Origin of the sequence: Pseudomonas sp. Irchel 3A18 (genome assembly GCF_900187465.1) — a bacterium.
GTDB classification, from domain to species: Bacteria; Pseudomonadota; Gammaproteobacteria; order Pseudomonadales; family Pseudomonadaceae; genus Aquipseudomonas; species Aquipseudomonas cichorii.
Genome location: NZ_FYDI01000011.1, coordinates 115,096 through 166,385, shown reverse-complemented (window position 1 = coordinate 166,385; position 51,290 = coordinate 115,096). Strand labels below are relative to the sequence as shown.

Below are 51,290 nucleotides of genomic sequence, written 5' to 3'. Positions count from 1 at the left end.
CTGCCGTTCTTCTTGAGGTTTGCTGTAGCGCTTTATCCACGCATAGAGGCTATGCGTCGACACACCAAGACGGGCCGCTACGTCAGCGACGGGAAGCTTCTTTTCGGTCACTTGATTGACCGCTTGGGTTTTGAATTCTTCGGGATAACGCGGGTTGCTCATGGCACCTCCTGATTGGCCTCATTTTAAGGCATGGAGGTGTCTACGAAACCCGGGGCGATTCAGAGTGAGTTGAACATGACTCTGTCTGACAACTGTTCGGGGGAGGGTTGCTTGGTCGTACTGCTTCATGCCTATCTACGACAGGCCTCGAGTCTTAAGGCTGTTTCCGATTCAATTCAAGAGCTTTGGCCCAAAGCAAGAATCTGGTGTCCAGAACTTCCTACAGGCCTTTTCTCACGGGTCGATCCCGATGAAATTGTTTGCAGCCTGCTTGTTGGTGTCGATGAGCTGGTCGACTTGGCTAGTCATGAAGGCAGCCCTTTCACATCAATAGTGATTGTTGGGCACAGTGTAGGCGGTGTCATTGGCCGTAAGCTTTATGTCGCTGCCTGTGGTGAAACCTCCAAAGCACCTTTTGAGCCGATTTATCACCAGCAAGGCTTCAAGAGTGAAAATGGACTGCTATCGGCGCGAACCTGGGCGCCATTGGTAACGCGCATTGTGCTGCTTGCGGGGATGAATCGAGGCTGGCAGATCTCCCATCACTTGAGCCCTCTACATGCAATTGGCTGGCGTCTTGGTCTGGTGATGGCCTATATCATCAGGTTTTTCACCCGGCGCTGGCTTCTGATTTTCAAGCTCAGACGAGGGGCTGAGTTCATTACTCAACTGAGAATTCAGTGGCTGAAGCGTCCAACGTTTCCCGGTGAGACTCTGATAGTACAATTGCTGGGCTCTCGGGATGATGTTGTATCGCCGCAAGATAATCTGGATCTTGTTTCCGGGCATGATTTCATTTATCTGGATGTGCCATTTTCAGGCCATGCCGATGTGGTGGACTTGCAGGATCTACAGTATGGATTTGATCGTAAAGCAGTCCTAAAGCAGGCATTGAGTTCGTCTAAGGAGTCTTTACGCGGATTAGAAGTTATTCCGGCGGATGAGAAGTTTTTTGTGGAGAATCCTGCCATAGAGAACGTTGTGTTTGTCATTCACGGTATTCGGGATCAAGGGTTCTGGACGCAGAAAATCGCCAGAAGGGTAAGGACTCTGGCTGCCAAAGAAGCCACGGCACCTAACGCCGTCCTGGCATCATGTGAGTGGGCTACGGAAACCTCCAGCTATGGCTACTTTCCAATGCTTCCGTTCCTGTTGCCATGGTATCGCCGCAATAAAGTGGAATGGTTGATGGATCAGTACACAGAAGCCTTGGCGCGCTACCCCAATGCCGAGTTTTCTTACGTCGGACATAGCAACGGCACTTACCTGATCGCCAAAGCTCTGGAGTTGTATCCATGCTGTAAATTCAAAAATGTGGTTTTTGCAGGCAGCGTTGTCCGGGTCGGGTACGACTGGGAGAAGCTTCTTGATGCCAATCAGCCCAGAGTGAAAAATGTGCTCAACCTTGTTGCCACTTCCGATTGGGTCGTCGCCTTTTTTCCTAAACTTTTTCAGGTTTTCGGTTGGCAGGATCTCGGTAGTGCTGGCCACGATGGGTTCAAAGCTTTCAAGAACTCGAATGGTTTATTTCAGGTTCAATATTTGAAGGGGCAGCACGACGCTGGTATCAAAGAAGAGGAGTGGGATTTTATTGCCAGGTTTGTTCTGAAGGGCACGCTCGATACAGAAAAAATCATCAACTCAGTATCTGGACGTAATGCCATTGTCGAGTTTCTGGGACGAATGCCTTACCTGGTCTGGGGGCTGATACTCTTATTTATTTACTTTGGCTGGACGTTGATCGTGGGGTTGATCCCCGTGAGCATCAGTGACCCCGAAACCCGAGGGTTGCTCAAGGGGCTGGGGCTCAGTTCTTACGTGGTTTTGATCTGGCTGGCAGTTACCAGATTGTAGAAACCCTTCAGTGATGTACCAAAGCCTCAAGTTTGCGCATTGGCTGCCGAAATCAATGCTCTTGACCGCTTTGGTACGACGAAGGAATGTTTGATGTTTTATCCGCGCGAAGCTGAAAAAGATAATCTGTTCAATCGAGTCATTCTGCTTACCTTTGCCTGTTGCGCGATTCTGTTTCTGGCTTCACTGGCTCGGCATCAAGGATCGACTTATGCAGTCATGCAGCTTGGAGCCGTCCAGGTCTCGGGGAGTGTAAAAGCGCTGGAAAATATTCCCCGAAACAGTATGGGCAAAATAATCCATTATCGGTATGTGGATGAGGAAGGCGAGGCTCACGACGATCAATACTTCGATCCGCGCTATGACGAAAATACTCACTATGAGGTGGGAGACGCCATCTCTCTGGTTTATTCGAGCTGGTTTACCGGGAAAAACGCCATTGCTTCCGAGTTGCACACTTACCGTCCGGACTTTTACATCCTGTCCGGTGGGCTATCACTCGCACTGATCCTGCTACTGATATCTCTCTGGACGATAAGGCGTATCTATGTTTTGAAGCAGGAGGATCGTGTTTATTGAGTTTTAATTGTCGCTATAGCGGTGAAAGTTCGGCAAGCGGTGGTGCACTATTTAGCAGTTATTAACTCAATTTTTGTTAGACGCTGATCGAGCGTTTAATCCCTGTGAATATCCGTGATCTTGAAATCCGCGGGTTGCTCAAGGGGTTGGGGGTCAGTGCTTACGTTGTTTTGATCTGACCCGATTGTAGCAATGCATCAATCGATATATTGAATGTCGATGCTAAAAATTAGAGTGTAAGGTGATAAGCAGGCGAGGGTCGGTGTTTTTGAGTCGAGAAGGAAGTGACTCATAAACTATTTGGATGTAATGCGGGTAGTTTAAACCTGAAATTATTCTAGCGACTCTGTCAGGCGCCATTGAGTGACGAGAAAATACTGCTACCTTAAAGAGTGAAGAGGGGTGTCATAGGAGATGGCACAATGGACAGTTTAATGGATACGTTTGTAAAGGCAGCGCCGGGTTCTATTTTCAGGGTGGAGGAAAAATCGGGGAGTGTGAGCTTTGTATACGAGGGTGAACTGAAGTCGGTTGATGTGGCAAAAAAGACGATCGGTATATTGGATAAGGCTTATAAAGGAAAAGTTTATACTGTTTCTGTGGATAAAATCGTACGCGTCAATGGAGAGGAAATGTGGGATGCATATTCTCTTGGGTCGGCATCACTAGAGCGTCAGAGTGTTATTTTCTGGACGGGTACAGAGTGGTATAACGAGTATTCGCATAGTCTAGGACTTGATATGGATACTGCATTCTCTCGAATTCCTGAGGGCGCTGAGCTTATAATTCCTGGTTATTTCTGTGGAACTCAACAGCCTCAGCATGCTGCACTTAAGTTGGTTGATTATGAAGCGGATCTGGCTGTTTTGGACAGTATCACTTCGCCAGGGCAGAGAATAAAAGTGCCTATGAATAAGGTGGCTTCGATTGATAATGGAGTCATCAAACCTGTGGCATAGAAGACCTGAATATTAATCTTGAAGAAAAAGTGCCAGAAGGCAGACGTCGGAGATACGGAACCGGAAGTGTGTCTCCGTGCCTCACGGCATGTTCATAGCCGTCCCATCGGTATTGCCCTATCATTCGCCCTTTTACAAAGGCCGATGATCCCTCATGACAACCACACCCACCACCCTGCTGGCCGCCCTGCAAGCTTCTACGATGCTGGAAATCGACGGGCTTCACGCCTGGGAGTTCTCTCTGGGCGATGATTTGAATATCGAATGCATGGATGGCCGCGAGCGCAAGGTATGGCGTTTCAGCCTGGCGCAGATTCAGGCGGCGTCCTTCGATGAAAGCCTGCAAAGCTGGGTCGTCAACGATGGCAATGCCGATCACCGCATCATCTGCCTCGATGCGTTCACCCCCAATGATGAGGATGAAAGCGAGCTGGATTGATTCTCCCGCAAAACTACATGAGCGATAGCCTGTCATAGCCCTGACTGTCGCTAAGCCGGCACCCATAATTTGAACAAGAAAAGGAATGCCCCCATGACTCCTGCGTTTCTGCCGTGGCTGGCGCTTGCCAGTGCAATCAGTGTTTTCCCCGTACAGGCCCAAACCATGTCCGATACCGATTTGCTGGTGGGTTCCTACACCCAGGGCAAGAGCGAAGGCATCTACCGTTTCGGCTTCGATAGCCAGACGGGCAAGATCGATCCCGCACCGCGTCAGGTGATCCGTGCCGAAAATCCCTCCTGGCTGACCCTCTCCAAGGACGGGCGTTACTTGTACGCGGTCAACGAGAACGGGCCAGGGCAGAGTGATGTGGAAGGCAAGGTCAGCAGTTTTGCCATCGCACCCAAGACCCATCAGGTGACGCCTCTCAATCAGGTCAAGAGCAAGGGCGACGAGCCTACGCATTCGAGCCTGAGCCCTGATGGGCGTTATCTGTTTGTCTCCAACTATGCGGTACAGCCCGATCCTGGCGGGTCTTTGGCTGTATTGCCGATCGGCAAGGATGGCAAGCTTCAGGACGTTGTGCAGTCTGCCGGGCCGAATGCTGCCAGCCAGGTCAACCCGGAGCGGCAGATGTCTTCCCATGTGCATGCGGCGGTTCCTACGCCCGATGGCAAGTATGTGGTTGCTGCCGATCTTGGCGCCGACAAACTGTTCGTGTACCGCTATGACGCCAGTCAGGCCAGGCCTTTGCAGCCGGCCAGTACTGCTTCGGTGCAGTTGCCGGGCGGTAGCGGACCGCGGCATATCCTGTTCAGTCGTGAAGGCAAGCATGCCTGGCTGGTTCTGGAAATGTCGGCTCAGGTCGCGGTGCTTGATTATCTGGATGGCGAGTTCAAGCAGACCCAACTGGTCGATCTGAAAAATCAGGGCGTGCAACAACGCAATGGTGCCGGTGGTTTGCATGCATCGCCCGATGGCCGTTTTCTGTATGTCGCCAATCGGGGTGAAGCCAATCAATTGCTGGTTTTCCGGATCGATCCGACCACGGGCAAGCTTGAAGAGCTACAGCGTCGCTCGGTGGAAGGTACGGAGCCACGGGAATTCAGCTTCGACCCCAGTGGCAAATTCATGCTGATCGCCAACCAGAAGAGCAACCAGATCGTGACGGTTCGCCGCGACCCGCAAAGCGGAATGCTGGGTGATACGGTGCAGAAAGTCGATTTCGACTCGCCTTCGGATTTGCATTTCCTGCCTCGCGATTGACTGCCTCCAAGGCTCAAGCCCGTGGTTTACGTGGGCTTGAGCAACTATTAATCCAGATGATATGAGTTAGTGGCATAAAAGATTTTTGAATGAGCAGCCTCGGGCGTAAGTTTGAGTCACGGCCAGAACGGCCACCACTTGAATCCAAGCGTGCATATATAAAAGACCACCGAGGGTTAACGACATGAACTTCAATATCTTTTCCATCATTGCAGCATCGGCTATTTCAGCATCTGTTGTTCTCCCTGCCAGCGCCAGCGTTGAAGTCAGCGACAAGAAAGCCCACGCCACCCAGACTTACACGCCAAAATACCTGCAACAAAGTGCCAACTTCTATGCCGCGCTGGACCACAAGACCGCACAGTAAGTACTGAACAATCACGGTTTTCACTGGCTCACACAGGTTTTTGCGACCACTGCCCATTGCGTGGCAGACCAGGCATCTACTGTGGACTGGGCTTACACCGAATCCCCCGTTACTTCATGAGTGACGGGGGATTTTTATGCATGGGTGGTTTATCAAGAGTTGAACGTCGATACGTCTCTCATCAAAAAAACGGATAGTGGCTATGCATACCTATGGTTTTTCAATATTACGAATATCGACGATCCTGTTGGCCATGCAAAACATTATGGAGCAGTAAATATGGCCACTGCCATTCTGGGTTCAATCAAACAAGGCGCGTATATCGCGATTTCGCTTTATGTGGTTTTCATTGCTGTAGTGACCCTCACCAGCATGAACCCCCAGCTTAAAACCCGTACCTACGAATCGGCTGCGCCTTCTGTGGTCGTGGCTGCGGATTCACAGGAACGCGCTTCGTGATTCGCCCTTTTTCGCGAATGAGCGGAGCGCCGCCCGATTGGCTCCTACAGCCTGTGTAGGAGCAGATTTATTCGCGAAGAATTTTGCACATTAGCCTGCTTTCAATACAGAATCACTTAGCTATCACGCCGAAGGGATTCCTGTGACTCACGACGCCTATGCAAGGCTCTGCCGCTGCCTCGTTCTCTTGCCTTTGTTCTTCTTTCTTGCCGCCTGCAACAAGGAAGCTCCCAAGATCAATACCCCCGAGTACCTTGCTGCCCACGGTATTACCGTGGGTGAATCGAACACGATCCAGGTCGCAAGCTCGACGTTCCGAGTACCTGCGGATGTTGTGTTCGAGGTGTACACGGCTGGCACCATTCAAGCCGCAAAGGCTGACATGCTGACCTTGCACCTCAACATGGGCTTCCTCTTTACCCCACCCAGAACGGGGCCGGCAGGCAAAGGGGAAAAGCACATGATCAGGACAGAGATCTCCACGCGGGGAGACCCCACCCGGATGGAAAGCATGTTGTCTTTTGAAAAGACAGACACGCCAGTCGAGCGCACAGACCTGGACTTGATCGAATACCCTGTAAACGCCCCGTCTTCTACAGACTTCTCCCGAAATTATATTTACCAATCCCGGGAATCAGACAACACCACGCCCCCGACAGAGTTCTTCTGCTGGGTTGTCTGGTTAAACGACCCTTCCAGAAAAAACGGCACGTGCAGGACGTCTTTCTACAGTCACTCAGGGCTGCTCATTCAATCTTTTTTCTCCTATGACCTCCTGAAGGATTGGAAGTCCATCACGAAAGAAGTGCGTAACAAGATTGACGTATATGAAGTGAAGTAAATAAAAATCAAAGCCATGGAGGTTCACAATGAGCAATAGCTACCTGACGGACGAACAGATATCAATCATTCGCGACCTTCAAGGCCGCGCTCCGAATGCGGATGGCAACTATGCCGATGTGTACAACGCCATTGCCAGCATGCTTCCGGATGGCGCTGTAAAGTTATGGTTGCAGGGGGCGGCACTTGCCAACGCGGGGCAAGGGGTCTTTGCGGAAATTATCAGGTCTTACAGTCAGCGGCAGATGGAACTGCGCGGTGTCGCCTATTCAGACACCCTGATGCAGACGGCTTCAAATCAGGTGGCAATCAATGCCCTGAATGACATTCTCGATCCGAGTCGCCGATCCAGCACCGGACAATGGCTGGTCCCCACTATTTCAGATATTGCAAATAATGATGCGACTGGCGTAGGGCAGGTTTTATTTGCCTCTTTGGGGAACGACAGCGCCGGTGGAGAAATAAATGCCGCTTGGTCGGGGACCATTCTTTTCTCGGCGCTCGGGCAGAATGAAACCAATCGGTTCACAAGACAGGGCGGGGACGATCTCAATCGCGTAGATGACGTCAAGAACCTGCTCTTTGCCTATGACGCTTATGCCTATGCCTTTGAAAAAACCAGAAGTGCTGGACTGACTGATCTTCTTACTCTGGACAAGACCCTTCTGGATGACCTGGGCGTCGGATGGGAGACTTTTGATACTGCCGGCTTTGGTGAGTTGCGGGCACTCGCAACCAATAACATCACGTCCCTCTTGTCTGGCGAAGCACGAAAACTCGGAGAACTCATTTCCGAAGCCGGTACGCATGTGGTCCTGGACTGGCTTCGGGCGACCTATCTAGGCAAACGCTCAGACTCGGCGACCACGCCCGAGAATTTTGCAGGTGCGGCACAAAGCTTTTTCTCCGGCCTTGATTCATCGATTGCGCTCAACGCGAATACGATCCTTCTGCCCGGCGAGAAGGGGGCACTTGTTTCGTTGGCCAAGAGCAATATTTCGGTCAGGAATGCGCTGTACGCCTTGTCTCCGATCGCCATCGAGCTTCCAGGCTACTCCAGCGATTTGAGCCTGGCGGACGTGAAAACCGGAAAAGGTGCTCTGTCCGATGAGTGGATCGACAAGCGTGCATCGTTCCTCATCTTCGAGAAATTCTATCGAGAGTCCGGTGACACGGATGGCTCCTATGAAATGCCATTCGGCCTCCCTGTTCCCATTCCCGGTGACATCGAGTTCCGGGATTACAGCAGTGGCTCAGAGTACAAGCTGACGATCGATGGCGTTGATCTTGGTGTCATGGACAAGCGCTACATCGTTTTCGGCGGCAGCGGCAGCGATAGCATTCAGGGTGGAGAGGGCAAGGATTACCTTTTCGGCATGGATGGCGCCGATACGCTCAATGGCGGGGAGGACGACGATTACATCGAAGGCGGTGCTGGCGATGACAATATCGACGCAGGAGAGGGGGTCGATACTCTCTATGGCGGGCAGGGCAACGACACCCTGCTGGGTGGGGAAGGCAAGGACACCCTGTATGGCGGCCAGGGAGATGACAGTCTCGAGGGTGGTCTCGGGGACGATTACCTTGAAGGGGGCGACGGCCAGGATAACCTCAAGGGCGACGATGGATTCGACATCTACAAGGCCGATAGCCAGGACATCATTTCCGATACTGACGGCAAAGGAAAAGTTTACCTGGGCAATCAGCAACTCACCGGTGGCTCCCGCAAGGAAACCGACCCCGAGAACACGTACTACGGCGGCGGTAATACCTATTTCCTGGATGGCACCACTCTGGTCGTCAATGGCTCTCTCGTCATCAATGACTACAACAAGGACAGCAGCGACTTGCAGATTGTCCTCAGTGAGGAAGAAGAGGAAGAAGACGAAACGCCTGAGACCGATGATGCCGAGAGTCGCACATCCCCCATCGTCCTTGACCTGGATGGCGACGGTATCGAAACACTGGAAGTCGGTGCCAGCTACTTTGACCTGGATGGTGATGGCCTGAGTGAAATGTCCGGCTGGGTCAGCCCGGACGACGGGCTGCTGGTACACGACCGCAACGGTGACGGCCGTATCAGCAACGGCACCGAACTGTTCGGCAACCACAGCATCCTGAGTAATGGCCAGACTGCCGAGAACGGTTTTCAGGCCTTGGCCGAGTATGACGACAACGGCGATGGCGTGATTGATGCGCAAGACAGCTCTTACGCTGAGCTGCAAGTCTGGCGCGATCTCAATGGCAACGGCATCAGCGATGTGAGCGAGTTGCAGAGCCTGGCCGATGCCGGTGTGGTGTCGATCAGTACGGGCTACACCGACTCCAGCCATGTGGACACTCACGGTCACGAGCATCGTCAGGTCGGCACCATCATGCTGAGCAATGGCACCGCCTCCACCGCTGCGGACGTGTGGTTCAAGGTAGACACCACACGCCGGGTGAACAGTGGCGACATCGAGCTTGCCCCGGACATCCTGTCCCTCGCCAATGCCAAGGGGTTCGGCAAGGTGCATGACCTGCACCAGGCCATGGCAATGGACCCCGAACTGAAGTCCCTGCTTGAACAGTATGTGTCGTCCAGCGATGCCGCCAGCCGCGACGCGCTGCTCGACGATCTGATCTACCGCTGGGCGGGTGCCGAGGGTGTGGACCCGTACAGCCGGGACCCGATGAAGGTTTATGGCCATGTGATGGACGCGCGCCAGCTGGTGACGCTGGAGAACCTTGTGGGGCGTTCCTACATGGGGATCTGGTGCTGGGGTGAGTACGATCCGAACCCCCATGGCCAGGCCGCGCCGATTCTGGTGGCCGAGTATCTGGAATTCAAACGTTTTACCGCTGCCCAGATTCTGGCGCAGACCGAGTATGCGCAGGAGATGAGCATCATCCAGTCCGCATTCGGCTCTGACGCCAACGGCATCACAGTGGACTGGGGCAGCCTGCAAGGTACATTGGAAAACCTTTACGCCAATGACCGGGTCGACCGGATCGCCAGTGTCATTGCGATCCTGACCGACCTTGGGACTTATTCGCCTGGCTACCGCGACAAGCGCGATGCTGCCTTTCAGGCCATTGCTGCCGCTAACACCGATCTGGCCTCGTTCTTCGACTTCTCGACCAGGATCGGCACGACGGTCAGCGATACGTTGTCCGGGATAGAAGCTGACTCCATATTCTATGGCCTGGGCGGCGACGACAGGCTCTACGGTCAGACGGGCAATGACAGTTATCACTTCTCCTGGGGGCATGGCAACGACACCATCCTTGATCGCGGCGGTCTGGATCAGGTGGTGTTCGGCGAGGGTATTGGCCAGGACGATCTTGTGTTCTCGCGTAACGCCACTACGGTCACTATCAGCGTCAAGAACCCCGATGGCAGTGATTCCGGTTCGTTGCGTATCGACAACTTCTTCGACTTCGATGGCACGCTCGATTTCGGTGCGATAGAGCGGCTGGCCTTTGCCGACGGTAGCAGTCTGAACATCGAGCAGATCCTGGATATCCTGACCGCGTCCTCGATCACCGAGGGCAACGACCTGATATTCGGCAGCACGGTGGGCGATACCATCGATGCTCTGGCAGGCAACGACAACATCCATGGCCTGGCGGGTGACGACCAGCTATCCGGTGGTGCCGGTGATGATGTACTGATGGGCGATGACGGCGATGACACACTGATCGGCGGCACAGGCAACGATTCGTTGATCGGCGGCCGTGGCAGTGACACCTATCTGTTCGAGGTCGGGTATGGCAACGATGTCATAGACAACGCCGCACAAGTGACGGGCGCCAGGGTGGATCGCGTGGTGTTCGGCCAAGGCATCGACCCGGATGCGGTCAGCATCGAGCGCAGCAACAGCCACCTGTTCATTCGTACTTCTGCCAGCGACAGCATTCGCCTGAACAACTACTTTTCCAGCGAAGCTGCCAACAGCATGGCCGTTGACGAGATTGTCTTTCACGACGGCACCATCTGGACCATCGCAGATGTCATGGGGATGGTGCTGCAAGCCAGCGATGGTGATGACCTGATCGAAGGGTATGCTTCCGACGACGTGCTGTCTGGCCTGGCAGGCCACGACTTTCTGTATGGCAACGGCGGCAACGACACTCTGCTCGGCGGGGAAGGGAACGACACACTTGACGCTGGTGCCGGCAAGGACACTCTGTTCGGGGATGCCGGAAACGACTTGTTGCTCGGTGGTGAAGGTGACGACTCACTGGACGGCGGCGACGGCAACGACCTGCTCATTGGTGGTGCTGGCGACGACATCCTGAGCGGCGGTGCAGGCAATGACGACCTCCAGGGGGGCGCGGGTCGTGACACCTTGCAGGGAGGCGACGGCGACGATGTGCTGTCTGGCGGAGCCGGTGATGATCTGCTGGCTGGCGGTAAGGGCTACGACCAGCTCTATGGTGGCTCGGGCACAAACAGCTACCTGTTCGCTCGTGGAGATGGCCGGGACGTGGTCGTGGATACTTACGAAAATGTCGTGACGATCTACCTCTCCGACCTGCCGCTGGAAAGTCTGGTATTCCGTCGCAACGGCACTAGTCTGGATATTGCCTTCCCCGACAGCGTCGGCGACCAGCTATCGCTGTCCTCCTTCTTTAGTGGCGAGATCCCGCTTGGCGGGATGCGCCTGCGCTACGGAGACGGGCTGGAGACTGTGATTGACCCGGAGCAATTGCGCCTGCTCACCCTTGAAGGCACTGAGGCTGCCGACCTGATCAACGCCTATTCCAGCGATGACCTGATCGAGGCCCTTGGGGGCGATGATGTGGTGAGTGCCGGAGATGGCAACGACAGCCTCTACGGTGGCGATGGCAATGACCTTCTGGACGCCGGCAATGGTGATGACCTGATCATCGCAGGCGCTGGCGCTGATTATGTCTATGCAGGTCATGGCAATGACATTCTGCAGGGCGATACCGGTAACGATCACCTTGAAGGCGGAGCGGGCAACGACCAATACCGGTTCGCTGCCGGTTGGGGGCAGGACCTCATCATCGACAGCGCTGGCAGCGACAGCGTTCAGTTCACCGGTGTAGTGCCGGCTGACCTGCTGCTGCGCCGTGAAGGTTCGGACCTGGTGGTACTCAACCAGGTCACCGGAGATCGGTTGCGTATCAGTGGCCAGTTCTCCTATCTGGCCGGTGTGGCCGGGGTGACGGCCATCGAGCAGTTCGTGTTCGATGGCGGCGTTACCTGGGGCTATGAGGCGATCAAACTCAAGGCGCTGGAAGGAACGGCACAGGACGATACGCTCTACGACCATGCCGACGATGACACGATCGACGCCGGTGCTGGCGACGACTACGTCCAGGCTGGAGAGGGCAACGATACGGTGCTTGGTGGCGAAGGGACCGACACACTCTATGGCGGTATTGGAAACGATCTGCTGTCCGGTGGGGCCGGAGTCGACTTGCTCGATGGCGGCATTGGCGACGACAGTTTGCATGGCGGTGCCGACAACGACACCCTGCAGGCTGGCAATGGTGATGACCTGCTCGAAGGCGGTACCGGAGACGACCGTCTGGAAGGTGGTGCGGGAAGCGATCGGTACCAATTCACTGCTGGATGGGGCAACGATCTCATCATCGACAGTGCCGGTACCGATAGCGTGCAGTTTCAGGGTGTGGCGCCAGCCGACTTGCTGTTACGCCGCGATGGCACCGATCTGGTGGTGCTCAATCAGGTCACCAATGACCGGTTACGTATCCTCGGCCAGTTCTCTTACCAGGCGGGCGTTGCGGGAGCGACTGCGATCGAACAGTTCGTGTTCGACGGCACCACCTGGGACTACGAAGCGATCAAGCGCAAGGCGCTGGAAGGAACCGCTCTGGATGACATTATCTTCGGCCATGCCGACGACGATGTGATCAGTGCGGCGACAGGCAGCGACCTCGTTTACGGTCAGGATGGCAATGACCAGATCAGCGGTGGCGAGGGTGTCGACACACTTTATGGCGGCAACGGTGATGATCTGCTGAGCGGCGATATCGGCGACGACCTGCTCGACGGCGGCAGTGGCAACGATACCCTGCACGGCGGTGACGGGAGCGACGTTCTGATCGGTGGCGGTGGCTTCGACGCCCTGCATGGCGAGACAGGCGACGACACCCTCCAGGGATATGGCGTGCTTGACGGCGGTGACGGTGACGATCTGCTTGAAGGCAGTGGCGATCTGTACGGCGGCGCGGGTAACGATATCCTGCGCGGTCAGGGCTTCGATACCTTGCGAGGCGGTGCGGGTGACGACGTGCTGGAGGCTTACAGCAACCCCTGGAATCAGGGCAATAATACGCTGGAGGGCGGAGCCGGCAGCGATACGCTTTACGGTTCGTTCGGCGATGACACTTACCTCTTCAGTCTGGGCGACGGCCACGACCTGCTGATCGAGCGGCGGCCGGGTGAGTCTTACAGCAACATCGAGCCGAGTACCGACACCCTGAGCTTCGGTGCCGGTATCGCAGCTTCCGACTTGAGTTTCGTGCGCCGTGGCGACGACCTGATCATCGAACATGCTAACGGCAGCGATTCGATCACGGTGCAGAACTGGTTTCAGGAGCCGACCGACCACTTCAAGCTGGAGCACTTTCTGTTCGCCGATGGCGGTTCACTGAGCCAGGCCGATGTGGAGAACCGGGTGGTCTGGCAGGGTACTTCCAGTGGCGACAGCTTCATCGGCTACCGTGAACTCGACGACCATATCCGCTTGGGTGACGGTGATGATCAGGCCTGGGGCCGTGCTGGCGACGATGTGATTCATGGCGAAGACGGTAACGACTACCTCGAAGGCGAGGCTGGCAACGACAGCCTTTACGGAGGCAGCGGCAATGACCAGCTCAACGGTGGTGCCGGAGACGACTTCCTGGCAGCCGGAACGGGTGACGACAAGTATGTTTATAACCCGGGAGGCGGGGCCGACATCATTGACAATAGTGGCGGCTATTCAGGGGTGTTTTTCACGGATGATATCGGTCAGGACCGCCTGAGCTTCAGTCGTGTCGGCGACGATCTGCTGATTCTGATCGATGGCGACAGCGCGCAGTCGGTGCGGGTGCTTGGCCACTTCCTGGGGGGCGACAAGGCTATCAGTTACGTTCAACCCTCCGGTGGTTATCTGCTGAGCGCCGAGCGCATAGGCCATATCGTCGCTGCGCAGGGCGTGTCTGGCGGCTTTGACGCCCTGATCGAAGGTACGGCAAGCGGTGAGCAACTGGCTGGTTACGACGGTCGAGACCTTCTGCGTGGCCTGGCAGGTAACGACACCGTGTTCGGCATGGGCGGCGACGATCAGGTCGAGGGTGGCGACGGTAACGACTACTTGTCAGGTGGTAATGGTCAACACAATGGTTCGGGCAACGACTGGCTCATCGGTGGCGCTGGCAACGACGTATTGATCGGTGAAGATGGCGACGATGCCTTGGCCGGTGGAACTGGCGACGATGCCTACTATTACCGCGCGGGCGACGGCGTGGATGTCATCGACAACAGTGGGAGTGGCTTCGACGGCGTGTTCTTCCTGGACGTGGCGTTGTCCCGCCTGAGTTACCACCGTGATGGTGATGATCTGATCATTCTGGTCGATGGTGATCTGGGGCAGCAGGTTCGGGTCACCAATCATTTTCTCGGCAGCGATTACGCCATCGATTATGTGCAACCCGATGGCGGCAGTTACCTGACCACCGCCCAGATCGCCGGGCGGCTCACGGCGCTGCCCGACGGGAGCGGTGGCGAAGAACCGGTTGAGCCTGGCGAGCCGGAGGAACCGACCGAACCCGGCAACCCAGGCGGGACGGGAGAGCCGCCGGTGGCGGGGGTGGGCGGTTCCGATGTGCTGACCGGCACGACTGGCAACGACATCCTTCTGGGCGGTGCCGGCAACGACACGCTCAATGGTGCAGCGGGCAACGACACCCTGATTGGCGGCATTGGCGATGACACGTATGTCTATACCGCGGGCCAGGATGTCATCGAGGAAATCGGTGGCGCAGATACGCTGCTGTTCGCCAATGGCATCACTTTCAATCAGGTTGCCAGTGGTCTGATGAAGTCGGGCAATGACCTGATTCTTCGGGTCAACGGCAGTTCGGCCAACCAGGTAACGCTCAAGGAGTTCTTCCAGGGCGGCGACCGTTTGGTGGAGAACTTTGCCTTTGAAACCGGCGGCCAGCTCACGGCAGCGCAGATCTACGGTGCCTTTGGGTTGTCCATGCCGGCTCCAGCGGCAGGCTTCGACAACACGGCCCAGGGATCGACTGGCGATGATGGGCTCGACGGCACCGCAAAAAACGACTTGTTGCAGGGGTTCAATGGCAATGATGTCTTGTTCGGCGACGCCGGGAACGATCGTCTGGAGGGTGGCAACGGCAGCGACAGCCTGGACGGAGGCGCAGGCAACGATACGCTGATCGGTGGTCGTGGTGACGACACCTATGTCTTTTCCGCCGGAGGCGGTCAGGAGACGATCGACAACAGCGGCGGCGGTACCGACACGCTGCATTTTGAGGGCATCAGTTTCAATCAGGTTGCCAGCGGCCTGATGAAAAGTGGCAACGACCTGGTGCTCAATGTCAGCGGCGGCAGCGACAAGGTGACGATCAGGAACTGGTTCCTGGGCGGCGACTACGTGGTGGACAGCATCACATTCGCTTCGGGCGGGCAGATCACGGCCAGTCAGCTGTTCGGTGCCTTCGGTCTGACCAACCCTGATCCAGCCGGTTCACCGGCTTACCTGAACCTGCCCGACGAGCGCGCCTTCGGCACGGTTTTCGCGGGTCAGGCGGGCAACCAGATCATTCTCGGCTCGTCCGATGCTGACCTGATCGACGGCGGTGCGGGTAACGACTTCCTGCGTGGTAATGCGGGTAACGATTACCTGATCGGTGGTGGTGGAAATGACACCTATGCGTTTGCCAGCGGTGATGGCCAGGACGTGCTCAACAACCTGTCGAACACACCTGAGGCTGATAACGATGTGCTGAGCATTGAAGGTGTCAGCCGTGACAACCTCTGGTTATCGCGCCAGGGGAATAGTCTGGTGATTGATCTTCGGGGAGCGCAAGACAGCGTTACCGTACAGGATTGGTATGTCGGTTCGTCCCAGCGCCTGGATGCCATTCAGGCGGGCGGTTCGACCTTGTATGCCAATCAGGTCGAGAACCTCGTCAGTGCCATGGCGGCTTTTGGTGCGCCAGAGGGAGGGGAAATCAACCTGAGCCAGGCGCAGCATGATCAGCTCAATGCCGTGATCGCAGCAAACTGGCAGTAGTCTTCAGAAGTAAACGAACAGCCCGCCTTGATGGCGGGCTGTTCGTTCAAGCAGGTTCTCCAGCTCATGCAAGAGCGAACAACCTCGTCCTCAATCCCCAACCTCTATCGTGCTCAACCCGTTCCCCTGTCGACGGACCTTGATCTGTACCGGAATCCGCTCATGCATTTCCTGTACGTGAGAGATCACGCCAACCTTGCGTCCCTGTGCCTGCAGGCCGTCCAGGGCGTCCATGGCCAGTTGCAGGGATTCGGGGTCCAGGCTGCCGAAGCCTTCGTCGATGAACAACGATTCGATACGCAAGGTGCTCGACGCCATCGAGGCCAGCCCCAATGCCAGCGCCAGCGAGACGAGGAAGGTTTCCCCGCCCGACAGCGAATGCACCGAGCGCAGTTCATCGCCCATTTCCGTGTCCAGCACCAGCAGGCCAAGCATGCTGCCGCCGCGCTTGAGGCGATAACGGCGCACCAGTTGCCTGAGTTGGGCGTTGGCATGATGGACCAGCAGGTCGAGGTTATAGGCCTGGGCGATCTTGCGGAACTTGTCGCCTTCCGCTGAACCGATCAGCGCCGCCAGACGCGCCCAGCGTTGATACTCGCCGTTGGCCTGCACGATGCGCGCTTGCAGCTCGCTGTTGGCGTTACGCCGCTGTTCGTCTTCGCTCAGCCTGGCGCGCAGGTCGGCGCAGTGCTGTTCGCTGATTTCACATTCGGTCTGAACCTGAAGCAGGGCAGCGGCCAGTTGCTCGTTATCGGTGATGTCGCTGTGTTGCGCCTGATGCTGTTGCAGGCGCTGCTCGCGCTCATGCAGCAGTACTTTGGCTTGTTCCAGAGCCTTTTCACTGCGGTTCAGTTGCTGGCGCAGTTGATCGATGCGTGCGTCGTCGTAAGTCAGCAGGTTTTCAAGTGCTGCGTCATCCAGTTCCTGATGGCTGCTGCGCCACTCGCTGATCTGGCCGTCGAGTTCGCTGGACTCCTGTTCCAGAGCCTGCAACTGTTGTTGATCGGCCTTGAGTTCGGCATTGAGCTGAATCAGTTGGTGGTGAACATCCTGCAAGGTCTGGCCTGCCGAGGTTTCAGCGTGTCGGGCTTGCTCGACGGCTTGTTCCAGCGCGTTTTGCCACTGTTGGGCATCGGCATGGGAGCCCAGCAGTTCGGCCAATATCTGTTGGCTGGCGTGTTGCTGCTGGCTCAGGGCCTGAACCTGTTCAAGCAGTTCAGCCTGACGCTGGACACGGTTCTGTTGCTCGACCTGTTCCTTCTCGATCCGCTGCTGGCGTTCGCGCTGTTCCTCTTGCTCTTCGCCTTGCTGTTCGAGCTGGTCCAGGCGCTGGGTCACGCGTTGTTCAAGCTGCATGACGGTGGCCGAAGCGTCGTTGCGCAGGTTGTCCAGAAGCTCTGGCGATACCAGCGTGGCAAGTGCCGTCAGTTCTTCTTCAAGGCGCTCGCGATCCGCTTCAAGTTGCTTGATCTGGTCCGTGACATGCCGTGCGGCGGTCTGGCTGGCTTCATGGGCGGCCTGTACCTGCTGTTGCAGGCGTGCAGCGTCTTTTTGCAGCTTGAGCAATGCATCCTGGCGCTGCTCGTCGCGGCTGATGACTTCGCTCAACTGGCTGAGCTGCTGCTTCAGCCAGCCGTCACGTTGCGTGGCATCACGGTCCAGCAGTTGTGCGCCGAGGGCGTGGGCTTGCAGATCAGGAGCGAGTTCCTGCTGCTGGAGCGTCAGTTTTTCCTGCTGACGGATGAGTTCTTTCTGCCGGGCAATGACACCGCCGACCTGTTCGCGCAACTGGGTGTACTTTTCCTTTAGCTCATCCACCGCTTTCTGTGCGCCGGCCTGTTCGGTTTCATCGTGTCGAGTCAGGCTTTGTAGCAGTGCTTCGGGCTGATGCCAGGGATGTTCGACGCTGCCACACACCGGGCACGGCTGGTCATCCTGCAACTGTTCGCGCAGTTCTTCGACGCTGGCGCTGCGGGCCAGACGCTGACGTTCCAGCAACTGCTGAGTGACGCTCAGGGTCTGCTCGGCAACTTTCAGATCGTCCCGGGTCTGGATGCCTTCGGCATTGAGCTTTTCACGTTCCTGCTGGGCGTCTTGTTGCTGCTGCGCGAGTGCCAGCAGTTGTTTATCGATCTCTTGCTGGCTGGCCCACAAGCGAGCCAGTTCTTCAAAGGCGCGCTGCTGCTTGCGGTTGTCCTGCAACAGGCTGCCCAGAATCTGGGTCTGTTCGGTGACGGCTTCTGCTTCGCAATCCGCCTCGCGGTACAACACTTCCAGGTCGTTGCGCTGCTGGAGCCATTGCTGATCGGCATCGGCGGCACGCGCTTGCAGAGCAGGCAACTCGCCTTGCCCGTGTTTCAGGCGATTGGCGGTCAACGTCAGGGATTTCAGCCGGTCGCGCCAGGCGTTCCAGGCGTGTGCCAGCGGGGCGAGTTCGGTGCTGTGTTCCAGTTGCCGGGCGATACGTTCCAGACGCTCAGCGACCTGTTGCTGTTGGTCGAGCAAACCTTGCAACTGGCTCTGGCCCTCTGCGCAACTCTGTTCAGCCTGTTGCTGAAGCGCGACGATTTTGGCCAGTTCCTGAGTCAGGTGGTTCAGGGTGTTCTGGCTTGCAAAGGCCTGTTGCAGCCGTGGCTTGGCATCGTTCTGTTGCTGCTGGGCTTCGAGCAGGTTGGCGTGCGCATTGCTGCGGGCGCTTTCCAGTTGCTGCTGTTGAGCCTGTAGCGTGGTTTCCTGGGCTTGATGCTGGCGAATGCGATCGGCCAGCGGCGTGAGCTGGGTATCGAGGGCGATGCGGCGGGCGAAGCGATGGCGTTGTGGCCCCAGACGCTCCAGTTGGCCGAGTGTCTGGCGCTGGCCTTGCTGGTTGTCCCAATCCTGTTGCGCGCTGTTCAGGCTTTCGTTGGCGCTGAGCTGTTCATCGCTTAGGCGATGCAGCTCGGTGAGCCATTGTTGCTTGAGTTCCAGTTGGCGCAGTCGGGCCTGATGGGCCTTGTGCTGTTGCTGGGCTTCGCTGTGGTTCTGTTCGAGTTCAGCGCGCTGCTCAGGCTCAAGCGGGGTGATGTTGCCGGCCTGGGCGTTGAGGGTCTTGAGCGCTTCTTCGGCTTCCTTGCTCTTGCTGTAGGCGCGGCGTCCGAGCTGGCTGTAGATGGCGGTGTTGGTCAGCTTTTCCAGCAGCTCGCTGCGTTCCTTGTCATCGGCCTTGAGGAAGGCACTGAACTCGCTCTGTGCCAGCATCACGGCACGGGTGAACTGCTCGAAGTTGAGCCCCAGGCGCTGTTCGATCAGTTGCTCGAACTCGCGTTTGCTCTGGTTGCTGAGGATTTGCTCGTTGTCCAGATCGGTAAGGGTCTGGCGGCTGGCTTGCAGCTTTTTCGCAGCGTTGTCCCGTGCACGGTTGGTTTCCCAGCGGGCGCGGTAACGACGTTGATCGATGCCGACAAAATCCACTTCGGCGTAGCCGCTGCCTGTGCCGCGTCGCAGAAGGGTTCGCGGGTCGCTGGTGGTGATTTCGCCTTCCACATCCGGGACCTTGGACTGGCCGATATTGCTCAGGCGCGGAATCGCCCCGAACAGCGCCAGGCACAGGGCATCGAGCAAGGTGCTCTTGCCCGCGCCGGTAGGGCCGGTGATCGCGAACAGACCGGCACTGGCCAGAGGCTCTGCGGTGAAATCCAGCTCGAACGGCCCGGCCAGCGAGGCGAGGTTTTTCAGGCGAATGGCGAGAATCTTCATGGCTGTTCGCTCTCCTGCTGAACTTCACGCAGCAGCGTGGCGAAATCGGTAAGGGTCTGTTCATCCACCGCGCTGCCGAAGTTTTCTTCCCAGGCACGGCTGAACAGTTCCTGAGGCGTGAGCTGGCCCAGTTCGATCAGGGTCGATTGCTCATCACCGCCATCAAGGCTGCCCTTGCCGGCATATTCGGCACCGATGCGCACCAGACGCACGGCCTTGCCTTGCAGGGCGATTTCTATCTGGTTGCGCAGGTCCGGTTGCGGCTCGTCCAGGCGTACGCGCACTTCCAGCCAGGGCTGGCGGTCAATGTCGGCCAGCAGGTCGATGTCCGGCAGTTCCTTGAGTTTCAGCAGCAGTTCGGCCAGCGGGGCAGGGCCGAGGCGTTGCAGGTTGACGGCGCGGGGGATCAGGCGTGGCTCGACACTGACCAGTTGCTCGCCGTCGCAGTTGATTTCCAGAATCTGGTGTTTGTAGTCGATTTCCGAGAATGACAACGGAATGGGCGAACCGCTGTAGCGAATGCGATCTTCACCGTTGACCCGCTGCGGCTTGTGCAGATGGCCGAGGGCGACGTAGGTGATGCTCGGGCCGAACAGGCTGGCGGGCAGCGCTTCGGCATTGCCGATGATCAGGCTGCGCTCGGAGTCTTCGGACACCGAGCCTCCGGCCATATGTGCATGGCTGACCGCGATCAGGGCCTGGCCCGGCTGACGTTTTGCGTTGGCAGCCTCGATCAGCAGTTCATGGACCTGGGCAATGCCGCGCAGGTAGTCGTCACCCAGTGTCGCACCCGTGACTTCGGCCGGGCGCAGAAACGGCAAGGCCAGACACCATGCCTTGACGTCACCTTTTGCATCCGGCAACGGCAGCAGCAGGCGCTCTGCATCCAGCGAACCATCATCCAGCCACAGCACCCGCCCCAGCGCGTGAGTGCGCAAGCGGCGCATCAGCGGAGCAGGCAATTCGATACGCGAGCCGGAGTCGTGGTTGCCGGCAATCATGACAATGGTCAGCAGCGGCTGTTGCTCATGGGCGTTGACGATAAAGTCGTACAGGCGCTCCTGAGCTTTGACCGGCGGGTTGACCGTATCGAAGATATCGCCTGCGATCAGCAGTACATCAGGCTGTCGCTCGGCCAGACGGGCAAGCAGCCAGCTCAGAAAGCTGGCGTGTTCAAAGTCCCGCTCCTGACCGTGGAGGTTCTGACCCAGATGCCAGTCGGAGGTGTGAAACAAACGCATTGATTGACCTGTATTTTGTGGCGGACTCTTTCGCGAAGATCTCACTTCGGATAGAGCGGCGGCAACCCTGCATCGCCTGTCGGGTCCTGTATCCGCTCGGCTGCGGGCAGGGTGCGGATGGCGCGCCACAGGTCTTCGCCCATCCAGAACTTGCCGGTTTCGCTGTACAGCGCGCCGTTCAAGCCATCCAGCGCATCGGACAACGGTACGAAACGGGCGGCCATGTCGGCCAGGGTTTCAGGCTGCTGGCGTGCCCAGGCATCCAGTGCCTGACGGGTTGCATGGGGATCGTTGGCGGTACATGCACGCTTGAGATCGTCCAGTACGGTACGCGGACTTGGGCCGGTCTGCACCGAACGGGTCACCGCTGGCTGGCCACGTGCCCGCCACCAGAGAATCAGGCTCAGCAGGGTGGTCAGGGCGAACAGCACGGTACTCAGTTGCCACGGCCAGACCGGCGGCCCCATGACCGTCAGGCCACCTTGTTCGTTATTGACCGGAGTGTCCACCGCCAGCCCCGGATTGTTGTTGATCTGCAGGGTGCGTGCAGGGAGGCTGCTGTGTTCCAGATGATCTTCGCGGGTGTTCCACCAGGTCACGTCCACGGTGGGCAGGTCGATGGCGCCCGGACGATTGGGGACCAGGGCTTCACGTTCTTCACGGGTGCCGATCAGGCCGCGCTCGCTGACCAGATTGCCCAGTTGCGGTTGATCCGGGTAATGCCTCAGGCCCGCTACCTGTGTGGCGGGCAAGGGCGGCAATTGCGAGCCGGACAGGCCTTCGGCCTTGAGAATGATGGTGCGGGTCAGGGAGTCGCCCACCTGGCTGTTGCCCGGTTCGGGGTTCCAGCTTTCTTCCAGTGTCACGCTGCGGGCTGGCAACCAGGGCACATCGGCCGGGTAGTCAGCAGGCTTGGGTTTGACGTTCAGGGGAACCTTGGCGGAACTGACCCGCATCAGCCGGCCCGGTTGCGGACCGAACGGACTGGCTTCCTGATTCGGTGAGCCGGTCTGTACCAGTGTGGCACTGAAGACCAGTGCCGGAACTTCCAGGGTGCCGCTCTGCTGGGGGTAGATCGCATAGCGCGTTTCGATCACGCCATGGCGTACGCCATTGATCAGCTTTTCATAGGTGCGTGAGTCACCGAGTTTGTCGACTCGCGCCTCGGCAATCTGCAAGGGGCTCAGGCTGCTGTCGTCGAACAGCGATACCGAGTGATAGATGCGCAGGGTCAGCACCGCCTGGGCCTGCACATAGACGCTTTCCTGATCCAGGCTCGTCTCGATGAAGATCGGCGCCAGCTGGTTGCCTTTCTCCCGGGTATCGCTCTGCATGACCTGCAGGCTCACGGGCTGGCTTTTCAGCTCGCCCAGTTGCAACGAAGGAATCACGACAATGCCCGACTGGCGGGGCAGCAGGGTGATGATCCAGCGGGTGGTGGCCTGGTTGCCGCTATCCAGCGTGGTCAGCCGGTTGATCTGGCGGGTACCGCGCACATCGAAGTTGGCGTCCAGAGCGCTCAGGTCAGGTTTGCCGAACAGCGTGACATCGGTGGTTTCCAGAGTCAGTTCCACGGTCTCGCCGGAATTGAGGCGCGTGCGATCGACCTTGGCGATCAGCTCCGCTGCCTGTGACGACAAGACGACCAGCCCCAGGAACAGGCCGGTCAAAAGGGGATACACACGACTCATCGGGTCTTTTCCTGATGTTGCTGTTCGTAGCGAAACTTGCGCCGCAGCAGTTCGCCGGGATCGTCCGGGATCTGCCTCAGCCATTGATCCAGCGCCTGACGTCGTTCGACGGTGATCTGGCTCTCGGCCGGCTGAATCGGTGGGCGAGTGGTTGGTTCATCGTCTTGCGTCGAGCCTGTATTATTGTCGGTGCCTGCCGATTCGGGGGGCTGGCTGTCGGTGCTGCTGTCTTCCTCGGATTGAGGCTGATTCTGTTCCGTTTCGGGCGTGTTGCTGGCCTGCTGGTGCGGCGTTTCGTGGCCTTCTTCGCCTTGCTCGCTCTTGTCCTGCTCCGTTTCTGAAGCGCCTGGGTTGTTGGCCTGATCCAGCAAACGCTGGATCAATGCCTTGTTGAATTGCGCCGCCGGGAAGTCCGGTTGGCGTTCCAGGGCCTGTTCATAAGCGTCCAGTGCCGCTTCCAGTTCGCCGCTATGGGCCAAGGCATTGCCGCGATTGTAATGGTCGGCAGCCGTGTTGCCCTCGGCGAAGCGCTGGGCCGCCGTGGCGTAGTCTCCCGCTTCATAAAAGGCCATGCCTTTCCATTGCGGGTTTTCAAAGTGTTGTGCTGCTTCGGCGGGTCGGCGTTGTTCCAGCAGGCGCTGGCCTTGTTGATCCGGGCGCAGCCACAGGTCCTGAAACTCGAACGCCTGACTGTTCTGCGGCAGCATGAACAGCAACGGCAGACAGAACAGCCAGCCCCGTCGTCCGGCGCAGGCTGCCAGCAGCAACAGCGGCAACAGGAACAAGTAGCCCTGATCGGCCCAGGTATCCAGTTGCAGGACTTGCCCGTCGCTGCGCAGATTCTGCGGACCGGCGAACAGGCCCAGGCTGCGCAGGTCTTCATCGTCCATTCTGGCTTGACGATAGCTGCCGCCCACATTGTTGGCGAAATCATTGAGGCTGGCGCTGTCCAGGCGCGGCACCATGATCGCGCCCTGAGCGTCCTTGAGCAGGCTGCCGTTTTCCAGGGTCACCGGAGCCCCTTCGGCAGTGCCGATGCCCAGGATCAGCAGCGGCGGCGATTGGCCTCTGAGCAGTTGCTCGATCCCCTGGCGTTCCTGTTCGCTCAACGATGAGCCGATCAACAGAATCCGGCCCTGCCCCAGCGCACCTTGCTTGAGCAGGTCGAGGGCTTTCTTGACGGCCAGATCGGCACGTTGACCGGCCTGGGGCATGATCGATGGCTTGATGGCATCCAGCAGGTTATGACTGGTCACCTGATCGTCGGACAGTGGCACCAGCGTGTGGGCGCTGCCAGCGTAAACGATGATGGCGGTCTGCGAGTCGCTGCGGGCCTGCAACAGGTCCAGCAGTTTGCGTTTGGCCTGCTCCAGGCGGGTCGGCGAACTGTCGGTGGCGAGCATTTGCGGCGTCAGTTCCAAAACCACCACCAGTGGGTCGACCGGCTTCTGGCTGATCTGCTCGACACGCTGCCAGCCGGGACCGAGCAAGGCCAGCACGGCCAGCGTCCAGCAGATGCCCAGAATGACCCACGGCAATTTATTGTTGCGTCCGCGTCCGCCGTTGAGCAGCGCAGAGTGGAACGCCGCGGGCATGATCATCTGCCAGCGTCCGGCGCGTTTCTGCCGGTGCCAGAGGTGCCAGATCAACAGGCCCAGCAATGGCAGGATCAGCAGCCACCAGGGCCTTAGCCAGTGAGGCCAGAGCGCGATCATCGTGGCCTCCGGATACGTGCCAGGCGCCTGCGCAGACCTGCAAGTCGTTGCTGGTTGAGCAGGCGTTGCAGGGCGTTGTTGGCCCACAGATCGACGAAGACCAGCAACACACTCCCCAGCAGTGCCGCCGCCAGCGGCCACTGATAAAGCGCCATGGCCGGACGTGCCTGGGTGGGTTGCTGGGCCACCGGCTCCAGAGAGTCGAGGGTCAGGCGGATCTTTCGCAGTTCTTCGCCGTCATGGGCGCGGAAGTACTGGCCACCGCTGATGGCGGCGATTTCCTTGAGGGTGGGCTCATCCAGATCCAGGCTCGGGTTCAGACCAAGCATGCTCTGCACGCCGCTGCTGTCGGGTTCGGAGCCGATGCCGATAGGGTAGATTTTCACGCCTTCTTCGGCAGCCAGTCGTGCGGCGGTTACCGGGTCGATCTGCCCACCGTTGTTGGCGCCGTCGGTCACCAGCACCAGCACACGGCTGTTGGCCGGACGCAGACGCAAGCGCTTGAGGGCCAGGCCGATGGCGTCACCGATGGCGGTGTTTTTGCCGGCGATGCCGATCCTGGCTTCATCCAGCCAGACGCGGACGGTGCGGCGGTCGAAGGTCAGGGGCGCTTGCAGAAATGCCTGGCTGCCGAACAGGATCAGACCGACGCGATCACCCTGGCGGTTTTCGAGAAAGTCGCCCAGCAGATTCTGGACCAGTACCAGACGGCTGACGTCTTCGCCTTTCCACTGCATGTCGGGGTAGTCCATGGAGCCGGACACATCCACGGCCACCAGCAGATCCCGGCCGCTGGCGGCAATCGGCAGCGGTTCGCCCAGCCATTGCGGGCGCGCCGCAGCGATCAGCAGCAACAGCCAGATCAGCAGCAGTGGCAAGCGTTGCCGCCAGGCAGGCAGATTGGCCTTGGCCCGGCGTCCGCTCAATTCTTCAAGTTCGCTGAGAAAGCTGACTTTGAGCGCCGCTTCACCGCTGTCGGCAATTGGCAGTAAAAACCGCATCAGCCAGGGCAATGGCAGCAGGGCGAAGACCCAGGGCCAGGCGAATTCAAACATGTTTGCGAATCCAGGTTTCGACCGACTGTGTCAGGCCGGTAATGGCCTTGTCGTCGAGTTTGCATTCGGGTTTATAAGCGCCTTCGACCAGAATCATCCAGCGGGTCAGGCCCGCGGCGGGGCAGCGGTTATCGAGGAAAGCCAGCCATTTTCGACCGTTGAGGGTATGGCTCTGGCTGTGCGGGTAGTGGTTGCGGCACACGCGCTTGAGCAGACCATTGATCTGTTGCAGCCAGGCACCGGCCGGTGCGCCGTCGTAGGGCTTGGGCAGGCTGGCCAGCTCGGCCAGCGCCGCAAGGCGGACCGGGTCCAGAGGTTGCTCGCTGCGACGGTTGCTGGATTTGACCGGCAGCAGCACGCGCAGCCGCCAGAAACCCCAGGCCACGGCAGGTATCAACAGCATCAGCAGCCACCAGCCTGGTGCCGGTGGCCAGAAGCCGATGGGCGCGGGCGTAATCAAGGGTTGCAACTGATCCAGAGGGTTCATTTGTTCTTTACCGGACGCCGGGCATCCAGATAGTCACGCAACTGCTCGACCATGGCGGTTTGAGTGCTCAGGGGCATGAGCAGGACCCGAAGTTTCTTCGCCAGCAATTCCCAGCGATCGGAGCGGGCCTCGCCCTGTGCGCGATAGGCCTTGCGCAGCTCCGGGTCCAGTGTGTCGAGTTCCAGCTGGGCGCCTCGCTCGGCAAAACGCAGCAGGCCGGCGGCGGGCAGGGCGCGGTCCAGAGGATCGGAAACCGGCAGCAACAGCAGGTCGCAATGCCGTGACAGCAGGCTCAATTGCTGTTCGGCCGCATCGGACAGGGCGCGTTCGTCACACAGTACAATGACCAGACTGCCAGGGCGCAGCACCTCGCGTGCCCGGCGCAGGGCAATGCCGAATGCATCGCGGTCGGCGGCGATTTCGGTATGCAGCGACTGATTGACCCGCACCAGTCGATTCAAAAGCTGCAACAGGCACTGCTTGCTGCGCCGGGGCTTGATTTCGTAATGCTCGTTGTCGCCGAACACCAGCCCGCCGATCCGGTCGTTGTGTTCAAGTGCAGCCCAGCCGATCAGCGCCGCAGCCTGGGCCGCGAGCACCGATTTGAACATCAGCCCCGACCCGAAGAACAGGCGACGGCTTTGCTCCACCATGATGAAGATCGGGCGTTCGCGCTCTTCATGGAACAGCTTGGTATGCGGCTCCTGGGTCCGGGCCGTGACACGCCAGTCGATGCTGCGCACATCGTCACCTGCCTGATAGACCCGCACCTGATCGAAGTCCACGCCACGCCCGCGCAATTTGGAGTGGTGCAGGCCGATCAAGGGGCTGCGCCTGCTTGGCGTCGAGAACAGTTGCACTTCCCGCACGCGATGGCGCATCTCGATCAGTTCGCTGAGGCTGACACGAATGCCCGGCTGTGAGATCAGGTAGGGTTGCATGGCTTCAGGCAACGGCGACGACGTCGAGGATCCGCTGGATGACACGGTCCTGATCAATACCGGCAGCCTCGGCCTCAAACGACAGAATGATGCGATGGCGCAGCACGTCGAACAGCACTGCCTGAATGTCTTCCGGGCTGACGAAGTCGCGTCCGGCCAGCCATGCATGGGCACGTGCGCAGCGGTCCAGGGAAATGGAGCCACGTGGGCTGGCACCATAGCCGATCCACTCGGCCAGTTCCTGATCGAACTTGGCCGGAGTGCGGGTGGCCATGACCAACTGCACCAGGTATTCCTCCACCGCATCGGCCATGTACAGACCGAGGATTTCCTTGCGGGCGGCAAAGATCGCCTGCTGGCTGATCCGGCGTTCGGGCTTGGTTTCGCCATTCAGGGCTTCACCACGGGCCTGTTGCAGGATCTTGCGTTCTACGGCCGCGTCGGGGAAACCGATCTTGACGTGCATCAGGAAGCGGTCCAGCTGCGCTTCGGGCAGCGGATAGGTGCCTTCCTGTTCGATGGGGTTCTGCGTAGCCATGACCAGAAACAGCGGCGACAGGTCATAGGTGCTGCGCCCGACGCTGACCTGACGTTCGGCCATGGCTTCGAGCAGGGCCGATTGCACCTTGGCCGGAGCACGGTTGATTTCGTCGGCCAGTACCAGATTGTGGAAGATCGGCCCTTGCTGGAAGACAAAGCTGCCGGTTTCCGGACGGTAGATCTCGGTGCCGGTAATATCGGCCGGCAGCAGGTCCGGCGTGAACTGAATTCGGTGGAACTGCGCTTCGACGCCTTCCGCCAGTTCCTTGATGGCCTTGGTCTTGGCCAGACCCGGAGCGCCTTCGACCAGCATGTGGCCGTCGGCAAGCAAGGCGATCAGCAAGCGTTCGATCAGCTTTTCCTGGCCGAGGATCTGCGTTGAAAGAAATGTTCGCAGCGCAATCAGCGCTTCACGATGTTCCATCGGTGAGGGTTCCTGGCAAGGTAATCAGCGGTGTCACACGACACCGAAGCTGGGGGCGATACTTTAATCCATCCCGATAGGGATCGACTAACCGCTACAGGGTTTTTTATACGCTTTCAGGAACTGGGTGGCGTTTATTTGGGAATCGTCCCACATGTTTTGTCAAAGATGCGTGTAGGAATGTGAGGCGGGAGGGCCTTGGCCGCGACGCCCCGCTTCCAGTCAACGCATTTTCAGAGCCTTCAACATGCTGTCGCGGCCAAGCGGACTGCCTGCTCACTCAGCCGCAATATGAGTGTCATACCGTATGTCGTTCGGGCAACGTTTTTTATAGCCGATAGAAGTCCGCCGCGTTCTCCCATAGAACCTTGTGTGCAGCCTTTTCGCCCAGTGACTCGATGACCCGTTCGATATCGTTCGCCTGGAAGGGGCGTGGTGCGCGGGTCGAGGGCAGGTCGGTGCCGAACATCAAGGCATGGGGGTTGGCCGAGTAAATGTCCTTGAGTGCTTGCTCCACCGGAAAGTCCACACGCCCGAAACCACATGCCTTTACCCGTATACCTCGCTCTGCAAGACGCAACACGGTGGGCATGCCTTCCCGGCTCAGGCCCAGATGGTCGATGCTGATTGCGGGCAATTGCAGCAGACGGGTTTCGATTTCGGCCAGTTCCCGTGAGTCGATATAAAGCTCTGAATGCCAGCCCACTTGCCTGTGGACTCGTCTTGCCAGTGTCTCCAGTTGATCAAGTTGCTCTGAACCGCCGCGCTTGAGGTTGAAGCGCAGGGCGCGCACGCCGAAGCCGTTGAGGGTTTCGAGCTCGGCATCGGTGACGGTGGCGGGCAACTGGGTCACGCCGACGAAGTCAGGCCCCAGTCGACGCAGCGCCTCCAGCAGATAGCCCTGATCGAAAGCCTGGAACGACCCGGAAACCACGGCCCCGCCTACGACACCCAGCGCAGACGTAGCCGCCTGGTAGTCAGCGACGCCGAAAGGGTCGGGCAAGTAGCCATTGTTGGCCTTGAGCGGGAAGTGCGGATCGATGATATGGCAGTGGGCATCGAAGATAGGCTGCATGACAGGCTCCAGATAGCGAAGCCCTCACCTTACTCCTTTGCGTTGCTCGAATTCGCTGATGTATGTACCGACATTTTCAAAAATTATCTGCAGTTCAGCGTTCCAGTCCGTTTATCAGCCCTTGTTGAATACCTTTGCCGCCTGTCGATTGGAGGGTGTTGAGGCGGACAGGCTCTGCTTCACTTTTTCATTAGCGGTCTTTAGCAGTGGCCATTTCATGGACGAAATGACTCGGTGTGTTGCCATCATGAAGAAGGAAGCTGGAAAAGTCGCCCAGGCAGATTCTGCTCTGGCGATTCTGTTGAAAAGATTTGCTCAGCCTCAAACGCCACAAGCGGCTATCAGTGATCGATTCCCCTCGGTGTTCAGCATTGCCAAAGGCACCACTGCGCAACTGCTCGAATCTGACCCTTTGCTGCATATATCGACTGCGCGTAGTTTGCATGCCGCATCTGTTTCCATGACTGCAATGGTTGCCCGGCAGTTTCGGGAAAGGCGACTGACGGCTTCGGTGCGGCGAGCGTTACGTTACGAAAACGGGATCTCCAGTCTGGTAGACACACCTACTTATACCGACATGTTCAACCCTGACTGGGCCAGCCATTGTCCTCCTGACGCAATCGAAGCTACTACTTCGCCAATTGCCTATCTGGCAGATCTGTACCGGGAAGTGGAGACCATCGAAAAGACAGGCGATCAGGAACGAATCATTACCCTGGCAACTCGACGACCTGATCTGGCTTCGTTGATGCTGGATCATAACGCACTCAATCGCATTGAGCCGACTCTGGTATTGGCCAATGAAATTCTTGAAAAGTCGATTCGCAGTTATCTCGATGGCATCAGCCTGCAAGACAAGTCGGTGGATGATGTCATGTTGGAAACACGTTATCCGTTTGCATTGCCATACGAACGTTACCAGCAGCAAATCAACTACGTGCTCAATCGCAGGGAGCGTCTGCCCGGCGATCCGATTCGGGCCGCGGATCCGGCTTATCCGTACTTCAAGGAGCCGGGTGTACATTCGCTGCTGTCCGATATCGCGCTGATACAGGACAGCGGTCTGGGGCCTGTGCAGCAGGGGATATTGGTTGAAGCGCCGCATATGGTCGCGCTTGCGCCTGATGATCAAGGCAGGGTGATCAACCAGCGACGTATCAACCCCAGAAATGGAAAGCTTGAAAGCGCGCTTCCGGCAATATCAGATTTTTTCAAGGACCACTTCGGCACCGATGACATACTGGCATTAACTGATACTCAGACGTTCTGCCTGAGAACCGGGCTGAGCACTGACCAGCTCGATTCATTACTGTCGGTGGGACCTTACGCACCCTCGCTATCAGCCAACGTCACTGATCCAGGCGCAACGGTTGACGGTTCAGCTTACGGCTCGGTTTATATAAACGCCGGGCAAAGCCCTGGAATCGCCATCAAGTCGACTGAGGAGCAGGGAGTACCCGTCCATCGCTTGATCAATTGCCCGGTCGAGCGCTTTGATCGGATGAATCGCATGATTCGTCTGGCGCGCTGGCTGCAATTGCCGTTCGAGGATGTGGATCAACTGCTCACAGCTTCCCAGCAAGCGGAGCAGCGTGCAGCCAATGCGGTTCGGCGACTTACGGCATCTTCCCCAAATCTCATTACGCAGGACACGCTGCGTGCGCTTGGCTTGTTCCAGGTAGTGCGCACTCTATATGACGTCCCGGCAGAAGATTTTGCAGCGCTGCTTTACGGTATGGCGGTACACGCTCGTGGCAAGACGCCGTCGCAGTTCGACCGGATATTCAATCGTCAGGCCATGTTTTCCATACCGCTTGTTCTGGACGGTTCGCCCTTCACGATAACGCCGAAGAGCGAAACCGAACGGCAGAAAGTCGACCACTTGTGTGCGGCACTGGGGTTGACCTATGAGATGTACCGGTTCGTTGCCAAGGTTGTCGAGCAGTCCTGGGCGGGTGAGTCTTTGCACTGGACGCGGGAGGTGGTATCTGCCTTTTATCGGCTGGTCAGGCTGCCACGCTATCTTGGGCTCACTACGATTGAAACGCTGGCGCTCCTTGAACTACTGGACGATGGCGGCAGTCAGTTGACCTCGAAACTGGCCGGTATTACACAGATTGCCACTTATTACGCTTCGGCCAATACCGACACTTTGAGTGTCATCCATGCTCTGGTGGACTGTGCAGCGTGGCTACAGGCAAACAAATGGACCGTCGCGCAATTGTGCCGTCTGGTATTGCCTGCCGTAACACAGCCCGTAGCAACCGATGCCGAGCACAATCTGCTGCAACAAATCCACTCACGGCTGACGTCTGCGCTGATCACCGAAAGCAGTTTTGCCCAAGTCGGAGCGCCTGACTCGTCACTGATCCTGCAAGTCGATGACAATGGCATACAGGCTTATCTCAGCGAACCGATCGACTGGTTTGCAGAGTTGAGCGGTTTTGTCGATGCCGGGACGACGAACCCGGCTGCCAAAGGGTTGGTGAAGTATTTGAAGGGAGAGAGCGAAGAGGTATTCGAGCACGCTCTCAGCAGTGATGTGAAACATGTTCTGGAGACGCTAGGTCTGCCAGTCGAGGAGTTACATCCAAAAATTACCAATATGATCATGCGCGCCAGGGGCGCACAGGAAGCCTTGCTGATGGAAGGCCTCGCGGGTTATTTGGGTGCATCCGCAGACCAGGCCAAGGCCCTGTTGTTCTGGAGTGAGGGCAACCGCTATCAATTGCTGGCTGAAGTGCTGCGTGTCTACGGTTTCAGCACGACAGCAAATGTTGCCATTGGGGACGAGGTTTTACTGGTTCTGGATGCTCTGTCAAAACGTGCTGTGCTCTGTGGGCATCTGACGCTGAGCCCGGCGCTGATCATTCAATATGTCGAGCATCCCGAATGGTTTGGTCTACCGGATACCGAACTGTCTCTGCAATCCGTTTACTTCCTTACCCAGTACGCCAACGCACTACGCCTCAGTGAGCAGGACGAAGACACGTTGCTCGACTATTTTCGGTTGATCAACACCCTTTGGGAAGGCGCAACGGAGGGCGACAAGCGTCTGATACGTGACAGCGCTGCCAGCAAACTGGCCGGCTTTCTGCGTTGGGGGGTACGTGATGTCCTTGCAGTTGCCCACCAGTTGAACCCCGATACAGGCGTCATTTTTACCCTCCGTGAGTTTGATGTATTGGCGCGCGAGTCCTTGCTCAGTCGGCATACGGGACTGGACGCAAATGCCTTGTTGGCTCTGCATGAACTGACTCCGACAACCTCGACCGAACTCTATCGCAAGGCGGCGGAGCTGGCACTGAGCTGCTTGACCGAGGCCGTGCCCGCAAGTGCTGTTGGTGAAGTGGGGCAAAGCCATTCCAGTGTGATTACCGTGACTCCAGATTACCTGGTGGCCCAGCGTGGGGGAGAACTCGCAACCTACACCATCACCTTGCGTGATTTCATGGATGAGCCTTTGGACAATGTGACGGTCAGTTGGACGACGGATCTGGGCAGTCTTGATCAGGTAAGCAGTATCACGGACGAATATGGACAAGCCTCGAACACTCTGCGTAGCGGTAACGTGATGGGGATGGTGCATGTTGTCGCCCATTACGGACTTGGCGAGCAGTTGATGGCCCCGGTTGTGGTCATTGGCTGCGATGAAGATTCCTTACACTTCATAGAGGGGGAATACGAGCCTTCGACGGCTCTGGCCAATAAAATTGAGGGTATTTATTTCTCTGTCACGATGGTCGATGACTATGAAAATAAGGGAATTGATCGTGCTGTTGAATGGGGCGCGACCCTCGGGGAGTTTAAACGCTTTCAAACCTATACCGATGATCAAGGTATTGCCAGAGCTGAGTTGCGGAGCCGGCCTGCGGGTGAGTCCATAGCGATTGCACACTATAAAAATGGCCGTGAGTGGGAATTTGTTCCTGTCGAGTTTGTGAGTATTCCTTATTTTCAATATGTGCGCTTCAGCAATACGGTAGTGGTCGGTGTTGAAGCTGAGGTACGTTGCAGTCTTGTAGAACTGGATGGTACGCCCGTTATGGGTGCGGAAGTGACTTGGAGTGATGATGTGGGTGGGGTGTTAGATGCAACCAGTAAAACCGATGATAACGGTATTGCTATTGCACGATTCATTACTGATAAAGAGGGTAAGGTTGTGGTGACTTCTAGTGTGGGTGCCCCAACCAAAGACAAGCACAGTGAGCAAACGGTAATTTATCCAGCGGCCGTCATTGATAAATACGAAGCAAGTGATGTCGAGTTTCTTGTCGGGAGTGCGGACCCTCTTGTATTTTCTGTATGGCTGAAAGCGGGCGGGCAGGTTGTTCGGCGTTTTCCTGTCGAGTGGTTTATTGATGAAGGGTTGATTGCTACCACTTACACTGATAGTAATGGTGTTGCAAATTTTAGTTCAAAATTTACAACGGGAAAACATGTGGTAAAAGCGGTTGTCGGCGGCACTGATGAGTCAGTTGAGTTTCCAGTTTCTGCATTGCCTCCGTGTGAGTTTGAGGTGGTAGTGGACGGGGCGCATGATCCGAAAAATCCTGATCTTCTGGCGAAAGGGTATTTACATAGTCTGCTTGTAAAAGTTGTTGATCAAAGCGGAAATGCTCTTGAAGGTGTTGAGTTCAATATGAGCCATGTCTATCAACCGTTTCACTATACTATTGCGGGGCTTGAAGAAACCAAGGTGTCCTCGTTGGAGGGGATCAGATTTCCGGTTCATTGCTCGGAAAGTGCTACCTACGGGGAGATTGCAGTGACTCTGAGTGGGCGCTTGCCAAAGACGCTTGTAAAGTCTTACAAAATCGGATGGTTCTGGAGGATGGAGGCTGCGAATATATTTAGTACTAATAAAAGTTGCGATATATATTACAGTCACTGGGGGGTGAGGAGTGCCATGACTGAACGTGGTGCAGGAATAATGGTTCCGCCCAGTGATCTGAGTATCATGATTGATTTTTCTGTTAAGGGGAAAACCTGGAGGGCATCTGTTCCCGTTGCACTTCATATGGAGCGTGTTCTCATGGCGTTTGTAAAATCTCCCGGTGCTGAGGGGTTGGCTGACGGTGATGTGTTGGTATCCAGTTATGCTACTGGTTTGAATGGTTGTGTTTCTGTTATTTCGGGAGAGGTCATTGTTCACCTCCATGCCTAAACTTTACCAGAGTCATTATTATGATCAATCATATGATTCCCGAACTCGAAGAGCAACGCCGTGACGCCTTGGTTGGTTATTACCTCGGTCAGCTTGTTCCTTCGGATGCAACCTCCGCTCCCTTGGGGTTGACCACGCCTGATGATTTATACGAATACCTGTTGATCGATAACCAGGTCAGTGGTGAGGTTGAAACCAGCCGGGTTGCGCAAGGTATTGCCAGCATTCAGCAATATATCAATGCCATCTACAACGGCATGGAGCCAGGGTATGCGCGTGGTTTTGATGACGAGCGTTTACGGCTCTGGCGTGAAGGCATGAGTGAATACAGCGTCTGGGCAGGTTACCAGATGATTGAGGACTACCCGGAAAACTATATTGATCCGACACTTCGCCTGAACAAGACCAGTCAGTTCGAGGTGTTTGAGTCGGAGCTGGGGCAAAGCCGCATCAATGAAGATAATGTAAGTTCGGCTCTGAAAAACTATCTGGACAGCTTTGAGCTCATCAGTAATCTACAGGTTGTTGCCTGTTATGTAGACGGTGAAGATTTTCGACGGGCCGACTATTATTTTGTCGGGCGTCAGAATGTTGAACCCTTTGCTTATTACTGGCGTATGGCAAAAATTGATTTACAGGAAAACAGCACTCAGATATTGCCATCGGCGTGGACAGAGTGGAAAAGGATTGATATAGCGTGCGATGCGAAGGTGCAGCATGTACGCCCGGTCGTAGTGGATGGCCGGTTACATTTTATCTGGGTGGAGCTTGGACAGGCAGAAACCGATGACCTGGGTGCAAAAACCGGTAAATATTATTATCGGGCCAAGATGTCCTATAAGCACATCTCTGACAAGTGGTCGTCCGCAACGGTGATTTACGAAGGGTTGACCGAAAAGCAGAGTCTGGATAGTCGTCATGACGGGAGTCCCTTGGCAGGGCGTTTTACTCTTGTGGCTGCCATGGATGTTCGTTTTGCAGGTGAGCCTCGTTTGATTATTTGCTTTCAATATAGAACGGATGCCAGTACGGCAGAAGTGACGGCTGATCCTGAGCGTTTTGTGCGGGTGTTCGATAAGCTTTTTAACAGGATTGTATTGAGTCAGGCTGAAGAGATACAGCTGTATGGAATTGCTGTCACCCTGCTGGGCGGGAACCCGGCGCGTGCGCAATATCCCTTGAGCGGGAAATACGCTGACGGTAATAGTGAGTGGATGTTGGATGGCGTTATCTGGAGTACGAGTGGAGATAATGACATGCCACCAGGAGGTATCAATCAATCGCTTGAACTTAAGGCGGAACTTCGCAGTTCGGGAGACGGATGTGTGTTGGAGACGCAGGGTATCTGCTCTGCAAAGCGCTATCGGCGTAGCGAGTTCTATATTTGTGTTTATGGAGCAAGGCGAGTAGATCTATCTGAGTGTAGGTTTGTTGTAGAGGGTACTCATAAAGGATTTCAGCTTGAAATTACAATTTCCATTCCCAGCTTTTTTTTACCAACTGTACGCGGCGACTTGAATTGGAATGAGGAAGTCATCAAGAGCTTTGGTACTGAAGATTTTGAATTGATATCTACTGATGATCCTTGGGTTTCTGTTTATCGGGCCAATTTTGATTTATCCATTAATCCTGAAGATTTCCCAACACCGACAACTGAAGAGGTTAAAGCGGGAGCCGGATTCGCGCTGGATTTCCAGGGGGAGCCGGGGCTTCTGGACAGTAACTCCAATCATTATGGTGAAACGATGGTTACGGTGACTCAAGGTTTTGATATCTGGGATACCTCTCCGGCCGTTTCGAGTCAGCTTGTGCTTAATGGTGCAGCCAAGACACCAGTAGAATCCATTTCCTGGCCCGGTATTGAAACGGTAAAAGTCCTTCATTTCGGAGCGCTGCCCAAAGGTTCCGGTTATGGTTATAACGAGTTTCATATTACAAGAACCGTAAAGCCGACGCCGGTACCTCTTATTGTCACTACGCCTGCGGGAGGACAATTCCTTGATCTGGAGGCGCTCAAGTTAACCTCTTTGCGTTATGTACGAATGAATACCACCTTCGCCAGAGAGCTAGTAAAAAAAGCTGAGCGCTCTCTGAAAAGTGTATTGAGTTGGGAAGTTCAGCATACCCAGGAGCCACCGGCTCCTGGTAGCACCTCAGTGCCACTGGATTTCAAAGGTGCCAATGGCCGTTATTTCTGGGAACTGTTCTTTCATGTCCCGCATCTGGTTGCCCACCGGTTACATACCGAGTTCGATTATCTGGGGACGGAAAGCTGGCTGCATTACCTGTTCAACCCCTTGGAACGCATTGCGCCCCTGTATCCGCCACCTGTTGCAGAACACCCATATTGGACCAGCCGGCCGCTGACCTTTGAAAATGACCCGGCCTACGAGTGGGGCGGGCTGGGCGATCCCGATGCAATCGCCTATGGCGCGCCGTCCCATTACCGCAAGACCATTTTCGTCTTTTATCTGAATAATCTGATTGCCCATGGCGACATGTTGTACCGGCAGTTGACTCGCGATACGCTCAATCAGGCGCAGCTTCTGTATGTTCGGGCGGCTTCATTGCTTGGGCCTCTCTCCAAAGGCCGCAGCATCAGCCGCTGGACTCCCATGATGCTTAAGGATGCTGCCGCCAGTGATAAGTCATTGTCCGCGGACTTTGAAGCTTCGGGGCTCGAGGGGCTGGAAAGTGATATTCCGAGCCATTCTGAGGGACAGCTCTGGTTGCACTTGCTGGATGCGCCGTGGTTTCGTCTGCCGGTCAACACCAGACTGCTTGATCTCTGGGACCGCCTGGCCTTGAGGCTTTATAACCTGCGTCATAACCTGAGCCTGGATGGCAAGCCCCTTTCTTTGCCGCTCTACGCACCAGCGGCAAATCCGACCGATCTGCTGCGAGCACAGGCCGCGGGCGGCGGCAGTGGACAGCGACGTCTGGGTTCGCTGGCGATCATTCCGCCGTATCGCTTCAGGGCCATGCTGCCGCGGGTGCAGAACGCCGTTGAAACGCTGATCCGCTATGGCGATCAATTGCGTAGCTACATGGAGTTGCGTGATCGTGCCGATCAGGAGGAGTTGCAACAATCTCATGTGCTGGAGCTGTCGGCCTTCACCGAGACTCTGCAGACGCAGATGATCGAGCATGCAGTCAAATCCCGAGATGCGTTGACGGGGAGTCGTGCTGCCATTGAATCGCGTAAAGTCTATTACCAGCAACTGGAGCAGGAGGATGTCAGCCAGGCCGAGAAACGTGCAATGAGTTTGCAGAGTGAAGCCAAAGACGGCGATAAAGATGCCTTGATAGGGACGGCTATCGCCCATGTAACTGATGCTTTGGTTCCATCCATCTTCGGCACCTCGAACGGTGGTATGCGCCCGGCCGGATTAGGCTTTTCTGCTGCAACGTATCTACAGAGTGAGGCGTTGGGAAAAATCCGAGATGCCGAACAGGCGCTGATCAGCGAACAATACCGCCGCCGTCGCATCGAATGGCAGTTCCTGGCCCGTCAGGCCGAACAGGATCTGGAGGCGATTGACCTGCAGATCGAGGTTCAGGACATTGCCGTCGAGGCAGCCAAGACCAGCCTTGCACAAGCGACCAAGGCTCAGGAGCAGGCTCAGATCTATTACACCTTCCTGAAAAATCGTGCCACTGGGCCAGCGTTGTATCAATGGCTGATCGGTCAGATGGCGACCCTGTATTTCCAGGCTTACGATGTGGTGCTGTCGATGTGCCTGGGGACCGAGGCCTGTTGGCAGTACGAAATTGGTGATCGTGATACCCGGTTCATTCCTGTCAACGCCTGGGCCGATAACCGCTACGGGCTGACAGCGGGCGAGATGCTGAAACTGGGCTTGTTACAGATGGAGTCGGCGTTCCTCTCCCGGCACGAGCGGCGGCTTGAACTCACCAAGACGATCTCCCTGAAAGCATTGCTCAAGAACTATGACCCCGGCGCAAATACTCGTGAGCCTGAACCTCGTGCAACGGGCTGGGAAGCAGTCATTGCCCAACTGGAAACCACAGGAGAAATTGCTTTCGATTTTGACTCCTCGTTATTCGACAAGGATTATCCAGGCCATTATTTGCGTCAGATCGTGCGTGTGTCTGTATCCATCCCCGCCGTTCTGGGGCCTTACGAGGATATTCGTATCCTGTTGACTCAGCAGACGAGCAGTGTGCTGTTGAGTTCTGACATTCGCGGCGTGAATTATCTCTACAAAGAGGCGGGCGAGTTGCCGCCGGACTCGGATGGCGAGGTCGACCCGACACATATCGTGTTCAACCCCAGAGCCAATCAGCAGATCGGTATTTCCACCGGCGTCGATGACCACGGCATGTTCATGCTGGATTTTGGCGACGAGCGTTATTTTCCGTTCGAGGGTACGGGGGCCGTGTCGCGCTGGATCCTGAGTTTTCCACGCCATGAGTCCGAGCGGCAGAAAGCGATTCTGGGGTCCTTGACCGATATCATCCTGCACGTCAGATACCTTGCCGTGGACGGTGGCAAGGTATTCAACGCCGAGGTGGAGAAACTGGTGAAAACCGTGGAAGAGGGCGAGTCTTCCAGGCTTCTCAAGTGAGGGCGCTGTCGAACGTGCCGATATCCTTGAGAAGTATCTGCAGGGTTTCATGCACCTCGCCCAAATCATCAGCCGAAGTGTTATGCAGGATCTCGTAGCGGGTATCGCCACCCAGGGCTGCTGCATCCTCGGCTGAAATGTCTACCACCAGATGCGTGGTGCTCAGGGAAACCTTCAGGGCGGTGACGTACACCGTGTCATCACAGACGGTGATTTCGACTTCGTCTTCATCCGGAAAACGCGCCAGGGAAAACAGCTCGTTCTTTTCGTCATGGCAGCAAAGCAGCGCCATGTCGTCGTTCTCGTCGTCGCAAGGATTGGCGAGTAAAAGGGCGGTCTTGATTTGCATGGCGAGGTCCTGACTGGGCTAGCGGACGAGTGTGCCAGCCCCGGACAAAATTTGCTGGGTAATTCTCTTTGGGGTGGGACCCGCTCCCGAATGAATTCGGTCCCACAGATCATCAGGACAGGTGGGTTGCCAGTTGTATGAAGGTTCTTGTTCACCGATGTCCGAATATGTCGCAGCCTTGTAAGTATCCGCCAGCCTGCTCTCGTTAAGCTGCGATCAGATGAGTGGTCAAAGAGCCACTCCGTCCTGTGTCGATCTCATTTGTGAAATGGAATGTGACGACTCGTTCGCGGCAAGCGTTATTTCTTTAGCTTTACACTCTGCCATGCTGTGCCTCTGCCCGTTACATCCCGGTGCAGTCTGGTACGAGACACTTCCATCAAGCTTCCTCCTTATAAAAGCAAAGCGGAGTACCACAGATGGCGTTCTTCACCGCAGCCAGCAAGTCCGATTTCCAGCACCAACTGAAATCGGCACTGGCTCAGCACATCAACGAACAGGCATTGCCACAAGTAGCGCTGTTCGCTGAGCAATTCTTCGGCATCATTTCCCTGGATGAACTGACCCAGCGTCGCCTTTCCGACCTGGCAGGCTGCACCTTGTCCGCCTGGCGCCTGCTGGAGCGTTTCGAGCATGGCAAGCCTCAAGTGCGGGTCTATAACCCTGATTACGAGCGTCATGGCTGGCAGTCGACTCACAGCGCCGTCGAAGTGCTGCATCATGACCTGCCGTTTCTGGTCGACTCGGTACGTACCGAGCTGAATCGTCGCGGTTACAGCATCCATACCCTGCAAACCACCGTACTGAGCGTGCGTCGCGGGGCTGCGGGCGAGTTGCTGGAGTTGCTGCCCAAGGGCACGACGGGCGAGGGTGTGCTGCAAGAATCGCTGATGTATCTGGAGATCGACCGCTGCGCCAACGCCAACGAACTGAGCGTGTTGGCCCGTGAGCTGGAGCAGGTGCTGGGTGAAGTCCGCGCTGCGGTAGAAGATTTCGAGCCGATGAAAGCCCGCCTGCACGAGTTGCTGGCAAGCATCGATGCCAACGAATACAACACGGATGAACCAGAGAAGGCCGAAATCAAGGTCTTCCTGCAATGGCTGGTGGATAACCACTTCACCTTCCTGGGTTATGAAGAGTTTGAAGTTCGTGGTGAAGGCGATGGTGGTCAACTGATCTACGACGAGTCGTCCCTGCTGGGCCTGGCCAAGCTGCTGCGTCCGGGGCTTTCCAGCGAAGACCTGCATATCGAAGGCTATGCGGTGAATTACCTGCGCGAGCCGACACTGCTGTCGTTCGCCAAGGCTGCGCACCCGAGCCGTGTACATCGTCCGGCTTACCCTGATTACGTTTCGATCCGCCAGATCGATGCGTCGGGCAAAGTCATCAAGGAATGCCGCTTCATGGGCCTGTACACCTCGTCGGTGTATGGCGAAAGCGTGCGGCAGATTCCGTACATCCGTCGCAAGGTGGCGGAAGTCGAGCGTCGTTCCGGCTTCGATGCCAAGGCTCACCTGGGCAAGGAGCTGGCGCAGGTCGTTGAAGTGCTGCCACGCGACGATCTGTTCCAGACGCCGGTGGACGAGCTGTTCAGCACCGTGATGTCCATCGTGCAGATCCAGGAGCGCAACAAGATTCGCGTGTTCCTGCGCAAGGACCCGTATGGCCGTTTCTGCTACTGCCTGGCTTACGTGCCACGCGACGTGTATTCCACCGAAGTGCGCCAGAAGATCCAGCAGGTTCTGATGGAGCGCCTGAAGGCCAGCGACTGCGAGTTCTGGACCTTCTTCTCCGAATCGGTCCTGGCCCGTGTGCAGTTGATCCTGCGCGTGGACCCGAAGGTCAATCTGGATATCGATCCGGTACAACTGGAAAACGAAGTCATCCAGGCCTGCCGTTCGTGGAAAGACGATTATTCGAGTCTGGTGGTCGAAAGTTTCGGCGAAGCCCATGGCACCAATGTGCTGGCCGACTTCCCCAAAGGCTTCCCGGCAGGCTACCGCGAGCGTTTCGCTGCGCATTCGGCTGTCGTGGACATGCAGCATGTGCTGAGCCTGAGCGAAACCAACCCGCTGGTCATGAGCTTCTATCAGCCGCTGGCTGGTGGCCGTCAGCAGTTGCACTGCAAGCTGTACCACGCCGATACACCGCTGGCGCTCTCGGATGTGCTGCCGATTCTGGAAAACCTAGGTCTGCGCGTGCTGGGCGAGTTCCCGTATCGCCTGCAACATGCCAATGGCCGCGAGTTCTGGATTCACGACTTTGCCTTTACCTATGGCGAAGGCCTGAACCTCGATATCCAGCAGCTCAACGATACGCTGCAGGACGCCTTCGTCCACATCGTGAGCGGCGATGCCGAGAACGATGCCTTCAACCGTCTGGTGCTGACCGCCGGTCTGCCATGGCGTGACGTGGCGCTGCTGCGTGCCTATGCCCGTTACCTGAAGCAGATTCGCCTGGGCTTCGACCTGGGTTATATCGCCAGCACCCTGAACAACCATACCGACATCGCCCGTGAACTGACGCGCCTGTTCAAGACCCGTTTCTATCTGGCACGCAAGCTGGGTTCCGACGATCTGGACGACAAGCAACTGCGTCTGGAGCAAGCGATTCTCACGGCCCTGGACAACGTTCAGGTGCTCAACGAAGACCGCATCCTGCGTCGCTACCTTGACCTGATCAAGGCGACCCTGCGCACCAACTTCTACCAGACCGACGCCAACGGCCAGAACAAGAGCTACTTCAGCTTCAAGTTCAACCCGCGCCTGATTCCCGAGCTGCCAAAGCCGGTGCCGAAGTTCGAGATCTTCGTCTACTCGCCGCGCGTCGAGGGTGTTCACCTGCGTTTCGGCAATGTGGCCCGTGGCGGCCTGCGCTGGTCCGATCGCGAAGAAGACTTCCGTACCGAAGTGCTGGGCCTGGTAAAAGCCCAGCAGGTGAAGAACTCGGTCATCGTGCCGGTGGGTGCCAAAGGTGGTTTCCTGCCACGTCGCCTGCCGCTGGGTGGCAGCCGCGATGACATCCAGGCTGAAGGCATCGCGTGCTACCGCATCTTCATCTCGGGTCTGCTGGACATCACCGACAACCTCAAGGAAGGCGTGCTGGTGCCGCCTGCCAACGTGGTTCGTCACGATGACGACGACCCGTACCTGGTCGTGGCAGCCGACAAAGGCACCGCGACCTTCTCCGACATCGCCAACGGCATTGCCATCGATTACGGCTTCTGGCTGGGCGATGCTTTTGCGTCCGGTGGTTCGGCCGGTTACGACCACAAGAAGATGGGCATTACCGCCAAGGGCGCGTGGGTGGGCGTGCAGCGTCACTTCCGTGAGCGCGACATCAATGTCCAGCAGGACAGCATCAGTGTGATCGGTATCGGCGACATGGCCGGTGACGTGTTCGGCAACGGCTTGCTGATGTCCGACAAACTGCAACTGGTCGCAGCCTTCAACCACCTGCATATCTTCATCGATCCAAACCCGGACCCTGCCACCAGCTTCGTCGAGCGTCAGCGCCTGTTCAACCTGCCGCGTTCGGCCTGGACCGACTACGACACCAGCATCATGTCCGCTGGCGGCGGAATCTTCCCGCGTAGCGCGAAGAGCATCGCGATCACCGAGCAGATGAAAGCGCGCTTCGACATCAAGGCCGACAAGTTGACCCCGACCGAGCTGTTGCACGCGCTGCTCAAGGCTCCGGTGGATCTGTTGTGGAACGGCGGTATCGGGACTTACGTCAAGTCCAGCGAAGAGTCCCATGCCGATGTGGGCGACAAGGCCAACGATGCATTGCGCGTCGATGGCAACGAGTTGCGTTGCAAGGTGGTGGGCGAGGGCGGCAACCTGGGCATGACCCAGTTGGGCCGTGTCGAGTTCGGCCTCAATGGCGGCGCGACCAACACCGACTTCATCGACAACGCCGGTGGTGTGGACTGCTCCGACCACGAAGTGAACATCAAGATCCTGCTCAACGAAGTGGTGCAGGCCGGGGACATGACCGAGAAGCAACGTAACCAGTTGCTCGAAAGCATGACCGACGAAGTCGGCAACCTGGTGCTTGGCAACAACTACAAGCAGACCCAGGCTCTGTCGCTGGCGGCACGTCGCGCCTACGATCGGATCGCTGAATACAAACGCCTGATGAATGACCTCGAAGTTCGCGGCAAGCTGGATCGCGCCATCGAGTTCCTGCCGGCCGAAGACCAGATCGCAGAGCGCGTTGCGGCCGGTCAGGGCCTGAGCCGTGCCGAGCTGTCGGTATTGATCTCCTACAGCAAAATCGATCTCAAGGAAGCCTTGCTGGAGTCCCGTGTTCCGGATGACGATTACCTGACCCGCGACATGGAGACGGCGTTCCCGCCGTCGCTGAGCGCCAAGTTCTCGACCGCCATGCGTGCTCACCGCCTCAAGCGCGAAATCGTCAGCACCCAGATCGCCAACGATCTGGTCAACCACATGGGCATCACCTTTGTGCAGCGGCTCAAGGAGTCCACTGGCATGAGCGCGGCCAACGTGGCGGCTGCCTACGTGACCGTGCGTGACATCTTCCACCTGCCGCACTGGTTCCGTCAGATCGAGGCGCTGGATTACAAGGTCCCGGCTGAAATCCAGTTGTCGCTGATGGATGAGCTGATGCGTCTGGGCCGTCGTGCCACACGCTGGTTCCTGCGCAGCCGTCGCAACGAACTGGACGCCGGTCGTGACGTTGCTCACTTCGGTCCGCATCTGGCGGCATTGGGCCTCAAGCTCGATGAGTTGCTGGAAGGACCGACCCGTGAGGTCTGGCAGGCGCGTTACAAGGCTTATGTGGAAGCCGGTGTGCCCGAGTTGCTGGCCCGCATGGTTGCAGGCACCAGCCACTTGTACACCCTGTTGCCGATCATCGAAGCTTCCGACGTCACCGGGCACAATGCTGCCGACGTGGCCAAGGTGTATTTCGCGGTAGGCAGCGCACTGGACGTGACTTGGTACCTGCAACAGATCAGCAATCTGCCGGTGGAAAACAACTGGCAGGCGCTGGCCCGTGAAGCGTTCCGTGATGATATCGACTGGCAACAGCGGGCGATCACCATCTCTGTGCTGCAGATCCCGGAAGGTCCTGAGGATCTGGAAGAGCGTCTGGCCCTGTGGCTGGAGCAACACGCCCCGATGGTCGAGCGCTGGCGCGCCATGCTGGTCGAGCTGCGTGCGGCCAGCGGTACCGACTACGCCATGTACGCGGTTGCCAACCGCGAGTTGCTGGACCTGGCAATGAGCGGGCAAGCCGTCGCGGTTTGATGGTCTAGCCCGGTTGTAACGAAAAGCCCTGCATCGTCGTGATGCGGGGCTTTTTGTTTTTCGGGCGCGGGATTTTGAAGGCAATATATTTTCGCGAATAAATTCGCTTGTACGGTGGCGGTGTGGGAGCGAACTCATTTGCGAAAGCTCGCAGGATCACTGCCGCGTGCGAGGCATAGAGAGCGCATGTAAGCCATCGTCTGTCGCGGCGGCTCCACCTGCCGACAGCGGCACGCCGGGTATCGGTTCTTGCATGGTGACCAATCCGTCTTCGTAGCCTTCGGGGCTTGTACATTGCCAATGCCAGGCATCGCGCAGCATGGTTTCCAGGCCATACCGGGCGACCCAGCCCAGTTCGCTGCGCGCCCGTGACGGGTCGGCCCAGCATTGCGCGACATCGCCGGGGCGTCGCTCGCACATCTGCACCGGCACCTTCACGCCCGTGACCTGCTCGAACGTCTTCACCACTTGCAGCACCGAATAATCGATGCCGGTTCCCAGATTCCAGGCGCGGATTCCGCTGTGGGTGCGCAGGTAGTGCAAGGCATCGAGATGCCCGGCGACCAGATCCTGGACGTGGATGTAGTCCCGCACGCCGCTGCCGTCCACCGTCGGGTAATCCCCGCCATACACCGGCAGCACCGGCAACTTTCCGTCAGCCACCCGCAGCAGGTAGGGCAGCAGGTTGTTGGGGATTGTGTTGGGCGATTCGCCGATCAGGCCCGAAGGATGAGCGCCCACCGGATTGAAGTAGCGCAGCAGCGCAATGCGCCAGCGTTGATCGGCCCGAGCCAGACTGCCCAGCACCTGTTCGGCCATGAGCTTCGATTGCCCGTAGGGATTGGTGGGCCGGCCACTGCGGGCCTGTTCGGCGATGGGCATCTTGCGGCAACCGCCATAGACGGTGGCTGATGAACTGAACACCAGCGTGAAAACACCGGCGGCAGCCATCGCCTGGCACAGGTTGATGGTGCCGCTGACATTGGTGTCGTAGTAATGCAGCGGCTTGCGCACGCTTTCGCCTACGGCCTTGAGGCCGGCAAAGTGCAGCACTGCCCGGATCGGGTAGCGTGAAAACAGCTTGGCAAGCACTCCGCGGTTACGTACATCGCCCTGTACCAGAACAGGACGACGGCCACAGATCTGTTCGATCCGTGTCAGGGCATGTGGGCTGCTGTTGCAGAAATTGTCCAGAACCAGCACATCTTCGCCTACCTCCAGAAGGGCGAGTACCGCGTGGGCTCCGATGTAACCAGCACCACCGGTCACAAGGATCATAGAGTCACCTTCGCATGAAATAAGTGGGCTGCGACCGCTGTTGCGCTATGGCGAAGGTCTGCGCGGATGTAAATGGATCGCTTACTTCATAACGAAAGGCAGTACCGATCCCCGGTTCCGGGAATTGGCCGGACGGTCATGTCACTGGTCGGCCATCAAGGTGTGCCGACTGAACGCTCAGCGCAGCGAACTCGTCCATAACTCTGTGTCGGGTGTCTTGCTCATCGCCACGACATCACTTGCTCTGGAGAGAACCTCATGATTCCAACCCCGGCTGCATACCCCGTCGCAGAGCATTTGGCCGAAGGCCATGAAGTTGTTGTCAACATGCGTCCCTTGCTTGTCTGCCTTTCCCATTTACGCTGGGGATTTGTCTACCAGCGCCCTCAACACCTGATGACGCGCATGGCGCGGCGCTACGATGTACTGTTTTTCGAGGAGCCACTGACAGCCGAGGGTCAGCAGGCTCATCTGCAACTGTTTCTTCAGGCCAATGGTGTGACGGTGGCGACGCCGTATCTGCCTGCCGGGCTGAATGCCGAGCAGACCGAACAGCAACTTCGCGAGCTGCTCGATGATTACCTGCTGCGCAATCCACGCGAGGTTTTGCTGCGCTGGTATTTCACACCCATGAGCCTGGGCTTCAGCGAGCATCTGTCGGCCCGTGGCACTGTCTATGACTGCATGGACGAGCTCTCGGCATTCAAGGGGGCGCCGCCACAGTTGCTTGAACGCGAGCAGCGTCTGCTGGCGCTGGCGGATGTGGTGTTCACGGGTGGCGTCAGCCTGTGGGAGGCCAAGCGTGCCCAGCACGGCAATGTCCATGCGATGCCCAGCAGTGTCGATATCGAACATTTCGCCAGTGCCCGACAGGCATTGCCCGAGCCCGCCGATCAGGCCGGTATCGCTCATCCGCGACTGGGCTTTTTCGGGGTCGTGGATGAGCGTCTCGATCTCGTCTTGCTGGAAGGACTGGCCCGGCAGCGACCTGACTGGCACCTGGTGGTCCTTGGCCCTGTGGTCAAGATCGATCTGGCCAGTCTGCCGAGTCTGCCCAACATTCATTACCTGGGCGCCAGGGCCTACAGCGAATTGCCCGCTTACCTGAGTGGCTGGGACGTGGCGCTGATGCCCTTTGCGCTCAATGAAGCCACACGTTTCATCAGTCCGACCAAGACACCTGAATACCTTGCAGGTGGCTGCCCGGTGGTGAGTACGCCGATCCGCGATGTGGTGCGCACCTATGGCGCTTGCCCGGTGGTACACATTGCCGAAGATGTCCCCGGTTTCGTCACTGCCATCGAAGCCGCGCTGATCCAGCGCCAGGACCGTGATGCGTTGTTTCATCTGGCCGATCAGGCCCTGGCCGGTATGAGCTGGGATTGCACCTGGAACGCCATGATGGAGCACATCACATGCCTCGCCTGACACTTGAACAGGCCCGCTACCGTGCCGGGCAATTGCAAGGGGAAGGCGGCGCACCCTTCTACGACTATCTCATCGTCGGCGCCGGTTTCGCGGGCAGCGTGCTGGCCGAGCGACTGGCCTGCGGGCTTGGGCTGAAAGTATTGCTGATCGACCGTCGTGGGCATATCGGCGGCAATGCCTACGATCATCTGGACGAAGCCGGGATCCTGGTTCATCGCTATGGACCGCATATCTTCCACACCAATGCGCAACGGATTGTCGATTACCTGTCGCGCTTCACCGAATGGCGTCCCTATGAGCATCGAGTATTGGCTCAGGTGCGTGGGCAACAGGTGCCGGTGCCGATCAACCTGACCACGCTCAATCGGCTGTATGGCCTGGAACTGGACGAGGCGGGCGCCGAGCGCTTTCTTGCCCAACGCGCCGAGCCGGTCGACCCGATACGCAGCGCCGAGGACGTGGTGGTCGGTCAGGTGGGGCGCGAGCTGTACGAGCTGTTCTTTCGTGGCTACACCCGCAAGCAATGGGGGCTCGATCCGGCTCAGCTTGATCGTTCGGTCACTGCCCGTGTGCCAGCGCGGACCAACGCCGATGACCGCTATTTCACCGACAGCTTTCAGATGATGCCGCAGCAGGGCTACACCGCCATGTTCGAGCGAATGCTCAATCATCCGGGCATCGACATTCTGTTGGGTGTGGATTTCGCCGAGATCGACCGGTTATTGCCCCGTGGCCATCTGGTGTATTGCGGGCCGGTGGACGAATACTTCGGCCATTCCCTTGGGCGTCTGCCTTACCGTTCCCTGCGTTTCGAGCACCGGACCCTGGCGCAGGAGCGCTTTCAAGACGTGGCGGTGGTCAACTATCCCGACGAGACGGTGCCCCATACCCGCGTCACCGAGTACAAGCACCTGACCGGCCAGGAGCATGCGCAAACCAGCGTGACCTATGAATACCCCTGCGCCGAAGGTGATCCTTATTACCCGGTGCCGGCTGCGGAAAATGCCGCGCTGTATCAACGCTACAAGGATCTGGGGGATGCCACCGAAGGCGTGACCTTCCTCGGTCGGCTGGGCACCTACAAGTACTACAACATGGATCAGGTGGTGGGACAGGCGTTGGCGCTTTACCAACGTATTGCTCAGACCCGCGGCGCAACGGCCGAGGGCGCTTCTCATGAGCGAGCCTGAAGCGTTCGCCAGTTTTCTCATGGGAGGCTTTGAATGCACCAGCAGCCGTCGCGGCGACGGGAAGCGTCTGGACCTGATTGCCTCAACCGGGCATGACCGCTGGGCCGAGCAGGATTATCGCAGCCTTGCCGGGTATGGAATGCGCACGGTACGCGACGGCGTGCGCTGGCACCTGATCGAGCCACGTCCCGGCCATTATGACTTCAGCAGTCTGGAGCCGCTGTTGCTGGCTGCCACGAGGACCGGCACTCAGGTGATCTGGGATCTCGGTCACTACGGATATCCGGACGATCTGGATATCTGGCGACCGGTCTTCGTCGAGCGTTTCGCCCGCATGGCCCAGGCGGTGGCCAGGCGGGTGCGCGAGTCCAGTGATGCCGTGCCGTTTTACTGCCCGATCAACGAGCCCTCTTTCTGGGCATGGGGCGGTGGCGAGGTCGGCTATTTCTATCCGCTGGGCCATAAGCGCGGCACCGAACTCAAGCACCAGTTGGTGCGTGCGAGCATTGCAGCCATGAGCGCCATTCGCGAGGTCGATTCACGGGCGCGTTTCATCCATGCCGATCCATTGATTCATGTTCGTGCTGTGCGACAGCGGGCCGGTGATGTCGAAGCGGCCGAGGCCTATCGCATGGCTCAGTACGAAAGCTGGGACCTGATCAGTGGCCGAAGCTGGCCTGGCCTGGGAGGGCATGAGGCTTTTCTGGATATCCTCGGCGTGAACTTCTATCCACATAATCAATGGTACCTGGACGGGCCGACGATCCGTCTCGGCGAGCCACATTTTCGGCCATTGGTTGGCATGCTGATGGAAGTTCACGCCCGTTATGGCCGCCCTCTGGTGATCAGCGAAACCGGTACCGAGGGTATCGGGCGCGGGCCATGGCTGGATTATGTCGGGGAACAGGCAATCCTGGCATTGATCAAGGGCGTCGATCTGCGTGGCCTGTGCCTGTACCCGGTGCTCGACTATCCCGGCTGGGATGACGACCGATACTGCAACAGCGGCCTGCTTGGTTATGCCGATGCCAGTGGCTTGCGCCCCGAAGACCCGCCGACCCGCGAAGCCCTGGCCCGCTTCGCTTTACGTCTGGCTGAAGCCCGAGTACGTATTCCCAAGAGGCCGCCCGCATGAACATTGCGCAAAGTGTGCCGCCCAACCCGAATGCCGGACGTTTTCTGTGGGGCTACGCCAGGCGTCGGCCATGGGCCTATGGCGGTATGGCAACGCTGGTGATCGCCGCCGCCAGTTGCGCAGTGGCCGTGCAGTACGGCATGAAGCTGCTGGTCGACAGCATGGGCGGCGAGGGGAATCGTTCCGGGGTCTGGTTCGCCTTCGGGTTGTTTATCTTTCTGATCGCCATCGAAAACCTGTTCTGGCGTCTGGGTGGCTGGCTGGGCTGCCGCACGGTGGTCGCCAGTTGCGCGGACATGCGGGTGGACCTGTTCAGCCACCTGACCGGACACCCGATGCGCTACTTTGCCGAGCACTACGCCGGAGCCCTGGGCAGCCGCATTTCGGCCACCGGCGCGGCGGCAGGGCAGATCTACAGTGCGCTGTTGTGGAAGATCATTCCGCCCTGCGTCGATTTTCTCGGCGCGGTGGTGATACTGGCCACGGTACGCATCCAGATGGCACTGGCGCTGGTGGCTTTCGTGGTGCTGGTGGCGGCGATCATCACCTTCTTCGGCATTCGCGGGCGCAGTCGTCATCAGCTATATGCGGCGCAAGCGGCCAGTGTGGGCGGTGAGCTTGTGGATCTGGTCAACAACGTCTGGACGATCAAGGCCTTCGCGGCACGGGATCGGGAACGGCTGAGGCTGGATGCCAAGATCCGCACCGAGGCACGGGCGCAGAGTCGTAGCTGGATGTACGTTGAAAAGGCGCGAGTGCTGCATGACCTGTGTCTGGCGAGCATGGCCGGGACCATGCTGGCCTGGTCCATTCTGCTCTGGACGCGCGGGGCCGTGAGCGTCGGTGACGTGGTGATGGTCAGCGCGCTGACGTTTCGCATCCTGCATGGCTCACGGGATCTGGCGCTGGCGTTGGTCGAGACCAGCCAGCATATGGGGGCCATTGGCGATACGCTGGCCGTTATCGCCAAGCCCTACGAACTCAGCGATACCGAGCAGGAATGGGCCGTACCATCCGGTGCCATCGAACTGCAAGAGGTTGGCTATGCCTATCCTGGCGGCAGGCAGGTGTTGTGCGGGCTGACCTTGCGCATCGAGCCGGGACAAAGAGTGGGCATCGTCGGCCCGTCCGGCGCAGGCAAGACCACGTTGCTGGGCTTGCTGCAACGTCTGGACGACGTCAGTACGGGGAGCATTCGCATCGATGGCCGCGACCTTCGGCAGATCAGCCAGGACAGCCTGCGCCGACAGATAGCCGTAGTGCCTCAGGAGCCAACCTTGTTCAACCGCAGCATCTACGAAAACATTGCTTACGGTAGACCCGAGGCCACTCGCGAGGAAGTGATCGCAGCCGCCCGCAATGCTTATTGCCACGAGTTCATCGACCAGTTGCCCCAAGGCTATGACGCGCTGGTGGGCGAGCGGGGCGTGATGCTCTCTGGCGGTCAGCGCCAGCGCCTCGGCATCGCCCGGGCCTTTCTCAAGAACGCCCCGATCCTGTTACTCGACGAAGCCACCGCCGCCCTGGATTCAAGCTCCGAAGCCATCATCCAGTCAGCGCTCAGCAGCCTGATGCGCGGCCGCACAGTCCTTGCCATCGCCCATCGATTGACCACACTTACCAGGTTCGATCGGGTGCTGGTGATTCAGCAAGGCCGTATCGTCGAAGACGGCCCACCCGAGCAATTACGCAGCGCGGGCGGGCTGTTTCAAACGCTCTGGCAGGCCCAGGAAATGGGCCGCCAGGATTGACGGCAATGGGGTTGCAG

Annotated in this window: 27 protein-coding genes and 1 pseudogene; 16 read left to right on the top strand and 12 right to left on the bottom strand. The window is 57.7% G+C overall.

The features are described from left to right. The coding region (locus CKW23_RS20000; protein ID WP_143498983.1) for a transposase at nt 1-162 on the bottom strand (162 nt) is incomplete at its 3' end. 75 nt (nt 163-237) lie between these two features. Between CKW23_RS20000 and CKW23_RS19990 the strand changes: the two genes are divergently transcribed. The 9 genes from CKW23_RS19990 to CKW23_RS26505 all read left to right on the top strand — a co-directional run bounded on the left by CKW23_RS19990 (nt 238) and on the right by CKW23_RS26505 (nt 16,206). Beyond that, the gene (locus CKW23_RS19990; RefSeq protein ID WP_143498981.1) at nt 238-2,016 is read left to right on the top strand and encodes an alpha/beta fold hydrolase; all 1,779 of its coding nucleotides are present in this window, start codon (nt 238-240) and stop codon (nt 2,014-2,016) included. Between the two features lie 39 nt (nt 2,017-2,055). Beyond that, the gene (locus CKW23_RS19985; RefSeq protein ID WP_256590476.1) at nt 2,056-2,595 is read left to right on the top strand and encodes a hypothetical protein; all 540 of its coding nucleotides are present in this window, start codon (nt 2,056-2,058) and stop codon (nt 2,593-2,595) included. 422 nt (nt 2,596-3,017) lie between these two features. Beyond that, on the top strand, nt 3,018-3,554 hold the full coding sequence (locus CKW23_RS19980) for a hypothetical protein (protein ID WP_095068181.1): 537 nt from the start codon (nt 3,018-3,020) through the stop codon (nt 3,552-3,554). 154 nt (nt 3,555-3,708) lie between these two features. Beyond that, nucleotides 3,709-3,993 (top strand): DUF5629 family protein, encoded by a 285-nt coding sequence (locus CKW23_RS19975; protein WP_025259169.1) that lies wholly within the window; start codon nt 3,709-3,711, stop codon nt 3,991-3,993. Nucleotides 3,994-4,086: 93 nt separating this feature from the next. Next, entirely contained in the window at nt 4,087-5,259 is a 1,173-nt protein-coding gene (locus tag CKW23_RS19970) for a lactonase family protein (RefSeq protein ID WP_095068180.1), read from the top strand. Nucleotides 5,260-5,443: 184 nt separating this feature from the next. Then, nucleotides 5,444-5,626 (top strand): hypothetical protein, encoded by a 183-nt coding sequence (locus tag CKW23_RS19965; protein WP_025259171.1) that lies wholly within the window; start codon nt 5,444-5,446, stop codon nt 5,624-5,626. A 279-nt stretch (nt 5,627-5,905) separates the two neighbouring features. Next, a complete protein-coding gene (locus CKW23_RS19960; RefSeq protein ID WP_095068179.1) occupies nt 5,906-6,085 on the top strand; it encodes a hypothetical protein in 180 nt (59 codons plus the stop codon). Between the two features lie 142 nt (nt 6,086-6,227). Then, entirely contained in the window at nt 6,228-6,926 is a 699-nt protein-coding gene (locus tag CKW23_RS19955) for a hypothetical protein (protein WP_095068178.1), read from the top strand. A gap of 28 nt (nt 6,927-6,954) precedes the next feature. After that, nucleotides 6,955-16,206, top strand: a complete 9,252-nt coding sequence (locus CKW23_RS26505) for a calcium-binding protein (protein WP_095068177.1) — start codon at nt 6,955-6,957, stop codon at nt 16,204-16,206. A 90-nt stretch (nt 16,207-16,296) separates the two neighbouring features. Here CKW23_RS26505 and CKW23_RS19945 read toward each other — a convergent pair whose 3' ends face one another. The 9 genes and pseudogenes from CKW23_RS19945 to CKW23_RS19905 form a co-directional block, all read right to left on the bottom strand. Beyond that, entirely contained in the window at nt 16,297-19,941 is a 3,645-nt protein-coding gene (locus tag CKW23_RS19945; RefSeq protein ID WP_095068176.1) for an AAA family ATPase, read from the bottom strand. Further along, a complete protein-coding gene (locus CKW23_RS19940; protein WP_025259176.1) occupies nt 19,938-21,182 on the bottom strand; it encodes an exonuclease SbcCD subunit D C-terminal domain-containing protein in 1,245 nt (414 codons plus the stop codon). Before CKW23_RS19940 ends, CKW23_RS19945 begins: the two co-directional genes overlap by 4 nt. 41 nt (nt 21,183-21,223) lie before the next feature. After that, entirely contained in the window at nt 21,224-22,873 is a 1,650-nt protein-coding gene (locus tag CKW23_RS19935; protein ID WP_025259177.1) for a BatD family protein, read from the bottom strand. Nucleotides 22,874-23,168: 295 nt separating this feature from the next. Beyond that, nucleotides 23,169-24,588 (bottom strand): annotated as a pseudogene (locus CKW23_RS19930) (VWA domain-containing protein); the annotation flags it as partial. Then, nucleotides 24,585-25,643, bottom strand: coding sequence for a VWA domain-containing protein (locus tag CKW23_RS19925; protein WP_095068175.1), 1,059 nt, complete (start codon nt 25,641-25,643; stop codon nt 24,585-24,587). The pseudogene CKW23_RS19930 and the gene CKW23_RS19925, both read right to left, overlap by 4 nt. Beyond that, nucleotides 25,636-26,130, bottom strand: a complete 495-nt coding sequence (locus tag CKW23_RS19920; protein WP_025259180.1) for a DUF4381 domain-containing protein — start codon at nt 26,128-26,130, stop codon at nt 25,636-25,638. Before CKW23_RS19920 ends, CKW23_RS19925 begins: the two co-directional genes overlap by 8 nt. Further along, nucleotides 26,127-27,071, bottom strand: a complete 945-nt coding sequence (locus CKW23_RS19915; RefSeq protein WP_025259181.1) for a DUF58 domain-containing protein — start codon at nt 27,069-27,071, stop codon at nt 26,127-26,129. Before CKW23_RS19915 ends, CKW23_RS19920 begins: the two co-directional genes overlap by 4 nt. Before the next feature lie 4 nt (nt 27,072-27,075). Then, entirely contained in the window at nt 27,076-28,035 is a 960-nt protein-coding gene (locus CKW23_RS19910; RefSeq protein WP_025259182.1) for a MoxR family ATPase, read from the bottom strand. A 328-nt stretch (nt 28,036-28,363) separates the two neighbouring features. Further along, a complete protein-coding gene (locus CKW23_RS19905) occupies nt 28,364-29,110 on the bottom strand; it encodes an amidohydrolase (RefSeq protein ID WP_095068174.1) in 747 nt (248 codons plus the stop codon). A gap of 58 nt (nt 29,111-29,168) precedes the next feature. Here CKW23_RS19905 and CKW23_RS19900 point away from each other — a divergent pair, with 58 nt between their 5' ends. Next, nucleotides 29,169-34,277, top strand: coding sequence for a Tc toxin subunit A (locus tag CKW23_RS19900; RefSeq protein ID WP_095068173.1), 5,109 nt, complete (start codon nt 29,169-29,171; stop codon nt 34,275-34,277). A 20-nt stretch (nt 34,278-34,297) separates the two neighbouring features. Beyond that, entirely contained in the window at nt 34,298-38,866 is a 4,569-nt protein-coding gene (locus CKW23_RS19895; RefSeq protein WP_095068172.1) for a neuraminidase-like domain-containing protein, read from the top strand. Here the strand turns inward: CKW23_RS19895 and CKW23_RS19890 are convergent. Further along, on the bottom strand, nt 38,859-39,215 hold the full coding sequence (locus tag CKW23_RS19890) for a hypothetical protein (protein WP_025259186.1): 357 nt from the start codon (nt 39,213-39,215) through the stop codon (nt 38,859-38,861). The genes CKW23_RS19895 and CKW23_RS19890 overlap by 8 nt on opposite strands. Before the next feature lie 419 nt (nt 39,216-39,634). On the opposite strand from CKW23_RS19890, the gene CKW23_RS19885 reads away from it, so the two are divergent. Further along, nucleotides 39,635-44,491 (top strand): NAD-glutamate dehydrogenase, encoded by a 4,857-nt coding sequence (locus CKW23_RS19885; protein ID WP_025259187.1) that lies wholly within the window; start codon nt 39,635-39,637, stop codon nt 44,489-44,491. A 156-nt stretch (nt 44,492-44,647) separates the two neighbouring features. On the opposite strand, the gene galE is transcribed toward CKW23_RS19885, so the two are convergent. Further along, complete coding sequence (gene galE, locus CKW23_RS19880) at nt 44,648-45,769, bottom strand: UDP-glucose 4-epimerase GalE (protein ID WP_025259188.1); 1,122 nt, start codon at nt 45,767-45,769, stop codon at nt 44,648-44,650. Nucleotides 45,770-46,096: 327 nt separating this feature from the next. Here galE and CKW23_RS19875 point away from each other — a divergent pair, with 327 nt between their 5' ends. The 4 genes from CKW23_RS19875 to CKW23_RS19860 are packed head-to-tail and all read left to right on the top strand — an operon-like array spanning nt 46,097 to nt 51,273. Then, entirely contained in the window at nt 46,097-47,197 is a 1,101-nt protein-coding gene (locus tag CKW23_RS19875; protein ID WP_074568957.1) for a glycosyltransferase family 1 protein, read from the top strand. Then, nucleotides 47,185-48,387 carry a UDP-galactopyranose mutase gene (gene glf / locus CKW23_RS19870; RefSeq protein WP_025259190.1) on the top strand — a complete coding sequence of 401 codons (1,203 nt, stop codon included), beginning with the start codon at nt 47,185-47,187 and terminating at the stop codon, nt 48,385-48,387. The genes CKW23_RS19875 and glf overlap by 13 nt, the downstream gene beginning before the upstream one ends. Then, nucleotides 48,374-49,522, top strand: coding sequence for a beta-galactosidase (locus CKW23_RS19865; RefSeq protein ID WP_025259191.1), 1,149 nt, complete (start codon nt 48,374-48,376; stop codon nt 49,520-49,522). The genes glf and CKW23_RS19865 overlap by 14 nt, the downstream gene beginning before the upstream one ends. Beyond that, nucleotides 49,519-51,273: an ABC transporter ATP-binding protein gene (locus tag CKW23_RS19860; protein ID WP_025259192.1), complete on the top strand. Its 1,755-nt coding sequence runs from the start codon at nt 49,519-49,521 to the stop codon at nt 51,271-51,273. The genes CKW23_RS19865 and CKW23_RS19860 overlap by 4 nt, the downstream gene beginning before the upstream one ends. Nucleotides 51,274-51,290 lie beyond the last annotated feature (17 nt).

Excerpts from the sequence above, each read along its gene's own strand:
- CKW23_RS19990 (WP_143498981.1), top strand. The coding sequence starts at position 238 with ATGACTCTGTCTGACAACTGTTCGGGGGAGGGTTGCTTGGTCGTACTG.
- CKW23_RS19980 (WP_095068181.1), top strand. The coding sequence starts at position 3,018 with ATGGACAGTTTAATGGATACGTTTGTAAAGGCAGCGCCGGGTTCTATT.
- CKW23_RS19975 (WP_025259169.1), top strand. The coding sequence starts at position 3,709 with ATGACAACCACACCCACCACCCTGCTGGCCGCCCTGCAAGCTTCTACG.
- CKW23_RS19970 (WP_095068180.1), top strand. The coding sequence starts at position 4,087 with ATGACTCCTGCGTTTCTGCCGTGGCTGGCGCTTGCCAGTGCAATCAGT.
- CKW23_RS19965 (WP_025259171.1), top strand. The coding sequence starts at position 5,444 with ATGAACTTCAATATCTTTTCCATCATTGCAGCATCGGCTATTTCAGCA.
- CKW23_RS19960 (WP_095068179.1), top strand. The coding sequence starts at position 5,906 with ATGGCCACTGCCATTCTGGGTTCAATCAAACAAGGCGCGTATATCGCG.
- CKW23_RS26505 (WP_095068177.1), top strand. The coding sequence starts at position 6,955 with ATGAGCAATAGCTACCTGACGGACGAACAGATATCAATCATTCGCGAC.
- CKW23_RS19945 (WP_095068176.1), bottom strand. The coding sequence starts at position 19,941 with ATGAAGATTCTCGCCATTCGCCTGAAAAACCTCGCCTCGCTGGCCGGG.
- CKW23_RS19940 (WP_025259176.1), bottom strand. The coding sequence starts at position 21,182 with ATGCGTTTGTTTCACACCTCCGACTGGCATCTGGGTCAGAACCTCCAC.
- CKW23_RS19935 (WP_025259177.1), bottom strand. The coding sequence starts at position 22,873 with ATGAGTCGTGTGTATCCCCTTTTGACCGGCCTGTTCCTGGGGCTGGTC.
- CKW23_RS19925 (WP_095068175.1), bottom strand. The coding sequence starts at position 25,643 with ATGTTTGAATTCGCCTGGCCCTGGGTCTTCGCCCTGCTGCCATTGCCC.
- CKW23_RS19920 (WP_025259180.1), bottom strand. The coding sequence starts at position 26,130 with ATGAACCCTCTGGATCAGTTGCAACCCTTGATTACGCCCGCGCCCATC.
- CKW23_RS19915 (WP_025259181.1), bottom strand. The coding sequence starts at position 27,071 with ATGCAACCCTACCTGATCTCACAGCCGGGCATTCGTGTCAGCCTCAGC.
- CKW23_RS19910 (WP_025259182.1), bottom strand. The coding sequence starts at position 28,035 with ATGGAACATCGTGAAGCGCTGATTGCGCTGCGAACATTTCTTTCAACG.
- CKW23_RS19905 (WP_095068174.1), bottom strand. The coding sequence starts at position 29,110 with ATGCAGCCTATCTTCGATGCCCACTGCCATATCATCGATCCGCACTTC.
- CKW23_RS19900 (WP_095068173.1), top strand. The coding sequence starts at position 29,169 with ATGTATGTACCGACATTTTCAAAAATTATCTGCAGTTCAGCGTTCCAG.
- CKW23_RS19895 (WP_095068172.1), top strand. The coding sequence starts at position 34,298 with ATGATCAATCATATGATTCCCGAACTCGAAGAGCAACGCCGTGACGCC.
- CKW23_RS19890 (WP_025259186.1), bottom strand. The coding sequence starts at position 39,215 with ATGCAAATCAAGACCGCCCTTTTACTCGCCAATCCTTGCGACGACGAG.
- CKW23_RS19885 (WP_025259187.1), top strand. The coding sequence starts at position 39,635 with ATGGCGTTCTTCACCGCAGCCAGCAAGTCCGATTTCCAGCACCAACTG.
- galE (WP_025259188.1), bottom strand. The coding sequence starts at position 45,769 with ATGATCCTTGTGACCGGTGGTGCTGGTTACATCGGAGCCCACGCGGTA.
- CKW23_RS19875 (WP_074568957.1), top strand. The coding sequence starts at position 46,097 with ATGCGTCCCTTGCTTGTCTGCCTTTCCCATTTACGCTGGGGATTTGTC.
- glf (WP_025259190.1), top strand. The coding sequence starts at position 47,185 with ATGCCTCGCCTGACACTTGAACAGGCCCGCTACCGTGCCGGGCAATTG.
- CKW23_RS19865 (WP_025259191.1), top strand. The coding sequence starts at position 48,374 with ATGAGCGAGCCTGAAGCGTTCGCCAGTTTTCTCATGGGAGGCTTTGAA.
- CKW23_RS19860 (WP_025259192.1), top strand. The coding sequence starts at position 49,519 with ATGAACATTGCGCAAAGTGTGCCGCCCAACCCGAATGCCGGACGTTTT.